Origin of the sequence: Nocardioides sp. CF8 (assembly GCF_000389985.1) — a bacterium.
GTDB classification, from domain to species: Bacteria; Actinomycetota; Actinomycetes; order Propionibacteriales; family Nocardioidaceae; genus Nocardioides; species Nocardioides allogilvus.
The window spans coordinates 3,222,171-3,278,413 of sequence record NZ_CM001852.1; the positions used below are offsets into that span (position 1 = coordinate 3,222,171).

Consider the following 56,243-nt stretch of genomic DNA (forward strand, 5'->3'; position numbering starts at 1 on the left):
CGACCTCGCCCGCCAACAGCTCGCCTTCGGGTTCGACGACGACCAGGACAAGACAGACTCCAGGCCCACGCGGCAGCCTGCGACCACGCAGATCGTGCTGCACGCCCACCTCTCAACCGACGCGATCCTGCAGCGGCACCTGGGTGAAGGCCAGTGCCTGACCGGCCAGCTGGAGCAGGCCGGCCACCGCGTGCTCACCGCCGAGCAGATCCGGGACTGGTGCGGCCGCCCCGACGTCCAGGTCACGGTGCGGCCGGTGATCGACCTCCGACAGCGGCTCGAGACCACCGGCTACGCCCCGACCGACCGGATCCGTGACCACGTCATCGCCCGCGACCGGACCTGCGTGTTCCCGTGGTGCGGACGCAACGCCAGACGCTGCGACCTCGACCACGTCATCGCTTATGACCACGGAGCACCTGATCGTGGTGGCACCACGTCCACCGACAACCTCGCCGCGCTCTGCCGGCGACACCACCGCCTCAAGACCAAGGGCCGCTGGTCCTACGCCATGACCGAACCAGGCGTGTTCGTCTGGACCAGCCCCCACGGCCACACCTACCTCCGCGACCACACCGGCTCACGCCCCATCGACCCCAACGGACACCCGCCCGACCACTGACCACACCGCCCCACACCCCGCAGGGTCTCGACAGCGTCAACCACCGAGACCATGCGGGGTCACAGGCACGTCCGGGGGCACTACTCGACCAACTGGGGTACCGCTTCGAGGACCTCGAGCGGCACCATGGCCGAGGCCACGCTCACCGTGCCGTCGACCGGGACGGGTTCACCGCCGTTCAGACTGGCCTTGGCACCCCAGGTGATCGAGACAGATGCCTTGACGTCCTTCTTCGACGTGTAGGCGTGGGTGATCAACGTGGAGACGTCGACTCCCTCGGTCCACGGCTTGCCTGCCCAGTCGGTCTTCAGTTCCTGCCCGTCTCCGAACTTCCAGGTGAAGGCCGTCGGGAAGACCTCGAAGACGACCTTGAACCCGGGCACCAGGGCGATCTCGCCAGTGGTGAACGGATCCGCCTTCGTGGAGAAGATCGTGTCGAAGTTGACCAGCGTCTGGCCACCGGGCGGCTGGACGGAGAGCTCGGCCGACGGCGGCACGACGCTCTTGAAGGCCTTGAAGATCTGGCCGGGGCTGGGCGGAGTTACTTCCGGCACCGTGGGGATATCGGCGTCGCCGGGGCAGGCCTGCCGTGTGTCGCCCAACGACCCGTCGGCGTAGACGTAGACGAACTTCATTTTGGGCGAGCCGTCCGGGCAGAGGAGACGACTGTTGCAGATTCCTCCGTTGTCACACACGTAACCGGCCCATTGCCAGTGCCCTTGTGTTTCGGTGCTGACGGGGTCCACGGACGATCCATCCTCGTCCTCGAGCTCTTCGTCGCCATCGTGTCCTTTGCAGGCCACCGCGACGGCGGCCGCAAAACTGCCGCCGGCCGACGTCTCCACCTCAACAGGGGTGCCGTCTTGGCACTGGGCAATATTCCCTGCAAACGCGGGCGGACATGCGGCCAAGATCAGGAACGTCACTAGAGCAAGCGTCGCTCCCACCACGCGCCCCATCACTTCGCATCCTCGCCACTGAGGATCTCCCACTGACCGCCCTGGAAGGCCAGGTTGTATTCGAATGGATGCCGGGCATCGGCGGGGTAGCGATTCACGACCTTCCCTCGGGCGTCACGCTCCACAATCTTCGTTTGACTGACAGACACGAACGCCACAGCCGTTTCAACCCCGCCGGTCTGCCCGATCAACTCAACAGTCAGGTCACTGACACTCTGTGAGCCCGCATAGGTGTGGCCATTGGACTGCGCGAGCTCGATCACACCAATGGGGATCTCGCACAGGTCGCAGCGTTCCCCGTAGAGCTTGCGAACCGGCGCCGAATCTCCCGTGGCCCACAGGTGGTTGAACATGTCGAAGTAATGCCGCACCAACGCCTCCGCGCCGGCCTTCGTCGGCTCCTTCGCCTCCGCCGGGATCGCGAGCGGATCGACGGTGGGCGTCGAGGACGGCGACGTCGTCGGCGAGGACGTGGTGGGCATGACCGGCTCCGGCTCCTCGTCGCTGCACCCGGCGACGAGGAGGAGCGGCACCACGACGGTGGCGGCGAGCAGGCGACGTACGAGCACGAGCGGATCCTTCCGAGACGGCGGCCCCCGATGAACCCGCCGCTCGAAGCGTAGGCGGACGATCTGCCCGTCGCCAACGCCCGACGTCGCCCTGTGGACAACGGCACACCCAGGAAACGGTGCTGGATCGTCCCCCCGCAGGTGCGGGTGATCCAGCACTGTCACGTGCCAGCGAGCGGGCGATGCGAGTAGGTTCGCGCCCATGGCCCTGCGCATCGTCGCGAGTCGGCCCGACCCCGCGATCATCACGCTCCCGTGGTCGACCCCGCTCGAGGAGTGGACCGACGACCACGTCGTCCCGCTGCCGCGCGGCCTCTCGCGCCACGTGGTGCGGATCGTGCGCCTGAAGGACCGGACGTATGCGATCAAGGAGACGCAGGAGGACATCGCGTTCCGTGAGTACCGCCTGCTGCGCGACCTCCAGCGCGAGGGCCTGCCCGCCGTCGTGCCGCAGGGGGTGGTCGCCGGCCGGGTCGACCAGCAGGGCCAGGAGCTCCCGGCGACCCTGATCACCGAGCACCTCCGCTTCTCGCTCCCCTACCGAAGCCTCTTCGCCCACGGCATGACCGCGGACAACCTGCCGAGCTTGGTCGACGCGATCGTCGTGCTGCTCGTGCGGCTGCACCTGGCCGGCTTCTTCTGGGGCGACGTGTCGCTGTCCAACGTGCTCTTCCGCCGCAGTGCCGGCGGCTTCTCGGCCTACCTCGTCGATGCCGAGACCGGCGAGCTCCACGACGAGGTCGGCGAGCGCATGCGCGAGCACGACGTCACCCTCGGCTGCGAGAACATCTTCGCCGAGCTGATGGACCTGCAGGCCAGCGGCGCCGTCGGCACCGAGGTCGACGGGTTCGCCGTCATCACCCGGTTGCGTGAGCAGTACGCCGCCCTGTGGGCCGAGCTCACGGACGTGGAGGAGTTCAGCGCGAGCGAGATGTGGCGCATCGAGAGCCGGATCGAACGCCTCAACGACCTCGGCTTCGACGTCGACGAGCTCGACATCGTCACCGACTTCGACGGCGACCAGATCCGCATCCAGCCGAAGGTCGTCGAGCTCGGGCACCACCGCCGCGAGCTGCAGGCGCTCACCGGCATGACCGTCGAGGATGCACAGGCCAGACGGTTGCTGAACGACCTGGCGGCGTACACGGCGCACTTCGACCTCGGCCGCGAGGACAGGCACCTGGTCGCCAACAAGTGGCTGACCGAGGTCTACGAGCCGATCATGGCGATGATCCCACCCGACGCCCGCGGCAAGCTCGAACCGGCCGAGGTCTTCCACGAGGTCCTCGTGCACCGTTGGTACCTCTCCGAGCAGGCAGGCGAGGAGGTCGGCATCTTCGAGACCGCGCGCGACTACATCGACACGGTCCTCACGAGCAAGCCCGACGAGATCATCGCCGCGACCGACGAGTAGCAGCGCGCGAGCGCCACCACAGGGTTCCACCGCCTACGCTCCCAGCCATGACGCGCTCCACTCCCCGGCCCCTCGTCGCGGACGACCTGCCCCAGAGCCTGGCCCTGGGCAGGGAGGCGTTCGGCGACTTTCCGGCGGACTTCACGCCGCCCGACCCTGCCGACTACCCGCCGCCCGGTCGCCACAACTGGGGGACCTTCGACGGCGACGTCCTGGCGGCCAAGGTGACCGGGCGCGAGTTCCACTCGTGGTTCCACGGCCGGCAGGTCCCGACCAACGGCATCGCCAGCGTGACGGTGTCGGCCGAGCACCGCGGTGCGGGCCTGCTCGACGACCTGATGGCCGCTGTCCTCGAGGAGGGCCTGCGCGAGCGCGGCGAGGTCATCTCCACGCTGTTCCCGACCGCACCGGGGATCTACCGCCGCTACGGCTACGAGCTGGTCTCCTCCTACGACACCGTCGAGATCGCGACCTCCCGGCTCGCCGCCGTGCCCCGGCCCGGGTCCACGACGACCCGGGGGGCCACGGCCGACGACTTCGATGCCGTACGGCGGGTCTACGCGACCTGGGCAGCGGCCCAGAACGGTCCGCTGACCCGGGCGGGGGCGTCCTTCCCCGCCGCCGCGGAGGCGGTCATCGGCGCCTTCACCGGCGTCACGCTCGCCGAGGCGGACGGCGAGGTCGTCGGCTACGCGACCTGGAACCGCGGCAGCGGCTACGACTCCTCGGCGACCCTCGAGATCGCCGACCTGGTCGCGCTCACCCGCGACGCGACACTGGCGCTGTGGCGGATGTTCGCCTCCTTCGCCACCGTCACCGGCCACGTCCGGCTGCTCACCTCCGGCCGCGACGCCGCGCGTCTGGTGCTGCCCTTCGCCGACTGGCCGGTCGTGCACAGCCACCCCTACATGCTCCGCGTCCACGACGTCCCCGGCGCCTTCTCGGGACTGCCCGCGATCTGCTCAGCGGCCGAGCCGATCCGCTTCTCCGTCGCCGGCGACCTCCTGGGATCGACCAACGGCGACTGGACCCTGACCGTCGACGACGCCGTCACGACCTGCACCCCCGGCTCCCCCGGCGGCCCGACGTTCGCGCCGCGCGGACTGGCCCTCTTCTATGCCGGTACGGCGACCTGTGCCGACCTGCGGATGGCCGGCCTCCTGACCGGAGACCCGGGGCAGGACCGCGCCCTCGACGCGCTCCTCGACGGCCGCCAGCTGCACATCCGCGACTACTTCTAGACCTCTACTCCTCGTCGGGCTCATCCAGCCCCAGCTCGGCATACGGCCCGATCACGAACACGCCGTCGGTACGCAGCCGCACCCACTGCGTGCCCACCGGGCGGCCGTCGCGGTAGGTCACGAGCGTGACGTCGGCGTCGCGGCGCGGCTTGCTGCCGATCGCGATGGCGTAGGCCGCCCCGCCGGTCGTGCCGTTGGTGATCCGGTAGCCGTTGCGGCCGTTCTCGCCGAGGACCTCGGTCGGGCCGTCCTGCACGTGCGTGTGCCCACCCACGACGAGGTCGACGCAGCCGCGCGTCAGCGCCTCGCGGCCGAGGTTGGCGTCATGGACCAGCAGCGTCGAGATCCGTTCGCCGTCCTGGTCGCACGCCGCGTCGGCGAGCCGCTCGCCGACCTCGGTGAAGCTCAGGCCGGTCTCGTCGCGCCAGTTGCCCAGCCCGCTCGACCGCGGGTCGTCGACGCCGAGCAGCAGCCCGCCCCAGGGCGCCTCCACCGGCGCTTCCTCGAGCATCGTCCAGCCGAGGTCGTCGAGGTAGTCGGTCACGAACGGGCCGTTGTCGTGGTTGCCCGCCACGGCGAAGCGGTCGAGGTCGTCGAAGGTCCGGTCGAGCGAGTCAAGGCTGAAGGCCTCCCACGGCTGGCCGGTCGAGGTGTCGTCCCCGGCGTCGAGCACGACGCTCGCGCCCGCCTGGTCGCCGATGGCGCGCGCGACGCGGTCCATGCCGATGTTGTCGTGCCGGTCGCTCACGACCAGGGCCACGGTCTCGTCGTCGTCCGGCTCGTTCAGCTCGAGCGACTCGGCCTCCTCGGCCGCCGCGTCGTAGAACTCCTTGCTCTTGTCATAGGTGTCGACGGCGCTCTGGATCAGCCGCTGCGTCTGCACCGTGGTCGGGCTGTTGCGGATCTCGATGCCCGCCGCCTCCTCCGGCACGGGGAAGCCGGCCATGAAGGTCTCGAGCGGCTCCCACTCCCCTTGCGCCTCCTGGGTGTCCTCGTCGGAGGCCCAGGGCTGCCAGAGGAACAACGGCACGGTCAGCAGGAGTACGCCGCCGAGGACTCCCTTCCGGGTCCGCACTCCGCGGAAGAGCTGGCCGCGCCGGTGCGGGCCGAGCAGCCACCAGGTCGCGAGCGGCACCAGGCCGAGCGCGAGCCCGCGCAGGGCGGCCGAGGAGGCCATGTCGCGGACCGCGTCGCTGACCTTGGCGACCTGCGAGTCGGGCTCGCTGGCGATGAAGGCGTAGCGCGCGAAGAGCTCCTCGACCGACTCCGTCTGGGTCTTGCCCAGCACCAGGTCGACCCCGACCGGACCGCCCGAGGCTCGCCGGACGTCGGGCAGCAGCGGGCCCGTCCGCAGCGAGACCTTGCCGTCGAAGGTCGGGGTCACCACCGCGTCGTGGCTCGCCACGACGACCGTGCGGCTGTCCCCGAGGAAGAACGCCAGCCCGGACGAGACCCCGACGGTGAGGCACACCGCCGTGAGGACGAGCCCGGTCAGGACCCGCCGCGTGCTAGCTCCGGGCCTGCGCAATCGCATACAGGGTCACCGACGCCGCGACTCCGGCATTGAGCGACTCGAGCTGGTTGGCCATGGGGATCGAGACGAGCGCGTCGCACGTCTCCGACACGAGCCGGCCCAGCCCCTTGCCCTCGGAGCCGACCACGACGACCAGCGGTCCGGTGGCCAGGCCGTCGGCAGCGACCAGCTCCGGGAGCGAGATCTCGCCGTCGGCAGCGAGCCCGACGACCATGCACCCGGCTTCTTGGAGGGCCTTGAGCTGACGCACGAGGTTGACCGTCTGCGCGATCGGGATGCGGGCGGCGGCGCCGGCGCTGGACTTCCACGCGGCGGCGGTCATGCCCGCGGCGCGACGCTCGGGGATCAGCACGCCGTGCGCGCCGAAGCCGGACGCCGAGCGCACGACGGCACCCAGGTTGCGGGGGTCGGTGACCGAGTCGAGTGCGACGATCAGCGCCTTCTCACCGGCGTCGGCGGCCCGCTGGAGCAGGTCGTCGGCGTGGGCGTACTCGTAGGACGGCAGCCGGGCCGCGAGGCCCTGGTGCACGGCGCCCGCGGTCATCCGGTCGAGCTCGGCGCGGGTGACCTCGAGCAGCGGGTAGCCGTGCTCAGCCGCCATCTTGAACGCGTCGCGCAGTCGCCCGTCGCGCTCGGCTCCCTCGGCGACGTACACAGCCGTCACGGGGATGCCGGCCGTGAGGACCTCGACGACGGAGTTGCGACCGGCCACCCACTCGGCGTCGGTCGACTTGGTCATGCGGCGCTTCGGGCGCACCGTCTCCACCCGCTCGGCGCGCTTCGCCGACTTGTGGGCCTTGTGGTAGGGCCGGTCCTTGGCAGGGGGCGTCGGGCCCTTGCCCTCGAGGCCGCGACGGACCTGTCCGCCGGAACCGACGGTCGCGCCCTTGCCGCCCTTGCGGACCGAACCCTTGCGCTGAGAATTACCAGCCATTTCAAATGCTCCACTTCGGCCCTGAGGGCGTGTCTTCGATCTCGATGCCGGCCGCCTTGATGCGGTCGCGGATCGCGTCCGCCCGGGCCCAGTCCTTGTCGGCCCGCGCGGTGGCGCGGTCTTCGAGCAGTGCGGTGATGAGTACGTCGACGGCGCCGCGCAGCTTCTCGTCGTCGGCGCCACCCGTGGTCATCCAGCCCGGGTCGGCCGGGTCGAGGCCGAGCACGTCGAGCATGGCGCGCACGGAGGCGGCGTTGCCGCGCAGGGCGTCGGCGTCACCGCCCTCGGTGAGCAGCTTGTTGCCCTCGCGGACGACGTCGTGGATGGCGGCGACGGCGGCGGGGGTGCCGAGGTCGTCGTCCATCGCCTCGATGAACTCCGAGCACAGCATGCCGCCGGTCGGCATCTCGCCGCCGAGGGACGCTGCTGCTCGCTCGAGGAAGTTCTCGATCCGCCGGAACCCGACTGCCGCCTCGTCGAGCGCCTCGAAGCTGAACTCGACGTGGGAGCGGTAATGGGCGGAGACCATGTAGAAGCGCAGCTCGATGCCGCGCACGCGCTTGAGCACCTCGGGCACGAGCAGCGAGTTGCCGAGCGACTTGCTCATCTTCTCGCCGGCGGTGGTGATCCAGGCGTTGTGCAGCCAGTAGGACGCGAACGGCAGTCCCGCGGCGCGCGACTGGGCCTGCTCGTTCTCGTGGTGCGGGAAGCGCAAGTCGACGCCGCCACCGTGGATGTCGAAGGCGGGGCCGAGGTACTTGCTCGCCATCGCCGAGCACTCGATGTGCCAGCCGGGACGGCCCTTGCCCCACGGGCTGGGCCACGCCGCGGACTCCGGCTCGGAGGGCTTGTAGCCCTTCCACAGCGCGAAGTCGCGGGGGTCGCGCTTGCCGCGCGGGTCGGCGTCGGTCGCCGGTTCCATGTCGTCGATGCCTTGCCGGGTCAGCTCGCCGTACGACGGCCAGGAGCGCACGTCGAAGTAGACGTCGCCCGAACCGTCCGCCGCGGGATAGGCGTGGCCACGCTCGATCAGGATCGAGATGAGCTCGATCATCTCCGGGACCGTGCCGGTCGCGCCGGGCTCGTAGGTCGGCGGCAGCACGTTGATCGAGGCCAGCGCGGTGGTCAGCTCGGCGTGCATCGCGAAGGCGAGGTTGTACCAGGGGCGGCCCTGCTCGGCGGCCTTGGCGAGGATCTTGTCGTCGATGTCGGTGACGTTGCGGATGAAGTGCACGTCGTAGCCGTTCGCCGTCAGCCAGCGCCGCAGCACGTCGAAGTTGACCGCCGATCGCACGTGCCCGACGTGCGGCTCCGACTGCACGGTGAGTCCACAGACGTAGATGCCCGCCTTCCCCTCCTCGAGGGGAACGAAGTCACGAACTTCGCGGGTCGCAGTGTCATGGAGGCGCAGGGTCACCCGCCAAGTCTAGGGGCGCACGCCCCTCTGGCCTGATTCCCCGGGGCGTGTGACTCATGGGACAGAAGTGACGTCGGCGGGTTACCGTCTCCGGGTGGTACGTCGCAGCGCTCTCGCCCCCGTCCTCGTCCTGCTCGCCGGTTCGCTCGCGGCCGTCGGTCCGGCGCACGCCGGCGACCCCCAGGCACGCCGCGCCTCCTCCAGCATCGCGAACACCTCGTGGTCCACGGGCGCCCAGTGGCGCGCCGGGGAGCTCAAGGGCCTCCGCGTCCGGGCCGGCTCCCTCGTCGTGAAGAAGCCGCGCACCGGGAAGCTCGGCGGCCGCGCCTACCAGGTCGGCACCTGGACCTCCCCGTGGGCGGCTCCCGGCTTCGGCCTGACCCAGCTGATCCCGAGCTGGGAGGCCGTGACCGAGGGCGACTCGGTGGTGAAGGTGCAGGTCCGCGGCCAGGCCGCCGACGGCACCGTCTCCAGCTGGGACTCCATGGCCGAGTGGACGCTGGACAACCCCGCCCTGCGGCGCCGCTCCCTCGGCAGCCAGGCCGACGACCTCGGGCGGGTCAGCGTCGACACCTGGCAGGCCGCGACCGCGATCACCCAGTGGCAGGTCCGGGTCAGGCTCTACCGCAACGCCACCAGCAAGCCGCTCGTGCGCCTCGATCGCGTCGGCGCGATGGCCAGCGCGCTCGTGCCCCGGGGCAGCGCCCCGACGTCGGCTCCGGGCCCGGCGGCCGGGACCGTCCTCGACGTGCCGACGTTCTCCCAGATGACGCACTCGGGCCACTACCCGCAGTGGGGTGGCGGCGGCGAGGCCTGGTGCTCGCCGACCTCGACCGCGATGGTGCTGGCCTACTACGGCCTCCAACCGGGTCCGTTCCCGGTCATCACGGCCGGCCACGCCGACCCGCAGGTCGACCACACCGCGCGCCTGGTCTTCGACCACGCCTACGACGGCACCGGCAACTGGGCCTTCAACACCGCCTACGCCAGCACCCTGACCGCCGGCGACTCCTACGTCACCCGCCTGCGCGACCTGCGCGCCGCGGAGGACTTCATCCTCGCCGGCGTCCCCCTGGTCGCGTCGGTCGCCTTCGGGCGCAACCAGCTCACCGGCGCCCCGATCTCGGCCAGCAACGGTCACCTGATGGTGATCGTCGGGTTCGAGGCCGATGGCGACGTCGTCGTCAACGACCCGGCGGGCGCGAGCAACAGCGCCGTACGCCGTGTCTACGACCGCGACGAGTTCGAGGACATCTGGATCAACGCCAGCGGAGGCGTCGTCTACGTCATCAACCGCTGACTAGGTTGAACGCATGACGACTGCGTTGGTCCTGGGTGGCGGCGGCATCACTGGCATCGCGTGGGAGCTGGGCATCCTGGCCGGGCTCGCGGAGGCAGGGATCGACCTGACCGGCGCGGACCGCGTCATCGGCACGTCGGCCGGTTCGGTGGTGGGCGTGCAGATCACGAGCGGTACGGCGATCGCCGACCTCTACGAGCAACAGCTCGCCCCGCCCGACGCCGAGCTGGGCGGGCGCCTGTCGCGCCTGGCCCTGCTGAAGATGGTGCCGCCCTACGTCCTGCCCGGTGACGGCCGCACCAAGCTGGCCCGGGTCGGCAAGCTGGCGCTGAAGTCGCACCAGCCCGGCAGCATCGATCGCGAAGGCATCATCCGCTCCCGGATCACGAGCGAGGACTGGCCCGAGCGCGACCTCCGGATCGCGACCGTCGAGGTCGAGACCGGCGAGTTCACGGTGTTCACGCGCGAGAGCGGTGTCGACGTCGTCAGCGCTGTCGCGGCGAGCTGCGCCGTACCCACCGTCTGGCCGCCGGTCGCGATCAACGGCCGTCACTACATCGACGGTGGCATGCGCTCGACCGCCAACGTCGACCTCGCGACCGGGGCCGAGCGGGTCGTCGTGCTCGCCCCGCTGCCGCAGGCGCTCAGCAAGAAGACCTCGATCCGGGCCCAGCTGGAGAAGGTCGCACCGCGCGAGTGGAGCGTCATCACCCCCGACCCCGAGGCCCTGGCGGCCTTCGGCAAGAACCTGCTCGACCCCGCCAAGCGCGCCGATGCGGCGCGGGCGGGGCTGCGCCAGTCGGCCGACCTCGTCGACGAGGTGCGCCACGTCTGGACGGCTGGTTCCTAGGTCGCCCTGACCTGGATGGTGTGCCAGCCGGTGGCGCCGTCGGGCAGCACGTCGCGCCGCACACCCGTCTGCTCCAGCCCGTCGTTGTCCGTGGCGCGCACCCGGAGCTCGTGCTCGCCCTCGTCCAGGGAGACCGTGAGCGCCCACTGCACCCAGGTGTCCTCCGACGGGGTCTGCGCCAGCTGGGCCGGCTGCCACTCGCCACCGTCGACCGAGAGCTCCACCGTGTCGATGCCGGTGTGCTGGGCCCACGCGAGGCCACCGACGTTGACGTCACCGACGGCGACGTCGTCGCCGGAGCGGGGTACGTCGATGCGCGACGCCATCTTGACCGGACCCTCCTCCGACCAGCCCCGGTCGGTCCAGAACGCCGAGACGTCGGCGAAGCGGGTGACCTCGTAGTCGACGACCCACTTGGTGGCCGAGACGTAGCCGTAGAGGCCGGGCACGATCGTGCGCACCGGGAAGCCGTGCTCGATCGGCAGCGGCTTGCCGTTCATCGCGACGGCCAGCATCGCGTCGCGGTCGTCGATGAGGGCGGACAGCGGGGTCGCGCAGTTCCAGCCGTCCTCCGAGGTCTGCAGGATGCAGTCGGCCGAGGGATCGAGACCGACCTCCTCGAGGAGATCGGCGATGCGGATGCCGCTCCACCAGGCGTTGCCGACCAGGTCGCCGCCGACCTCGTTGCTCACGCAGTTGAGGGTCATCCACGACTCGGTGAGCTGGCGCGCGACCAGGTCGTTGTAGGTCAGGACGAGCTCGCGGTCGACCAGCCCGTGGATGCGCAGCGTCCAGTCCTTCGGCTCGATCGTCGGCACCGAGATCGCCGTGTGGATGAGGTAGAAGTCGTCGTTGGGGGTCTGCCACGGCGCGATCCCCGGCAGCCCGATGGTGGTGTCGGTCGGCGCGAGCGGACGCGTGACGCCCTCGAGGCGCAGCAGCCGACGGCTCTCCGCGACGTGCCGACGCCCGCGACCCACGACCCGCCCGGCCCCGGCGATGCCGACCGCGGCGAGCCCGAAGACGCCCGCGACCATCAAGAAGACCCGCCGCTCGCGCGACTCGAGCTCGGGGTGGTCGCGCTCGGTGACGAGCGGCTTGGACAGCGCCGACAGGACGACGAGCCAGGTCACGAAGCCCACCAGGACGGGCAGCACGTCGACCACGCTGGCTCCGGGCTGGACCATCACCGCGGCACCGCCGATGAGGGCCAGGACGACCCACACGAGCACCGGCTTGAGCACGCTGTGGCGCGCGAGCGAGCCCGCCAGCGCACCCATCGCGACCAGGAAAGCCACGATGCCGATGATCAGCAGCGGCTTGTCGAGCTGACCGACGATGCTGATCAGCCACTCGGCGATCGCGCCCGGCGTGAGGCGGATGATCAGCTCGGCGACCGCCACTACCGGCGACTCCCGGATCGTGAGGGCCATCGCCGTGGCATAGCTCGTGGCGAGTCCCACGAACATCGTCACGACTCCGGCCGCTGCCCAGCGACCCCGATTGTCATCCACCTGTCCATCATGGCCGATGACCGGGCATGATCTGCGCGTGAGCCTTCCCCGCATCGGCATCGGCACGGACGTCCACCGCCTCGTCGAGGGCGTGCCGATGCACCTCGCCGGGCTGGCGTGGCCCGACGAGCCGCGGGGGCTCGAGGGTCACTCCGACGCCGACGTCGCCGCCCATGCCGCCTGCGACGCGCTGTTCTCCGCCGCCGGCATCGGTGACCTCGGCTCACACTTCGGCACCAGCGAACCCGAGTGGGCGGGCGCCTCCGGCACCGCCCTCCTCGCCGAGTCGGCCCGCCGGGTCCGCGCTGCGGGCTTCGAGATCGGCAACGTCGCCGTCCAGGTGATCGGCAACGCCCCGCGGCTCGGCCCTCGCCGTACCGAGGCCGAAGCCGCTCTCTCCGCCGCGCTCGGTGCCCCCGTGTCGGTGAGTGCGACCACCACCGACGGGCTCGGCCTCACCGGTCGCGGCGAGGGCGTCGCCGCGATCGCGACCGCCCTCGTGGCGCCGGCCGGCTGATCGTCGTACGGCGAAGCACCCAACTGCAGGCAGTTGGCCGGGCTCCCGACCTGATCCACGCTCGCGGTGCCACGCTCCGCCCTGAACTGCCTGCAGTTGGCGAACGCTGAGGTGGGTCCGACGCCGACTCAGGTCGCGACGGCGAGCCGGTAGCCGCGCTTGACCACGGTCTGGACGACCGTGGTGCCCAGCGCAGCGCGCAGACGGGCGACGGCCATCTCGACGGCGTGCTCGGAGACAGCGGTGCCGCTCGGCAGGGCGGCGAGCAGGTCGCTGCGGGACACGACGTGGCCCGGGTTGACGACGAGGGCCTGCAGCACGGCAAGCGGCGCGGGCGAGAGCCTGATCTCGACACCGTCGAGGAGAACCATGTCGCCGTGCATCAGCAGCACGTGGTCGGCGACCTCGATCGACAACCCGTCGCGGCGTGAGGGCAGCTCGGTCTCGAGCAGCTTGATCATCGCGGCCAGCCGGGAGCGCTCGGGCATGATCGTCGGCACGCCCCACATCTCGAAGGCGGCCGCCGTCACGGGGCCGACGCAGGTCGCGATGACGTCGGCCTGGAAGGCCGCGACGACGTCGTCGCGGCGGCCGGTGACACCGGCGACCGCCATCAGCGACGCGACGGCGGGAGCGGACGTGAAGGTGACCGCGTCGAGCTTGCGCTCGGCGATCAGGTCGACCATCCGGAACATCGGCTCGGGGTCCTCGGCGCTCATGACGCGATAGACCGTCACGACGTCCACGCGGGCGCCCTGGCGCTGCAGGGCGTGCGCGACCATCGACAGCGACTGGCCGTGCTCCTGCACGACGATGCGTCGCCCCTCGAGGTCGCGACCGCGCAGGTGCGCGAGCACGTCCTCGAAGCACTCCGAGTCCGGGGCCCACAGCTCGCGGATCCCCCGGCGGCGCAGTGCGCCGACGCTCTTGGGGCCGCGCGCGAGCACCTCGGCGGCACCGATCGCGGTGACGAGCTCGTCGTGCAGGCCCCACTGCTCGGCGGCCTCGAACCAGGTCTTCATGCCGATGCCGGTGGTGGCGACGAAGATGTCGATCGGCTCGGTCAGCAGCGCCTCGGTCGCCGCGCGCAGCTCGGCGTCGTCGACCCGGTTGGGGTCGCTGGAGAGGACCGGTGCCCAGTCGACCTTGGCCCCGCGCCGCTCGAGCAGGGCGATCTGGTCCTCGACCTTGCGGGCCGCGGTCACTCCGATCCGATAGCCCTCCAGCGGCAGGTCAGGCTTGTTCCGCTCGCTCACGCGACCGCACGCCGCCGTCCACCGACGTGCACGAAGCCGCCCTCGACCAGGACGTCGTAGCAGGGCACGCTGGCCTGCTCGTCGTCGAGGCACACGCCGGTCCGCAGGTCGAAGGCGTGCTTGTGCATGGGACTCGCGACGAAGGGCACCCCGGCCCGGGTCCCGACGATGCCGCGCGCCAGCACCGAGGCCTTGGCGAACGGGTCGTGGTTGCCGAGGGCATAGACCTCGCCGTCGTGGGTGCGGAAGATCGCGACGGCCTGGCCGTGCACCAGCGCCGTGACGCCGCGTTCGATCTCCAGGTCGTCCACGGAACACACCTTCTCCCAGGTGCGGTCGCCGCGCGTCATCGGACGGCCCCGACCGTGGTCTCGACGGGAGCACCGACGGAGATCGTCGACGCGAGCAGCACCGGCTCGTCCGGGTCCGCCGGGCGGATCTGGCCGCGCTCCTCGGTGAAGGAGATCGTCGGGTCGGGGGTGTCGGGCGCGTTGACGAACGAGACGAACCGACCGAGCTTCTCGGGGTCCTCCAGCGTCGCCTTCCACTCGTCGAAGTAGCCGCCGACGTGCCGCGCCATCTCGGCCTCCAGCTCGGCGCCGAGGCCGAGCGAGTCGTCCACGACGACCTCGCGCACCCGGTCGAGCCCGCCGTCGAGCGACTCCATCCAGCCGGCCGTGCGCTGCAGGCGGTCGGCGGTGCGGATGTAGTACATGAGGAAGCGGTCGAGGTAGGAGATCAGCGTCTCGGTGTCGATGTCGCCCGCGAGCAGCTGTGCGTGGGCCGGTACGGCGCCGCCGTTGCCGCCGACGTAGAGGTTCCACCCCTTCTCGGTCGCGATCACACCGAAGTCCTTGCCGCGCGCCTCGGCGCACTCCCGGGCACACCCGCTCACGCCGCCCTTGAGCTTGTGGGGGCTGCGCAGCCCGCGGTAGCGCAGCTCGAGCGCGATCGCGAGCCCGACGCTGTCCTGCACACCGAAGCGGCACCAGGTCGACCCGACGCACGACTTCACCGTCCGCAGCGACTTGCCGTAGGCGTGGCCGGACTCGAAGCCCGCGTCGACGAGCCGGCGCCAGATCGCGGGCAGCTCCTCCATCCGGGCACCGAACAGGTCGATCCGCTGGCCGCCGGTGATCTTCGTGTAGAGGTTGAAGTCGCGCGCGACCTCGCCGATCACGATCAGCTTGTCGGGGGTGATCTCCCCACCGGGGATGCGCGGGACGACGGAGTAGGTGCCGTTGCGCTGGATGTTGGCGAGGTAGGCGTCGTTGGTGTCCTGCAGCCGAGCGGTCTCCTTCTCCAGCACGTGCCCGTTGAACTGGCTGGCCAGGATGCTGGCGATCGCCGGCTTGCAGATGTCGCAGCCGCGGCCGGTGCCGTGGGCCTCGACGATGTCGTCGAAGCGCTTGTAGCCGTGGACCGCGACGACGTCGAACAGCTCCTGGCGGCTCAGCCGGAAGTGCTCGCACAGGCCCTTGTCGACCACCTTGCCGACGCTCTCGAAGTGCTCCTCGATGATGTTCTTGACGACGCTGACGCAGCTGCCGCAGGTGCTGCCGGCGCGGGTGCACTTCTTGACGTCCGCGACGCTCTCGCAGCCGTCCTCGGTGACCGCGTGCAGGATCTGGCCCTTGGTCACGTCGTTGCACGAGCACACCTGCGCCTCGTCGGGCATGCCGAGCTTCACGCCGCCGCGGCTCGCGGGCAGGATCAGCTCCTCCGGGTTGGCCGGGAGCGCGAGCCCGCTCGCGACGAGCGGTCGGAGCACGCCGTACGCCGATGCGTCGCCGACGAGGATCCCGCCCAGCAAGCGGGTGCCGTCGTCGCTGATGACGAGCTTCTTGTAGACCCCGGCGACCGCGTCGGAGTAGACCAGCTCGAGGGCGCCCTCGGTGGTGGCGAAGGCGTCACCGAAGCTGGCGACATCGACGCCGAGCAGCTTGAGCTTGGTGGACATGTCGGCGCCGGTGAAGGCGCCCGGGCCCTCGAGGAGGGCGTCGACGACGACCTCGGCCATGGCGTAGCCGGGGGCGACCAGGCCGTACATCGTGCCGCCGGGCGCCGCGCACTCGCCGATCGCGAAGATCCGGGGGTCGGAGGTGCGGCACTGCTCGTCGACCAGGACGCCGCCGCGCTCGGCGACGTCGAGGTCGCACTCGCGAGCCAGCGCGTCACGCGGGCGGATGCCGGCGGAGAAGACGACGATCTCGACCGGCAGGGGCTCCTCGACGTCCTTGAACTTGAGCCCGCTGACGACACCGTCGTCGTCGCCGTCGATCAATTCGGTCATCACGCCGGTGTGGACGTCGAGCCCCAGCTGCTCGATGTGGCGCTTCAGCGTGGCACCACCGGCGGCATCGACCTGGACGGCCATCAGTCGCGGCGCCATCTCGACGACGTGGGTCCGGACGCCGAGCTGGTGCAGCGCGTTGGCCGCCTCGAGGCCCAGGAGACCGCCGCCGATGACCGCGCCGGCCGTGGCGGTCCTCGACGCCTCGCGGATCGCCTCGAGGTCCTCGATGGTGCGGTAGACGAAGACGTTGTCGAGCTCCTTGCCGGGCACGGGCGGCACGAACGGCGCCGCGCCGGTGGCCAGGACGAGCCCGTCGTAGGAGATCGTGTGCACGGCGCCCGGGTTGGTCAGGGGCTCGTCGGTCGAGCGCGGTGCCGGGGAGACGTAGGTGACGGTGCGACCGACCCGGTCGATCGCCGTGACGGCGGCGTCGAGGACGAGGCGCACGCGCGGGTCGGCGTACTCCCCCTCGGGAAGCAGCGAGAGCTCGTCGGCGCTCTCGGCGGCGAAGAAGCTCGTCAGCGCGACCCGGTCGTAGGCGGGGCGGGGCTCCTCGCCCAGGACCACGATGTCGTGGGTCTCGGTGAGCCCGCGCTCGATCGCGGCCTGGACGAAGCGGTGGCCGACCATGCCGTGGCCGACAACAACGAGAGTGGGTCGCAGGTGCGTCATGTCCTGACGGTAGGAAACCCATGTTGTGTCGGGTGTTTCCTCATGTTTCGGGGAGGAAAACCCTCACTCACGTTGCTCACGGCAGCAGCAGCGCTGAGTCCCCGAACTCGTGCCACAGGTAGCCGTTCGCGACAGCTTGGTCGTACGCCGCCTGCGTGAGCGCTCGTCCGGCCACGGCCTCGACCAGCAGGAGGTGAGAGGCGTGCGGGTCGTGCCAGCCGGTGATCAACCCGTCGACGACCTCCGGCGGCGCGGCCGGCGTGACGACGCGGTCGGTCCAGCCGGCGTTGGCGACGACGGCGCCGTCGCACACGGCCGACTCGAGCGCCCGGGTCGCCGTGGTGCCGACCGCGATGACCCGACCGCCTCCGGCCCGCGCGGCGTTGATCGCACGGGCGCTCGGCTCCGGCACCTCGAACCACTCCGGCCCGGGCGCCTCGCCGGCCTCCTGCGAGGAGAAGCCGGTGTGCAGGGTGACCGGTGCGAACGCCACCCCGCGGGCGACCAGCCCGGTCACCAGCGCCTCGGTGAAGGGCCGCCCGGCCGAGGCCATCTCGACGCTGCCGGGCCGCGTGCCGAAGACCGTCTGGTAGGCGGACAGGGGATAGCGCCGGTCGAGGTAGCCGTAGGCGATCGGCCGGCCCGCGCGTGCCAGCGCTGCATCGAGGTCACCGCGCACACGGCCCCGCCACAACCGGTTGCCCTGCCCCGTCGGGGAGGAGCCCCGCTCGGTCGGCCAAGGTCCGACCAGCGTCACACGCGCGACGCCGAGGCGCACCACGTCACCGTGCTGCGCGTCCAGCACGGCCCGCGCCGCGTCGGGAGCCGAGCGCAGCTCGACCACCCGCTCTCCCCCGTCGAGCCGGGCCGCCACGTGCAGCACCACGTGCTCGTCGTGCAGGGTCGCGTCGAGCTCACCCGGGACCGTCGCTGAGTTGTTGACGACCAGCACGTCGCCGGCGCGCAGGTGCTCGGGCAGGTCACGGAACCTCGCATGGCTGATGCCGTCCGGCGTGCCCACGAGCAGCCGCACCTCGTCCCGCGCCAGCCCCCGCCACTCGGCGGGCCGCGGCGCGAATGCCGACGCCTCGAAGTGCACTCCCGGCGCCTCGCTGAGCGTGGTCATCAGAAGTCCTCCGCCCGGTAGCGCCCGGACGCGGGACGCCGGTCGAGGAGGCGGAGCAGCCTCGGCACAACCGACTCCGGCAGCGGCCGGTCCGAGATGTCCTCGCCCGGGAACGCGTCCTGGTGCATCTGGGTGCGCATGTCGCCGGGGTCCACGGCGAAGGCCGTCACGCCGACCTCGGCCGCGAAGGTGAGCGTCACGTGGTCGAGCGCAGCCTTGCTGGCGCCGTACAGGCCCCAGGTCTCGTAGTGGTTGACGGCCGCATCGGAGCTGATGGACACGATGACCGACTCCTGGGGGCGCAGCCACGGCAGCAGCTCGCCGGTGAGGACGAGCGGTGCGCCGATGTTGGTGCGCCAGACCTCCATCAGGTCCGGGATGCCCACCTCGGCCAGCGGGCGCATCGGCAGCGGCCCGAGGGTGCTGGCGTTGTGGACCAGCAGGTCGAGGCGGCCTCGCTCCCACACCGCGTTGACGAGCGCCGAGCGGTGGTCGGCGTCGGTGATGTCGCCGATGATCGCGGTGACACCTGCGGGGAAGTCCGCCTCCTTGACCCTCCCCTCGTGCCGTCCGTCGGTGATGACGTGCCAGCCGTCGGCTGCCAACGCCCTGGTCAGGGCGAGCCCCAGGCCCGCCGTTCCTCCGGTGACGAGAGCCACCCGTGCTTGTGTGTTCGTGGTCATGCGGCAATCATTCAAGTTGAAGTTAACTTGAGTTCAAGGGGAGATCATGGACAAGCACGATCAGCTGCCGATCGGCGAGATCGTCGAGCGCAGCGGGTTCGCTGCCTCGGCCCTGCGCTTCTACGAGTCCGAGGGCCTGATCGAGGCGACGCGCTCGGGCGGCGGGCAGCGCCGCTTCGAGCGCAGCGTGCTCCGCCGGCTGGCCTTCATCCGGGCCGCGTCCAACGTCGGGCTGACGCTCGAGGAGATCAAGGAGGAGCTCTCCCGGCTGCCTGCCAACCGCACGCCCACCAAGGCCGACTGGCAGAAGATCTCCCGGCACTGGGGTGCCCGCCTCGACGAGCAGATCGCCGCCCTGCAGCGGCTCAAGGGCGGACTCGAGTCGTGCATCGGCTGCGGCTGCCTGAGCCTCCAGCGCTGCGCCTTCTCCAACCCCGGCGACTGGGTCGCCAGCTCCGAGAACGCGCCCGGGGCAGGCCTCCTCCCCGACTCGCTGCGCAAGCCGCACCCCACCCGGCGCTGACTCAGCCGGAGGGTACGGCGACGGGCGCAGGCGCTTCCTCGGCCAGCAGGCGCCGTACGACCGACTCGCAACCGCCGCAGCCGGTGGTCGCGCGCGTCGTCTCGCGGCAGGACTCGAACGACGAGCAGGCGCGGATCGCGCCGGCGCTCACGCCCGCGCAGGCGCAGACCTCGGCCTCGTCGGGCAGCACCACCGGAGCCGAGGCGGGCTCGCCGAGGAGCAGCTGACCCGGTTCGTCCGGCCCGAGCACGGTGCCGCGGTCGTAGAGCTGGGTGATCAGCCCGACCCGCGACAGGTCGCCGACGAGCGCGGCGGCGACGATCACCCCGCCCTCGACGACGAGTCGTCGGTGCGAGCCGGCGATCGGGTTCGTCATCTCGACGACCTCGCCGACCGCCCGCTCCGGGTCGCCCAGCACGGCGACCTCGAGGTCGGTGGCCCGCAGCCGGGCGACGCTGCGCGAGCCGTCGTAGCGCATGGTGCCCCCGGCGAGGACGTCGGCGAGCACGCCCGCCTGCTCCCAGGCGGGCGGCACGAAACCGGTGACGCGACGACGGTGCTCGGCGCAGTCGCCGATCGCGTGGATGCGCTCGTCGGTGATCGAGCGCAGCGACGAGTCGACGACGACGCCGCGACGCACCATCAGTTCCGCCCGCCGGGCCAGCGCCGTCGAGGGCCGCCCGCCGGCGGTCAGCACGACCAGGTCGGCGCTCAGCTCGTAGCCGTTGTCGAGGCGCACGCCGTCCTCCGTCATCTTGATCGCGCGTGCGCCGGTGTAGACGTCGGTGCCGAGGCGACGCAGGTCGCGCGCGAGCACCCGGCCGCCCGGCTCGCCGAGCTGGGAGGCGAGCAGGTGCTCCGCACCCTCGACGATCTCGGTGTGCAGGCCGCGGATCGACAGCGCCCGCGCGACCTGGAGTCCGAGCAGTCCCCCGCCGACGACGACGGCGCGCGCACCCTCGACGGCCGCGTCGTCGAGACCACGGCAGTCGGCCAGCGACCGGAACGCGTGCACGCGCGGGTGCAGCGAGCCGTCCCAGCGGACCAGCCCGCGGATCGGCGGCAGCGTCGGGATCGATCCGGTCGCGAGCACCAGCCGGTCGAAGGGGAGACGCGTCCCGTCGACCAGCATCACCTCGCCGGCGCCACGATCGATCTCGAGCACCCGCGCGCCGAGTCGCAGGTCGACGCCCTGCGCCGCGAACCACGAGGCAGGCCGCAGCGTGATCGCGTCGATGCTGTGGGTCCCCTCGAGCACCGCCGACAGCAGGATTCGGTTGTACGGCGCATGCTGCTCGTCCGCAAGCACCGTCACCGATCCGGCGTAGGAGCGGGAGACGAGCTCCTCCACGAGACGGACGGCGGCCATGCCGCCGCCGATGACCACGAGGCGTTCAGACATCCAGCACCTCGGGTTCTCGGGACGGTCGCGGGACGACCTGCTCGAACGCCGAGGAGACCGTCGCTGCGCACACCTTGAACTCCGGCATCCGCGAGGCCGGGTCGAGGGCGTCGTTGGTCAGCCGGTTGGCACCGACCCAGTGGAACGGCACGAAGATCGTGTCCGGCCGGATGGTCGTGACCACCCGCGCGGGGGCGCTCATCGTCCCGCGCCGGGTGGCGACGTTCACCAAGGACCCGTCCACGGCGCCGATGCGTCCGGCCAGCATCGGGTGCAGCTCGACGAAGGGCCCGGTGTCGGGGAGATCGCGCACCCGACGAGTCTGCGCTCCGGACTGGTACTGCGCGAGCACCCGACCGGTCGTGAGATGCACGGGATAGTCGGCGTCCGGCACCTCGGCCGGGCCGCGGTGCTCGACGACAAGAAACCGAGCGAGCCCGTCAGGGTGGGCGAAGGAGTCCACGAACATATGTGGTGTCCCCGGATGAGAAACGGTCGGACATGGCCAGAAGACGCCGTGCTCGGTGACGATCCGGTCGTAGGTGATCCCGGCGTAGTCCGCCTTGCCGCCGGCCGAGGCGCGGCCGAGCTCGGAGAAGATCTCCTCGGGCTCGACGGAGAACGGGATCGGCGAGCCGAGCCGGGACGCCAGCCCGGCGATCACGTCGAGGTCGGACCGCACGCCCGACGGCGGGCTGACGGCTCGCTGCCGCAGGATCACCCGTCCCTCGAGGTTGGTCATCGTGCCCGTCTCCTCGGCCCACTGCGTCACGGGCAGCACGACGTCGGCGATGGCGGCGGTCTCGGACAGGACGATGTCGGCCACGACGAGCAGGTCGAGCGCCTCGAGCCGGGAGGTCACGTGCGTCGCGTTGGGCGCGGACACCACGATGTTGGAGCCGAAGACCAGCAACGCGGACGGACCGTCAGCCTGGCCCAGCGCGTCCAGCAGCTCGTACGCCGATCGCCCCTTCCCCGGCAGCGAATCGGGAGCGACTCCCCACACGCCCGCGACGTGCGAGCGCGCGGCCGGGTCGTCGATCATCCGGTAGCCGGGCAGCTGGTCGGCCTTCTGCCCGTGCTCGCGGCCGCCCTGCCCGTTGCCCTGCCCGGTCAGGCAGCCGTAGCCCGCGCCGCGCTTGCCGGGCATCCCCAGCGCCAGGGCGACGTTGATCCAAGCCAGCACCGTGTCGGAGCCGGTCGCATGCTGCTCGGCACCCCGTGCGGTGAGCACCATGACGCGAGAAGCCCCGCCCAGCAGCGCAGCCAGCGCGCGCACTTCTGACGCCTGGACCCCCGTCATGCGCTCGACCCGCTCGGGCCACCACGCGCCCGCGGAGTCACGGACCGCCTCCCAGCCGCTCGTCCGGGCGGCGATGTAGTCCTCGTCGACCAGCCCGCCCGCGACGAGCAGGTGCAGGACTCCGAGCGCCAGCGCCAGGTCGCCGCCCGGGACGGGCTGCACGAACACGTCGGCACGGTCTGCTGTCGCCGTACGGCGCGGATCGATCACCACGACCTTGCCCCCGCGCTCCCGGACGGCGTCGAGGTGGCGCGCCGCCGGCGGCATCGTCTCGGCCATGTTCGACCCGACGAGCACGACGACGTCGGCCTCCTCGATGTCGGCGAGCGGGAAGGGCAGGCCGCGGTCCAGCCCGAAGGCCCGGGTGCCGGCCGAGGCGGCCGACGACATGCACCAGCGGCCGTTGTAGTCGATCTGCGAGGTGCCGAGCGCGACCCGGGCGAACCTGCCGAGCTGGTAGGCCTTCTCGTTGGTCAGCCCACCGCCCCCGAAGACACCAACCGTGTCGGGTCCGTGCGTCGCCTTCAGTGCGAGCAGCCGGGTGGCGATCGTGTCGAGCGCCTCGTCCCAGCTGACAGGCGTGAACTCACCGGTGGCCCGGTCGCGCAGCAGCGGCGTCGTGAGCCGCTCCCGGCCGGCGTAGAGGCCGGCGGCGCTCCAGCCCTTGCGGCACAGCGCACCCCGGTTGACCGGGAACTCCTCCCACTCACTGACCTCGGGGACCGCCGGGCCGCGTCGGGAGACGCGCATCCCGCACTGCAGCGAGCAGTAGGGACAGTGGGTGGTCGTCATCAGACGTTTGCTCCCGCAAGGCTCGGCGCCCGGCCGGCGAAGCTGGTCGTGCGGACGTAGACGAACCAGGTCGTGGCCAGGCAGATGACGTAGAAGCCCGCGAACACCCCGAAGGCGACCTTGATCGCCGAGACCGGGTCCTCGATCCACGGGGCGCCGAAGGTCATCGGGATCAGGAAGCCGCCGAGCGCACCCACCGCACCGGCGATGCCGATGACCGCACTGGACTCCTTGGTCGCCTTGAGCATCGCCGCGCCGGCTGTCTCGGGGGTCGCCTTGCGTCGAGCCTCGATGGCCAGGATCAGCGGGATCATCCGGTAGGTCGAGCCGTTGCCGATGCCGGACGCGGCGAAGATGAACAAGAAGGCCACGAGGAACCACGGGAAGAGCTCGGAGTTGGCGTTGACCGCCGCGACGACCTCGTCGCTGTAGGGGGACGCCGCCGAGCCGCCGGCCGTGTTCGTGGGTACGGCGACGAGCAGCGTCAAGGTGTAGATCACGCCGAGCGTGCCGGCGATCATCGCGACGAACGTCCAGAGGGTGACCCGCGCTCCGCCGTACTTGTCCGCGAGCCAGCCGCCGAAGGGACGGGCGACGGAGCCGACGAGGGCGCCCAGGAAGGCGTAGTAGGCGAAGTTGATGCCGATGCCCGGCACGGTCGGGACCGGCTGGTTCCAGAAGTTGAGCTTGATCAGCAGCGGCATCGCGGCGGAGTAGCCGATGAACGAGCCGAAGGTGCCGATGTAGAGGAACGACATCACCCAGGTGTGCTTGTAGGAGAGGACCTTCAGCTGCTCGCGCGGGCTCGACTTGGCCCCGGAGAGGTTGTTCATGAAGAACCAGGCGGCGACCGCGGCGACCACGGCCAGGACGGCGTAGAGGTAGCCAGCGCGCTCGAGGTGGAAGCCGCCCTCGCTCGCCTTGACCAGGCCGAAGATGCCCGCGCCGCCGACGACGATCGGCAAGAAGAGCTGGATGACGGCGACACCGAGGTTGCCGCCCGCAGCATTGAGCCCGAGCGCCATGCCCTTCTTCTTGGTGGGGTAGAAGAAGTTGATGTTGGCCATCGAGCTGGCGAAGTTGCCGCCGCCCAGGCCCGCGGTCGCGGCGATCAGGCAGAACACCCAGTAGGGCGTCTCCGGGTGCTGCACGGCCCACGCGAAGAGCAGCGTGGGGACCAGCAGCGCCGTGGCGCTGACGATGGTCCAGTTGCGACCGCCGAACTTCGGCACCGCGAAGGTGTAGGGCAGCCGGATCAGGGCGCCGACGAGGTTGGGGATCGCGACGAGGAGGAAGAGCTGGCTGACCGTGAACGTGAAGCCCGCCTTCGGCAGCAGGGCCGCGCTCACCGACCAGAGCAGCCACACCGAGAACCCGAGGTGCTCGGAGAAGATCGACCAGATCAGGTTGCGCTTGGCGACCTTCTTCCCGGTCGACTCCCAGAACGCGTCGTCCTCGGGCGTCCAGTGGTCGATGGTCACGCCGCCTCGGTAGTTGTCCATGCCGGGAACGTAGGTCGGCGAGGTTTCGCGCTCGCTTCGGTTTGTTTCACGCAGGAGTCAACTTGTCCTCACGCCCTCACGGACCCGCTGCTCGAGCACGTGCGCCCGCGCCGGGCCGGGACCACGGCACCTACCCTTGCGCCATGCCTGCTGCCGTCGTCATCGTCGCCGCGGGCTCGGGCACCCGCGTCGGCGCCGAGATCAACAAGGTCCTGCTGCCGCTCGGCGACCGCGCCGTGCTCGCCTGGTCGGTGCGCGACGCCCTGGCCGCCGATGACGTACGCCGTGTGGTGGTCGTGGTCCGCCCTGCCGACCGCCCCGCGGTGGCCGACGCGCTCGCGCCCCACCTCGGCGACGCGAAGGTCGTCCTGGTCGACGGGGGCGCGACCCGGCACGCCTCCGAGTGGGCCGCGCTCCAGCACCTGGCGCCGGCGATCGAGGCCGGCGAGGTCGACCTCGTCGCCATCCATGACGGCGCCCGCCCGCTCGCCGGTGTCGCGCTGTTCGAGGCGACGCTGGCCGCCGCCCAGACGCACACCGGCGCCATCCCGGTGGTCCCCGTGCGGGACCTGCTGACGACCGGTCTCGAGCCGGTGGTCGGCGAGCTCGGCGGCGTACAGACCCCGCAGGCGTTCCGGGCGGACCTCCTGTTGGCAGCGCACCGCACTGCTGCCGCGTCGGGTTTCGAGGGCACCGACACCGCGGCCGTGCTGGCCGCCCACGGCGACGTCGACATCGCCGCCGTGCCCAGCAGCCCGGCCAACCTGAAGATCACGTTCGCCGAGGACGTGGCTCTCGCCGAACGGCTCCTCAGCCTGCGGTGAGTGCCTCGAGGATCGCGATGTCCTCCGCGGAGGTGACGCGGCGGGCGGAGGCCGGGGCCTCGACGAGAACGACGCGGTGGGACCTGGCCAGCGTCGCGACCAGGGCCACGAGATCCGTGCCGGGCTCGTCCTGCATGGCCGAGACGACCGAGGGCGGCAGCACCACCGGGGACACGACCGAGGTGAGGGCGTCGCGGTCCACCGTCTCGCCGACCATGCCGTCGGCCACGCGCTTGACGGTGTCGGTGACCGGCCGGGTGGCGACCACGACGACGTCGTCGTCCAGCGCGCGGCGTACGCACGTCGCGATGAAGTCGGCGGGCGTCATCGGGCACAGCGCGTCGTGCATGACGACCGGCTCCTCGGAGCGGCGCACGGCGTCCCAGGTGATGCCGCTGTCCAGCGGCGTGACCCCGGCCTCGCCCAGCGCCCAGGCGGCGCACGCGACGAGCGCCTCGCCGTGGATCAGCGAGTAGGGCAGCGACCCGCGGTCCTCGTCGAGCACGATCCCCAGCGCGGCGGGCAGGTCGTGGTCGTATCCGTCGTACAAAGTCTCAGTCATCGCTCGCACACCGTATGACGGATCGAAATGAGCGAAGGCCCCCGGGAGGATCCCGGGGGCCTTCGTGGCTCACTGCTGCGTCAGGACGCGAGCACCTCGTCGAGGATGGCCTCGGCCTTGTCCTCGTTGGTGTGCTCGGCGAGCGCGAGCTCGGAGACGAGGATCTGGCGAGCCTTCGCCAGCATCCGCTTCTCGCCGGCCGACAGGCCGCGGTCACGCTCACGGCGCCACAGGTCGCGGACGACCTCGGCCACCTTCATGACGTCGCCGGAGTGCAGCTTCTCCAGGTTGGCCTTGTAGCGGCGCGACCAGTTGGTCGGCTCCTCGACGTGCGCGGCACGAAGGACGTCGAACACGCGCTCGAGACCCTCCTTGTCGACGACGTCGCGGACGCCCACGAGGTCAAGGTTCATGGCCGGGACCCGAACGACCAGGTCCTGCTGGGCAACAATCCGAAGAACGAGGTATTCGCGGTCCTCACCCTTGATCGTCCGCGTCTCGATCTCCTCGATGACAGCAGCCCCGTGATTTGGGTAAACAACCGTTTCGCCGACGGTGAAAGTCATGTATTTGTACCCCTTCCTAGGTGACCAGTCTAACACGCTCCCGGAGTGCCCCTGACATCGTTTGCGCAGGTCAGAGGCCCCATGCGGTCTTGACAGACAGCGCATCGTGTGGTCCGGCCCGCCAGGAATCGCCCGGGCAAACCCCGTCAATGACCCCTGCGGCGGCGAAGATGTGCGCACAATGCGTGCCATGTCGCCCCTCAAGCGCCAGCGCAGACGCGCGCCCGCGGACGCCCCGGTTCGTACGCCGCAGGCCGCCCCGACGCCGCCACCGCCCCCAGCGCCGTCGCTGGCCGACGACAGCCCCGCCGCGACCCGGCGTCCGTTCCGCCTCGGGCAGACGCTGCCGGTGCTGCTGGTGAGGGCGGCCCACCCCAAGCAGGCCCTGCTCACCGCGCTCGGCCTGGCCGCCGCCGCGGGCCTCGCCGGCCGGCCGCTGCGGGAGATCGGCTTGGCGTTCGTGACCGTGCTGGTCGGCCAGACGATCCTCGGCTGGGACAACGACCTCGTCGACCGCGTGCGCGACGAGCGCCACGAGACCCCCGGCAAGCCGATCGGCGCCGGACTGCTCGACCCCGGCACCGTGTGGTTCAGCCTCACCTGTGCGCTGCTCCTCGTCGTACCCCTCGCCCTCAGCGCCGGCGAGCGAGCCGGCGGCGCCTACCTCATCGCCCTGCTCATCGGCCTGGTCGGCAACCGGGTGCTGCGCGGCAGCGTCCTGTCCTTCCTGCCGTGGGTGCTGCAGTTCGCCCTCTACCCCGCCTACCTCGCGTACGGCGGATGGAACGGCACCGGCGCCGACACCCCGCCCACCGTGCTGGTCACGGTGCTGGCCGGCCTGCTCGGCCTGGGCGTCCACCTGCTGCGCGCACTGCCCGGCCTGGTGCCGGACAACCAGGACGGCCTGAAGTCGCTGCCGCTGCGCATCGCGCTCAAGACAGGGGCGGCCCGGCTGCTCGTGCTGGCGGGGGTCTTCACGGCCGCGATCGTGGCGGGCCTCCTCATCGCGGGACAGGCGATCGGACTGACCTGAGTCGACGCTAGGCTGTGCGCCATGCAGCTCCGACGCTCCTTCGCGCTCACGACCGCCGCCGTCGCACTCGCCACGGCCGGCCTCTCCTCGTGCGGCTTCGACTACGCGACCGACCGTGAGTACACCCCCGGCGTGGGGACCAACGACCGCGACGGCACGGTCGACGTGCTCTCCGCCGTCGTCGTCTCCACCGAGCCGGGCTCCGGCACCTTCATCGCCTCGCTGTCCAACGGCGACCAGGAGACCGATGTCGCGCTGACCGAGCTCGCCCTGACCGACGGCACCCCCGTCGAGCTCGAGCCCGTCGTGGTCGGCAAGGGCGCGCTGGTCAACCTCGCCGAGCCCGCCGCCGAGATCAAGGTCACCGGTGAGTTCGCGGCAGGCGACTTCGTCGAGCTGTCGCTGGCCTTCGACAACGGCGAGCGTGTCGTGATGGACGTGCCCGTCGTCGAGAACGAGGGTTACTACGCCGACCTCGACGGCCCCGCGCCGGCCGAGGAGCCCACCGAGGACGCCGAGCACTCGACCGAGTCCGAGCACTGAGCCACCGCTTCTGTCCCCGGAAGGGATCTCGATGACCTACACCCTGGTCCTGCTCCGCCACGGCGAGAGCGACTGGAACGCCAAGAACCTCTTCACCGGCTGGGTCGACGTGGCCCTCACCGAGAAGGGCCGCGCCGAGGCAGTCCGCGGCGGCGAGCTGCTCACGGAGGCCGGCATCCTGCCGGACGTCGTGCACACCTCGCTGCAGCGCCGCGCGATCAACACCGCCGCGCTCGCGCTCGACGCCGCCGACCGCCACTGGATCCCGGTGAAGCGCTCCTGGCGCCTCAACGAGCGCCACTACGGCGCCCTCCAGGGCAAGGACAAGAAGCAGACCCTCGAGGAGTACGGCGAGGAGCAGTTCATGCTCTGGCGCCGCTCGTTCGACACCCCGCCGCCGCCGCTGGACGACTCCTCGGAGTTCTCCCAGGTGGGCGACCCGCGCTATGCCGACCTCGGGTCGGAGATGCCGCGCACCGAGTGCCTCAAGGACGTCATCGCGCGCTTCCTCCCCTACTGGGAGTCCTCGATCGTGCCTGACCTGCAGGCCGGCCAGACCGTCCTGGTCGCTGCCCACGGCAACAGCCTGCGCGCGCTCGTCAAGCACCTCGACGGCATCTCCGACGAGGACATCGCGGGCCTCAACATCCCGACCGGGATGCCGCTGCTCTACCGCCTCGACGAGTCCCTCAAGCCCACCGTCGCCGGTGGCGAGTACCTCGACCCCGAGGCCGCGGCCGCCGCTGCGGCTGCCGGCGCCAACCAGGGTCGCTGAGCCGAAAGCCCGACTGGCCGGCGTCGGACTCCCCTGACGCCTGCATCGCACGGCTCCGCTGCGCCGTACCTCATGAGGTTTGCGTCAGGTTCGTGAGTGTTGCAACACCCGAGAAGGTTCGGTTCCCCCGCAGATGCGGGGGAACCGAACCTTCTCGAGGTTTTCAGTCGTCGTGGCGCGAGACCTGCTGGCCGGTGACGACGAAGATGACGCGATTGGCGATCGAGACGGCGTGGTCGGCGATGCGCTCGTAGTAGCGGCCCAGCAGCGCGATGTCGACGGCCGCTTCGACGCCGTGCGCCCAGTCGTCGCCGAGCAGCTCGGCGAAGCTGCGCCGGCGCAGCTGGTCCATGATCTCGTCGTCGCGGCCGAGCTCGATCGCTGCCTCGACGTCGCGGTCGGCGATGATCGACTTCACGCGACGCACCATGTCCTCGGCGGTCTCGGCCATCTTGACCATGGTGTCGCGGATGGAGTCGGGTACGGCGATGTTGGGCACGCGCAGGCGAGCGATCTTGGCGACGTGGACCGAGAGGTCGCCCATCCGCTCGAGCTCGCTGACCATCCGCAGCGCGGAGACGACCACGCGCAGGTCACCGGCGACCGGCTGCTGCAGCGAGAGCAGCGCGAAGGCGTTGTCCTCGACCCGCTCGCGGTTGGTGTCGATGGCCTGGTCGGCGCTGATCACCTCTTCGGCGATGGCCGCATCGCCGGTGAGCAACGCTGCCGTCGCGCGGTTGACCGCGGTCTCCACTTGGCCGCACATTTCCGCGAGGTCGATGAAGATGCCGTCGAGCTGGTCATGGAAGGCTTCACGCATGTGCGAAGCCTACGGGCGCGCGCGTGGGGCCCGCCACGCCTGAGGTGAACTGAGCGTGAACAGTGGGCGCTCGGCGTCCAGTGGGCGAATTCGACCTGTCACGATGCGTACGATCACGGTGTGGATCCGACGATGCAGGCAGCGTTGGCGGCCGTCATCGGGGCGATCGTCGCCGGCGGTGGCGTGCTCGCCTGGCACATCAGCGATCGACAGCAGTCCCGCCTCCCCCACGTCGAGGAGCCGCTCGTGCCGCCCGGTGTGGCCGCGGTGCTCTCCGTGCTCCGCTCCAGCGCCGTCGTCGTCGACCCCGACGACCACGTGCTCAAGGCGTCCGCGCCGGCCTACGCCCTCGGCCTGGTCCGCGGCAGCGAGGTCCTCGTCAGCGACCTGACCGCGCTGATCCGCCAGGTCCGCCGCGACGGCCAGATCCGCGAGACCGAGCTCCACCTCGGCACCGACAACGCCACCTCGCGCACCGTCATCGCGCGGGTCGCGCCACTGGGCTCGCGCCTGGTCCTGGCCTTGGTCGAGGACCGCACCCGCGAGCGTCGCGTCGAGGCCGTACGCCGCGACTTCGTCGCCAACGTCAGCCACGAGCTCAAGACGCCGGTCGGCGCGATCCGGCTGCTCGCCGAGGCCGTGACCGAGGCGGCCGACGACCCCGAGGCCGTGGAGCGCTTCGCGTCGCGCATGCTCACCGAGAGTGACCGGCTGACCAAGCTGGTCCAGCAGATCATCGAGCTGTCCCGCCTGCAGGGCGACGACCCGCTCGAGGCGCCGGTCCCGGTGTCCCTCGACGACGTGGTCGCCACGGCCGTCGACACCAGCACGATCGACGCGGGCGCCAAGAACATCACCCTGGTCACCACCGGCGACCACGAGCTGGAGGTCTTCGGCTCCCTCGACCAGATCAGCGCCGCGGTGAGCAACCTGGTCGCCAACGCCGTCGCCTACTCCGACGCCGGCTCGCGCGTGCTGGTCAGCACCAAGTCGCTGGGCGACACCGCGCAGATCTCGGTCGTCGACCAGGGCATCGGCATCCCCGCGCGGGAGATCGACCGCATCTTCGAGCGCTTCTACCGCGTCGACCCCGCCCGCCACCGCTCCACCGGCGGCACCGGGCTCGGCCTGTCGATCGTCAAGCACGTCGCGGCCACCCACGGCGGTGACGTCAGCGTCTGGTCGGTGGAGGGGCAGGGCTCGACCTTCACCCTCACGCTGCCGCTCAACCCGCACAGCCACAGCGGTCCCTCGGAGCCGGTGGCGATGATCGCGCCCCCGCGCCGTACACCCGCCGCTCCCCCGCGCCCCACCCCACGAACCAAGACAGACGACGCCACCCACGGCGTCAGCACAGGACAGCAGGAGGTTCGCCCGTGACCCGGGTACTCGTCGTCGAGGACGAAGAGAGCTACAGCGACGCACTCGCCTACATGCTCCGCAAGGAGGGCTACGAGGTGGCGATCGCCGCCGACGGCAACTCCGCCATCGCCGAGTTCGAGCGCAACGGCGCCGACATCGTGCTGCTCGACCTGATGCTGCCCGGCCTGCCCGGCACCGAGGTCTGCCGCCAGATCCGGCAGACGTCCAGCGTGCCGGTGATCATGGTCAGCGCGAAGGACGACGAGGTCGACAAGGTGGTCGGGCTCGAGCTCGGCGCCGACGACTACGTCACCAAGCCCTACTCCCCCCGCGAGCTCGTCGCCCGCATCCGCGCCGTGCTGCGCCGCGGCCAGGAGCCCGACCTGCTGCCCGACACGCTCGAGGCGGGGCCGGTGCGCATGGACGTCGAGCGCCACGTCGTCACCGTCGACGGCACCGAGCAGCGGCTGCCGCTCAAGGAGTTCGAGCTGCTGGAGATGTTCTTGCGCAACCCGGGGCGGGTGCTCACCCGCGGCCAGCTCATCGACCGCGTCTGGGGCTCCGACTACGTCGGCGACACCAAGACCCTCGACGTGCACGTCAAGCGGCTGCGCGCCAAGCTCGAGCCCGACCCGAGCGAGCCGAAGTACCTCGTCACCGTGCGCGGTCTGGGCTACAAATTGGATCTGTAGGGCCGCGGCGGGAAGTCGGGGTTCCGTGTCCGGAATCCGCTCGCGTCGCGTCATGGCCGTCCGTAGCCTTGACTCGTGACAACGACTCCCGGCACGACGCCGACCCAACCCGTCGAGACCGTGCCCGCGGGCACAGCGCCGGTGAGGGCGTGGCTGCCGCTCGTCGCGGTGGCCACGACGCTCGTGCTCTGGGCCAGCGCCTTCGTCGGCATCCGCCACCTCGGTGAGTCGGTCCCGCCGGGCGCGCTCTCGCTGAGCCGGCTGCTCGTGATGGCGCTCGCGCTGCTCGCGCTGATGCGCGGCCGGATCCCCCGCCTGCCCACGAGGCGGGAGTGGCCGCTGATCGCCGCGGGCGGCGCGAGCTGGTTCGGTGTCTACAACCTGGCCCTCAACGAGTCGGAGCGGCGCATCGACGCCGCCACCGCGGCGCTGATCGTCCAGATCGGCCCCCTCCTGGTCGCGCTGCTCGCGACCTTCTTCCTCGGCGAGCGACTGACCAAGTGGCTCGTCATCGGCATGGGCGTCGGGTTCTCCGGCGTCGTGATCATCGGCCGCGCCTCCTCCCAGGGGGACAACGGCGACCTCACCGGCGTGCTGCTCGCGGTCGTGGCCGCTGCCACCTTCGCCATCGGCGTACTCACGCAGAAGAAGCTGCTGCCGCACATGGGCGCCCTGGACCTGACGTTCTGGTATGCCGTGGTCGGCGCCGTCGTCTGCCTGCCGTGGGCCGGCCAGACCGTCTCCGTGCTCGGCGACGCGAGCGCCGACACGCTGTGGTGGATCCTCTACCTCGGCATCTTCCCGAGCGCGATCGCCTTCACCACCTGGGCCTACGCCCTCAGCCACGCCGACGCCGGCAAGTTCGCCCTGTCGACCTTCCTCGTCCCGTTCATCACTGCCCTGATGGCGTGGTTCCTGCTCGACGAGGTGCCGCCCGCGCTGGCCTTCGTCGGCGGCGGGCTCTGCATCGCGGGTGTGCTGCTGACGCGCCGCAAGCCCGCCCGACGCGCGTCCTGACCTGCCATCATGCGTCCATGACTGTCGTCGCCAACGTCCTCGTCGGGCTGGTTGCCGCCTTGCACGCCTGGTTCCTGGTCCTCGAGATGTTCCTGTGGACCAAGCCGGCCGGTCGTGGCGCGTTCGGGCTGACGAAGGAGTTCGCCGAGGAGACCAAGGCCCTCGCCGCCAACCAAGGTCTCTACAACGGGTTCCTCGTCGCCGGCCTGGTCTGGGGCCTGATCGACGACAACCTCGCGTTCAAGGTCTTCTTCCTCGGCTGCGTCGTCGTCGCCGGTGTGTACGGCGCCGCGACGGTCAGTCGCAAGATCCTCGTCGTGCAGGCGGTGCCGGCGGTGCTGGCATTCGGTGCGGTGCTGCTCGCCCGCTAGTCAGCCGGTCAGTCGGTCGCGGGCGGCGCGGGATCGACCCCGGCCTCCAGCCACCCACGGAACGCCTCGAGGTTGGCCGTGGACTCGCCACGCGAGATCCGCCACTCCCACTCCTTGCGGATGGAGGTGGCGAAGCCGAGCTCGAGGATGGTGTTGAAGGACTCGTCGGCGTGGGCGAGCACCGAGCCGAGGAGCCGGTCGAGCTCGTCCTGGGTCACCGAGGAGAGCGGCAGCCGGGCGTCGAGGTAGATGTCGCCGGCGTGGTCGACGGCGAACGCCACGGCATACATCCGCAGGTTGCGCTCGAGCAGCCAGCGGTAGACGCGGGCGTGGTTCTCGTCGGGGTTGCGGCACACGAAGGCGTGGACGCCGAGCGCGTGCTCGCCGACGTCGAGCCGGACCGGTGTCTGCAGCTTCCTCTCCCCCGGCAGCGTGAGCGAGAAGCTCCCCGGCGCCGTTGACTCGTAGTCGATCTCGTTGGCGTCGAGATAGCCGCGGATGACGTCGGAGAGGGCGGGCGCGGTCACACCGCCATCTCATCACGCAGCAGCGCGCGGGCGTCCTTGTAGGCGGTGAGCGTGCGATCGGCGGTCGCCTCCCAGGAGAAGTCGCGCGCGTGCTCGAGCGCCCCCGCACCGAGGCGGGCGGTCAGGGCGGGGTCATCGATCAGCCGGCGCAGCGCGGCCGCCCACGCGTGCGCGTCGTGGCCCTCGACCAGCAGACCGCTGCGCTCGTCGGCGACCACCGTGGTCAGGCCACCGACGGCGGCGGCGACGACCGGCGTGCCCGTCGCCTGCGCCTCCGCGGCCACCAGCCCGAAGGACTCGTTGTAGGACGGTACGGCGACCGCGGTCGCCGCCGCGCACCAGCGGGCCAGCTCCGGCTGCGCCACCGGCGGCACGAACCGCACCACGTCATCGAGGTCGAGCTCCGCGCACAGCTGCGCCAGGGACTCGGGGTGCTCAAGCCCGCTGCCCGAGGGCCCGCCGACGACCGGCACGACGAGCCGAGACCGCAACGACGGGTCGCGGTCCAGGAGCACGCTCACCGCACGCAACAGCACGTCCGGCGCCTTGAGTGGCTGGATCCGGCCGGCGAACATCAGCACGACCGCGTCCTCGGGCAGGCCGAGCGTGCGGCGTACGACCGCCTTGTCCTGCGGTGTGAAGACCGACAGGTCGACGCCGGGGTGCACGACCTCGACGCGGTCGGGATCGGCGCCGTAGAGGTCGATCAGCTGTCTGGCCTCGAGGGCGGTGCTGGCGATCAGGAGGTCGGCCGCCTCGACCACCTGCTCCTCGCCGATCACGCGCGCCCCCGGCTCGGGGGTGTCGCCCAGGGCGAGCGCCTCGTTCTTGACCTTGGCCATCGTGTGCATCGAGTGCACGAGCGGGACCCCCCATCGGTCACGGGCCAGCGCGCCGACCTGGCCCGAGAGCCAGTAGTGGGAGTGCACGACGTCGTAGTGGCCCAGCGGCTCGTTGGCCTCGGCACGCAGCACCTCGCGGGCGAACGCGCACAGCTGGCCGGGTAGCTCCACCTTGGTCAGCCCCTCGAAGGGACCAGCGGCGACGTGGCGCACCAGCACGCCGTCGAACGCCTCGACGACCGGCGGCAGCTCCGACGACGTGGCTCGCGTGAAGATGTCCACGGCGATGCCTCGCGCGGCAAGCCGGCGGGAGAGCTCGACGACGTAGACGTTCATGCCGCCCGCGTCGCCCGTCCCCGGTTGATCCAGCGGGGAGGTGTGCAGGCTGATCATCGCTACGCGGTCCACGCGCGGTTGAACACCGGCAGCGCGTCAGCGATTCCCGAGGCGTCGGGTCAGCCGGCGCAGGGGCGGAGCGCCGCGGCGTACGCCCTCGGCTGCCGCCACCCCGACGAGGAGCGAGAGCGCGATCGCGGCCACGGGCGAGTGGACCTCCAGGGCGGGGTAGACCCGCCAGTGCAGGAGATAGATCCACAGCGACGACGCAGCGAGTACGCCGACCAGCGAGGCCACGCCGACAGGCAGCCGGACCCGGGGCAACCAGGTCAGGGCGAGCAGGCCGACGACGAGATAGGCGGGCCGGATCGGCCCACCGACGTTGAAGAAGCCCGGCGCGAACGTCAGGGTCAGCGCGCTCACGACCAGGCGCTGCGGGACCGTGCGGGCCTGCGAGATCGCCCAGCCGAGCGTGACCAGCCAGAGCATGCCGTTGATCCGGTGGACGTGGTCACCAGGGATGCCGAACAGGTCGAAGCGCGCGGGCGCCAACGCGATCGTCAGGGTCACCGGGAACGCGAACGGCCAGCGTCGCGACGCGCGATCGACCGCCGGGACGGCGAGCAGTCCGGCCAGCAGCAGGGTGGAGAACACGATCGCTTCGATGAACCAGTAGCTCCACCGTGGCTCCGACCACGCCCACTCGGTCAAGGACGTGATCAGCGCCGCCTGCTTCCAGGTGATGTCCGGGGAAAACATGGCGACGGTGCCGATCACCAGCACCGACGGCACGACCACGCGCGCGAGGCCGCGCAGGATCGCGCCGGTGCGTTCGCGGCGTGGCCGCTCGCCGAGCTGGAACCGACCGAGGTTGAACCCGACGATGGCCAGCAGCACGTGGGCGCCGCCCGTGATCGAGAACAGGCCGGCGTGCGAGGCGACGATCGTGAAGATCCCCAGGGCCCGCAGCACGACGTTGGTCTCGACCGCGCTCCCCCGCCTCCGGGGTCCCGCCGCGTCGGCCAGGGCCGCCGCGGGCATCGCCGGCCAGCCCGAGGGGAGCTCGCCGAGCAGTCGCTCGAGGCGCAGGGCCGCCTCGACGTAGGACAGCGAGTCGCCGCCGAGGTCGACGAACGAGTGCGTCGGCTGCGCGTCGGGACGGGCCAGGACGGTGGCGAGCAGGGCGGTCACGTCGGCCGGGCTGACGACACCGGCGCGCGGCCTGGTCGTGGTTGTGGTCGTGTTCGAGCGCGGTGCGGCGAGTGCCCGGTAGTCGATCTTCCCGCTGGCCAGTCTCGGCAGGTCGGGCAGCACCACGACGTCGACCAGCGCCGCCGGCACGCCGGTCAGCTCGGTCGCGGCCAGGAGCAGTGCGGGCACGTCGACGGGTCGGGCACCGTCGGTGACCCCGACGACGAGCCGGTCGCCACCGTCGGCGGCGGCCACCACGAAGGACCGCGCGCACAGCTCGCGCTCGAGGTGGTCGAGGTCGAGACGGAGGCCGCAGACCTTGGCGATGCGGTTGCTGCGGCCGACGATCTCCCACAGTCCGTCGCGACGCTGGCGGGCGAGGTCACCGGTGTGCAGCTCGCTGACCGTGCGTCCCAGCGCGAGGTCGGCGGGCACGGACGCGTAGCCGAGCATGACGTTGGGCCCGGTGAAGACGAGCTCGCCGACGCCGTCGTCGCTCGGCGCCTCGATACGCATGTGCGCACCCGGCAGCGGCAGCCCGATCGAGGTCGGGGCCGTGGCCGCGAGGTTGGCGGGCAGCACGCTCATGCGGGCGCTGGCCTCGGTGGCGCCATACATCACGAACAGGTCGAAGCCGCGGCGCTGCCCCAGCTCGGCGAAGGCGCGCACGCGCTCGGGTGACATACGTCCGCCGGCCTGGGTCAGGGTCCGCAGGGAGGGCGCCGAGCGGTCGGCGAAGCCGCTGCGCTCGAGCAGCTCGAAGGTGTGCGGGACGCCGGGGATCGTGGTGACGCCATGGGCGGCGACCTCGGACCAGAAGCACTCGTCGAGCACGCAGGCATCGGTCAGGAGCAGGCCGGCGCCCATCAGCAGGTGGCTGTGCAGGACCGAGAGGCCGTAGCAGTAGTGCAGCGGCAGGGTGGTCGCGGCCACGTCGTCGGCACGGATCGCGAGCGCCTGCGCGATGGCGTCGGCGTTGGCCAGCAGCCCGTCGCGGCTCAGCCGCACCAGCTTGGGCGAGCCGGTGGTGCCGCTCGTGGAGAGCAGCACCGCGAGGTCCTCGTGCAGCGCGTGGGCGGAGACGTCGCGGCGGAAGACCCGACCGGCGCCCCGACCCGGCGACGCCACGATCACGTCCGGGTCCCACGCCTGCGCGAGCGCGTCGGCGTGCGAGCCGGCGACCAGCACGACCTGGTCGGCCGAGAGCGCGCCGAGATATTCGACCACCGACTCGATGTCGTGTCCCGGCACCAGCAGGACCAGCCGGCGCGCGCCGGCGTAGGCGTGCGCCACGTCCCGGACGCGACCCGCGAGCTCGGCATAGGACAGCGTCCGCCCGCCCGCCCGCAGGGCGACCCGATCGCCGAAGGAGGCGAGGTGGGCCTCGAGCGGCCGGGCGGCGCGTCGCAGGTGCGGGGTGGTGGTCACCATGGCAGTTTATAAGGCAAGCCTTACCTTTGCCACATCCTGCCCATCACGCCTCGACGGTGCCCTGGTGGAACCGTTGCCGCCACTGGTCGCCGGTGCGCTGCCACAGCGAGCTGCGCAGCCGGCTCCCGTCGTCCCCGGACTCACGCCACACGAGCAGGATCAGGTCGGTCGCGACCCGCGAGACGGTGATGACGTCGAGCGTGGCGGGTCCGGCCAGCGGGCCGATCTCGTCGAGGAGGGCCTCGCGCTCCCACAGGCGCCCGGACGCGCCGATCTCCTGCCACTGCGGATGCAGCAACGCCGCGACTGCCGCCCGGTCGGAGCGCACCTCCTCGCTCAGCAGCGACCGCTCGTGGGCGACCACCTGCTCCTCGTCACTGAGCCCGCGACCGCTGAGGCCGGCATCGTCGAGGTCGCTGAACAGGTCCGACTCCTCGAGCACCTGACCCACGACGGCGGCCGGATGGGCGGTGCTGCTGCCGACGAACCCCGGGCCCGGGTCGGCCGCGCCGCCGCGCTGGTATGCCGAAGCGGCGGCGTTGGCCAGCCTGTCGGCCGCCTCGTTGAGCTCGTGCCCGGCGTGGCCCTTGACCCACTCGAACCTCACCCGGCGCCCCTGCATCGCCGCGTCGAGCGCCTTCATCAGCTCGACGTTGATCACCGGCTTGCCGTCACCCTTCTTCCAGCCCTTGCGCTTCCAGCCGGCCATCCACTTGGTGACGGCGTTGATCACATAGGTGCTGTCGCAGAAGACGTGGAGCTCGTCGTCGAGGTGGGCGGTCTGCTGAAGCAGGTCGAGCACCGCCATCAGCTCGCCCATGTTGTTGGTGCCGTGGGGCCAGCCGCCCGAGGCCCAGCACGAGTCGTCGACATACCAGGCCCAGCCCGCTGGACCGGGATTGCCCAGTGCCGAGCCGTCGGCCGCCGCGATGATCACGGGAGCATCCAATCAGGCCGACCGGCGCGAGATCTGAGAGACTGCCGATCGTGCAGACCATCGGACTCATCGGCGGCATGAGCTGGGAATCCAGCGCCGTCTACTACCGCGACCTCAACCTCGGCGTGCAGCAGCGACTCGGGGGCCTGTCGTCGCCGAAGGTCGTGCTCAGCACCGTCGACTTCGCCGAGCTCACCGACCTCGAGGAGCACGAGCGCTGGGACCAGATCGGCGAGCTGCTCGCCGAGGCCGGACGCGGCGTGGAGCGCGCGGGGGCCGACTTCCTGCTGCTGTGCACCACGACGTTCCACAAGGTCGCCGACGCCGTGGCCGAGGCCGTCGACATCCCGGTGCTCCACCTCGGTGACGTCGTCGCCGAGGCCTGCCGCCAGGGCGGTCACTCGACCGTGGGCCTGATCGGCACGAAGGTCGCGATGGAGGACTCGTTCTTCATCGACCGGCTCGCCGAGCACGGCATCACCGTGTTGGTGCCCGACGAGTCGCACCACGACACCCTCAACGACGCGATCTACGACGAGCTCGTGCACGGTCACGTCGTCGACGCCACCCGACGCCGCGTCGTCGCCATCACCGAGGAGCTCTGGGACGCCGGCGCTCGCGCTATCCTGCTCGGCTGCACCGAGCTCGAGCTGCTCATCCGCCAGGCCGACATCGAGCTGCCGGCGATCCCCTGCACCACGCTGCACGTGCAGGCGGCGCTCGACAAGGCTCTCGCCGACTGAAGCCTCACCGCTCGCCCGCACTCCGCAGCACCAACGCGGCGAGCTCGTGCAGGTCACCCGAGAGCGCCTGCTCCGGCAGCGTGACCGGATCGCCGTCGGCGACCTGGAAGGTGTAGACGAACATGTCAGGCAGCCGGCGGTATGCCGCAGCGCCGGCCGCCACGGCATCGAGGTCGATGCGCTCCACCAGCGACCGCACCCCCCCGTCGGCCTCGTCGAGGCTGACCTCGCCCTCCTCGGTCCGGCCGGTGAAACCGCCCGAGCGCCTGACCCGGACCAGGGCAGGACCGGCACCCGGCGGGCCGGACTGATCGGGGCCGGACTGACCAGGGTGGGACCGGTCGGGGGTCGAGGTGGCGACCGACACCCCCACCTGCTGCCAGGCCGAGGCCACGGCCGCCGCGTGCTCGCCGGCGGCCGCGAGCGTCGCGGCCGCGAACTGCGCGAAGTCGGCGGTGGGCCGCACCTCCCCGGCCGTCAGTGCGGCATACCAGATCCGGCCGGCACCCTCGAGGCTCATGCCGCCGATCGCGGTGGCGGCGAGGTGGAAGGCCCGGTTGGGGATGCCGGAGTTGAGGTGGACGCCGCCATTGTCGTCGTCGGTCTCGATGAAGTCATCGAGGTGGCCGACCTGCGGGTCGGCGCCCAGGGTCGGGTCGTCGTAGGCGGTGCCGGGGGCTGCCATGTCGCGCAGCGCGCGGGCGCCGATGCCCGCGACGAAGATCCCCTCGCCGATCAGCCAGTCGCCCCTGGCCGCTGACTCGCCGGCCAGGTGCTGCTTGAAGCAGGCGGCGAAGACGTCGGAGACCGACTCGTTGAGCGCGCCGGACTGGTCGCGGTAGACCAGGCCGGTCGTGTGCTCGGTGACCGCGTGCCCGAACTCGTGCGCCAGCACGTCGGCGCTGCGGGTCAAGCGCTCGAAGACCCGGCCGTCACCGTCGCCGAAGACCAGCTGGGCGCCGTCCCAGAACGCGTTGTCGTAACGCTGGCCGTAGTGGACGGTCAGGGACACCGGCGCGCCCGCGCCGTCGTAGGACGAGCGGCCGAAGGCGTCCGCGAACATCGCGAGCGTCGCCTCGATGCCGGCCGCCGCCTCGTCGACCGCGACGTCCCCGGTCACCGGCTGCCCCGCGGAGCGCACCGGCCGGCCCGGGAGCGTGGTCGCGCTGCCCGCGTCGTGGACCGTCCAGGCCGCAACGTCGAGGGCCGAAGCCGCGGACGTGCGGGGGTGGGCGGCCCGGGCACTGCGGCGTAGGCGCAGCCGCTCGTCGAGCACGAGGGCGTCGACCGCACCCACCCGCTCGAGCAACCACGGCGGGATGAAGGTGCAGGACGTCATCACGTCCCGAGAGGTGTCCATGCACTAGGTCTACCCGCTTCCTGTGACAGCGCAACTCCTCCGACTGCGCAACTCCTCCGAGAGGGCAACCTGCCCCCGTGGAGAGCGGCCGAGGTGAGCCTGCGTCCTCGATCATGCTGGTCGGCATGGAGCAAAGGGGGCACGATGGTGACCATGACCCTCATTCCGCAGAGCCGTCCGCTCACCCGCGCGGACCTGGACGAGATGCCCGATGACGGGCACCGCTACGAGCTCATCGACGGGGTGCTGATGGTGACTCCTTCGCCACGCTTTGGCCACCAGGATGCGCTCGGTCGACTCCACCTGCTGCTCGCCGCGGCCTGCCCGGCCGACCTCGTGGTCGTACTGGCGCCCTTCGATGTGACGCTCGCCGAGGACACCGTGATGCAGCCCGACCTGCTGGTGGCACGGTTCGCTGACATCACCGAGCGCGACCTGCCCACGGTCCCGCTCCTCGCGGTCGAGGTCGCCTCGCCGAGCACGCGCCTCTTCGATCTCAGCACGAAGAAGGCCCGGTTGGACGAGGCCGGCATCGAGGCCTACTGGGTCGTCGATCCCGAAGGCCCCCGGCTTCGGGTCTGGGAGCGCCGCGACGGGCAGCTGGTCGACGTGGGCGACGTCGTGGGCGAAGAGACCTTCACCACCGTTGTGCCGTTCCCGGTCGAGATCACTCCCGCCCGTCTGAGCCGGAGCACCCCCGGCACCTGAGATGGGACGATGGCTGGGATTCGGGGCCTGCCGCCGACGCCGGTAGCCTTGAGCGGCGCCCTACGCGCCTGCTCACAGCCTTGACTGCATCTGCCTGAATTCGGAGCCCTTTTCGCATGCCTGAACGCTCAGATCTTCGCAACGTCGCCATCGTGGCCCACGTCGACCACGGCAAGACCACCCTCGTGGACGCCATGCTCCGTCAGGCCGGCGCCTTCACGGCCCACCAGGCCGAGAGCGTCGCCGAGCGGGTCATGGACTCCGGTGACCTCGAGCGCGAGAAGGGCATCACCATCCTCGCGAAGAACACCGCCGTGCACTACGCCGGTCCGGCCGGTGGCGGTGAGCCGATGGTCATCAACATCATCGACACCCCAGGTCACGCCGACTTCGGTGGCGAGGTCGAGCGAGGACTGTCCATGGTCGACGGCATCGTGCTGCTCGTGGACGCCTCCGAGGGGCCGCTCCCGCAGACCCGCTTCGTGCTCCGCAAGGCGCTCAACGCCGACATGCCGGTGATCCTGGTCGTCAACAAGACCGACCGCAGCGACGCCCGCATCGAAGAGGTCGTCGAGGAGACCTACGAGCTCTTCATGGACCTCCTCGACGAGAGCCACAGCCAGGACGCCCTCGACTTCCCGGTCGTCTACGCGTCGGGCCGTGCCGGCATCGCCAGCCTCGTGGCGCCGGAGAACGGCACCATGCCCGAGGGCAGCGACCTCGAGCCGCTGTTCAAGACGATCCTCGAGACCATCCCGGCCCCGGTCTACACCGAGGGTGCCCCCTTGCAGGCCCACGTCACCAACCTCGACGCTTCACCGTTCCTGGGTCGGCTCGCCCTGGTCCGGGTCCACGAGGGCACCCTCAACAAGGGCCAGACCGTGGCCTGGATGCGCCGCGACGGCTCGGTCAAGAACGTCAAGATCACCGAACTGCTGGTCACCGAGGGCCTGGAGCGTCAGCCCGGCCAGTCCGCTGGTCCCGGTGACATCGTCGCGGTGGCCGGCATCCCCGAGATCACCATCGGCGAGACCTTGGCCGACGCGGAGAACCCCGTCGCGCTGCCGCTCATCCACGTCGACGAGCCGGCCATCTCGATGACCATCGGCACCAACACCTCGCCGCTGGTCGGCCGCACCAAGGGTGGCAAGGTCACCGCTCGCCTCGTCAAGGACCGCCTCGACGCCGAGCTCGTCGGCAACGTGTCGCTGCGCATCCTGCCGACCGAGCGTCCCGACGCGTGGGAGGTGCAGGGCCGTGGCGAGCTGGCGCTGGCCATCCTGGTCGAGCAGATGCGTCGCGAGGGCTTCGAGCTCACCGTCGGCAAGCCGCAGGTGGTCATCCGCGAGATCGACGGCAAGGTGCACGAGCCGTTCGAGCGCCTCACCATCGACGCCCCCGAGGAATACCTCGGCACCATCACCGAGTTGCTCGCCTCCCGCAAGGGGCGCATGGAGTCGATGACCAACCACGGCACCGGCTGGGTCCGGATGGAGTTCCTGGTGCCGGCGCGCGGCCTGATCGGCTTCCGCACCGAGTTCCTCACCGACACCCGCGGCACCGGCATCGCGCACGGCATCTCCGAGGGCTACGAGCCCTGGGCCGGCGAGATCCGCTCGCGGACCAACGGTTCGCTGGTGGCCGACCGCAAGGGTGCGGCCACGGCATACGCCATGACCAACCTGCAGGAGCGGGGGATCATGTTCCTCGAGCCCACGACCGAGGTCTACGAGGGCATGATCGTCGGCGAGAACTCCCGCGCCGACGACATGGACGTCAACATCACCAAGGAGAAGCAGCAGACCAACATCAGGTCCGCCACCTCCGACAACTTCGAGAAGCTGATCCCGCCGCGTCACCTCTCGCTCGAGCAGAGCCTGGAGTTCTGCCGCGACGACGAGTGCGTCGAGGTCACGCCCGACTCGGTCCGCATCCGCAAGGTCGTGCTCGACGCCAATGCCCGCGCCAAGACCGCATCCGCATCGCGCAAGGCCAACAAGTAGGTCGCACGCCGCGGCGGCTCGGGCCAACTGGGCGCCCACCAACTTGACCGGGACGGGGGCCAGGGCCGATAGTTCAGGCATCACACAGAGTCCGGATCCGTGAGCCCCCGCCATGGCACGGATGGGAGATGACCCCGACATGAGCGTCGCCCTGCAGTCGGGCGAAGGTGCCGAGATCAACAGGGTCCGGGAACGGTTCGCCGCGGGAAGTCAGGACCTGGACGGCATCCGGCCCTCGATCGCCCTGTCGTGGACTCGATGTCGAGACCGTTACGGCGTCGACCCGCGGCTCGCGCTCGCCCCGCCCGCGCTCGACCCGAGCCACCGGTGCCTGGACCGGGACGTGCTGCTGACCGGACTCGGCGGCCACGCCGCGGCCCTGCGGCAGCTGCTCGGCACCGGAGTCGTGACAGTGGTGGACGAGGGTGGCCAACTGGTCGGTTCCTGGGGCGAGGGCATCCCCGCTGCCGGCGAGGCCCACCTGCGGCCGTGGTACTCCTGGTCGGAGATGTCCAGCGGCACGAACGGCATGGGCACCGCCCTCGAGGCGCAGACCCTCTCGTCCGTGCGAGGCCCCGAGCACTGGTGTGAGGGGTTCCATGCCCTGGACTGCCTGGGCGCCCCGGTCATCGACCCCGTCACCAGCTCGCCCCTGGCTGCCGTCAACGTCTCCACGCTCACCGGGGGCATGCCCGACGACGCCCCGGACCTGCTCCGCCGGACCACCGCCCTCGTCCGGGCCACCCTGATCTCTCGCGCCGAGGAGCACGCCACCGCGCTCGCCACGGCATTCACCTCCGCCATGCGCGGGAGGCGAGGTGGGGTGCTCGCCGTCGACACCGGCGGCAACGTGGTGGTCGCCAGCTTGGAGGCCGGTCAGCTGCTCGGGATCGAGGCACGCCAGGTCCGCACAGACCCCGCCGACAGGGTGCGGCTCGATGACTCCGAGTTCGGGCTCCTCGCCGCGAAGGCGGCGCACGCGGCGCACGACCTTCCCGGCTGGATCGGCTCGGTGGAGGCGGTCTCGGCCGGCGCGGCCGAAGGCGTCCAGGCGACGCTCGTCGCGGTGCACCAGGGATGCCATCCCATCGGCTTCTTGATGACACTGGGGGATATGCAGGGGGAACCGATCACTCCTGACCCTCCCGAGGTCCTGCCCCAGAGCCAGCTGAGCCGGGTGGTGGCCCAGGTCCGGGGCCGCACCCTCGTGCTGCTCCCGGCCGAGATCCGCTACGCCGAGGCGGACGGCAACACTGTCTGGCTGGCCACCGATCGGGGCCGGGCCCGGGCCGCTCACCGCGGTCTGAAGAACCTCGAGCACGCCCTGGCGGGTCATGGTTTCCTGCGCGTGCACCGGCGCTATCTGGTCAACCTCGCCCGGGTCGTCGAGGTGGAGCGGGGTCCCGGAGGGGAGCTGAAACTGATTCTCGACGCCGGGCGCAGCTCCGCCGTGCCCGTGGCGAGAGCGCACGCGGGCGCGGTCCGTCGGCACCTGGGGTTGTGAGGCCAACCGTTCGTTGCACGTTTCGGGCCGTTCGTCACCGAACTCTTCCCCGGAGGCGGCCTTCTCCCTAGCGTCCCTTGGAGTGACAGCAGTCACGCATGGGTGAGTTGGGAGCTACGGTGGAACACGCGCAACTGGGAAAACGGCTTGTCGCCGAGGCGATCGGTACGGCGATGCTGGTCCTCTTCGGGACGGGATCGGTCATCGCGGCCCTGACCGTGGGCGGAGGCACTCTGGACTACGCGGGCCTGGGCTTCATCTCCTTGGCCTTCGCGATCGTCGTCGCCTTGATGATCTACGGCTTCGGTCCGGTCTCCGGTGCCCACATCAACCCGGCCGTGACGATCGCGCTGGCGATCACCCGACGATTCCCCTGGCGAGAGGTCGGCCCCTACGTCGCGGTCCAACTCGTGGGCGCCGCGGTCGGCAGTCTCCTGGTGGTGGTGGTCTTCGGCACCGGTGCCGCCGACCAGGGCCTGGGGATGACCTCGATCGCCGAGGGTGTGTCCACGGGGCAGGCGGTCGTGGCGGAGGCACTCGGAACGTTCCTGCTGATGTTCACCATCATGGCCGTGGCGGTGGACTCCCGGGCGCCGCTGGGCTGGGCCGGCTTCCTGATCGGCCTGGCCGTCCTCGGCGCGATCCTGCTCATCGGCCCCCAGACCGGAGGTTCGCTGAACCCAGCACGTACGTTCGGCCCGGACCTCGTGTCGTCGATCTTCGGCGGTAACACGCAGTGGGCCGACCTGATCGTCTACGTCGTCGGACCAGTGGCAGGGGCCACCGTCGCTGCCTTCCTGTACGACTACGTGGCCGAGCCTGGCAAGGTTGCGGTTGCCGTCGACGAGACGTACACCCCCACCAACGAGCGCCTCACCAAAGACGGCGCCTGACCGGCGCTCGCGCCGTACGAGCGCGGGACGCCGACAAGAACGTGCCCGTCCCGGGACCGGGTCGGGCAGTCACCAAGGAGAAGGGAAATGCCATGACGGGAAACCGCGTAGTGGTGTACAAGGGACCGGGAGAGGTAGCCGTCGAGTCGATCGACTACCCGAAGCTGGAGCTGCCGGCCGATGTGGTGAGCGGTCTGGGGATCAAGAAGAAGGCGCCGCACGCAGCGATCCTCAAGCTGGTCACCACCAACATCTGCGGCAGCGACCAGCACATGGTGCGGGGCCGTACCACCGCACCGGTGGGTCAGTCGCTCGGCCACGAGATCACCGGCGAGATCGTCGAGGTGGGCGAGGACGTCCTCTTCGTCAAGGAGGGCGACATCTGTTCGGTGCCCTTCAACATCGCCTGTGGCCGCTGCCGGATGTGCAACGAGGGCAAGACCGGCATCTGCCTCAACGTCAACCCGGCTCGCGCCGGCGCTGCCTACGGCTACGTCGACATGGGCGGTTGGGTGGGTGGCCAGGCCGAATACGTCATGGTGCCCTATGCCGACTTCAACCTGCTGAAGTTCCCCGACCGGGACCAGGCCTTGGCGAAGATCCTCGACCTGACCATGCTCTCCGACATCTTCCCGACCGGCTACCACGGTGTCTTCACCGCCGGTGTGACCAGCGGGTCGACGGTCTACGTGGCCGGTGCGGGTCCGGTGGGCCTCGCGGCGGCGTACTCCGCGCACCTGCTCGGCGCGTCCACGGTGATCGTGGGCGACATGAACGCCGACCGGTTGGCGCAGGCCGCGAGCTTCGGCTGCGAAACGGTCGACCTCAGCTCGGGCGCCTCGCTGCCGGACATGATCGAGCAGATCCTCGGCGAGCCGGAGGTTGACGCTGCCTGTGACGCTGTCGGCTTCGAGGCCCGTGGCCACGGTCACGGTGCGGGTGAGGCACCGGCGACGGTGCTCAACGACATCATGACCGTCTCGCGCGCCGGTGCGGCGCTCGGTGTTCCCGGCCTGTACGTCACCGGCGACCCCGGCGGCATCGACGAGAACGCCAAGATCGGCCAGATCGGCGTCAGGCTCGGTCTCGGCTGGGCGAAGTCGCACTCGTTCACCACCGGCCAGTGCCCGGTGAAGAAGTACAACCGCCAACTGATGAACATGATCCTCAGTGACAAGGCCCACATCGCGAAGGCGGTGGGTGCGACGACGATCAGCCTGGACGAGGCCCCGCAGGGCTACCAGGAGTTCGACCAGGGTGCGGCGAAGAAGTACGTGATCGACCCCCACGGAATGGTCGCCTGAGCGCAGGCACGAGACCGTCTCCACGGGCATGCGGCGCAACTCGGCCGCATGCCCGTTGGTGACGGGGGGCGGGCGCGGGCGGTAGGCCGCCGAGTAGGGAGTCCCGGCGCCCTACGCCTGGTAAGACACGGTCGTCATCATCCCGGCCTCGGCATGGTAGATGTTGTGACAGTGCGTGGCCCACTGGCCCGGGTTGTCGGTGTCGATCTCGACCTCGACCGAGGCCATCGGGCCCACCACGACCGTGTCCTTGCGGGCACCACCCTCGACCAGGCCGAAGGTGTGCCCGTGCAGGTGCATCGGGTGGAACATCATCGACTGGTTCACATAACGCAGCCGGACCCGCTCGCCCTGGGTCACCGGCAGGGGCTCGGCGTCCTCCATCGTCTTGCCGTTGATCGTCCACCGGTACGGCGCCATCGTGCCCGCGAGCACCAGGTCGTGCCGTCGGTCCACCGACCGCTGCGGCAGTCGGACCGACTCCTCGGCGACCAGGTCGGTGCCCAGCAGCACCCGGCCGGCCAACTCCGCGGGCGAGCTGCTCGCCCCCGGCGCAGGCCCGCTGCCGGTGCGCACCACCGCCAGCGCGGCCCCGCCCTTGCCCTCGGCCGAGGCGACCAGCGGGAAGGCCCCGTCACCGAGGGTGACCACCACGTCGTAGCGCTCGCCCATCGCGATCAGCAGCGCGTCGGTCTCGACCGGTGCCACGGCGAAGCCGTCGCTGTGGGTGACACTCATCGAGTGCCCGCCCAGATCCACCCGGAACGCGGTGTCCGAGCCGGCGTTGACGATCCTGATCCGCACCCGCTGACCGGGCCGACCGGTCAGCGTGACCGGGTCCTGCGGCGTCCGGCCGTTGACCAGGTAGTAGGGGTGCTCGACGTCCCCGGCGCCGCCGAGGATCTCCGAGCGCATGTCACCGGGCCCGCCCGTCATCGGCCCCATGTGCTCCATGCCGCCGTGCATCCCGTTCGAGGGCGCCGCCTTGAGCTCCTCCAGCACCTCGTCGGGAGTGCGGCCCGTGCCGTCGATCCAGTCGTCGAGGACCACGATCCACTCCTCGTCGTAGCTCCCCGGCTCCGCCGGGTCGTCGACGACCAGGACGCCGTAGAGCCCGCGGTCGAGCTGGACGCCGGAGTGCGGGTGGTAGAAGTACGTCCCCGGGTGGGGGAGCGTGAACTCGTAGTCGAAGACCTCGCCCGCCCCGATCGGCTCCTGGGTGAGTCCGGGGACCCCGTCCATGTCGTTGCGCAGTGCGATCCCGTGCCAGTGCACGCTGGTGTCGGTGGCCAGGCCGTTGTCGACCGCCACCTTCAACACGTCACCGGCCGTGGCACGCAGCAGCGGCCCGGGGACGGAGTCGCCGTAGGCCCAGGTGCTGACCGTCCGGCCGCCGAGGTCCAGGGTCACCGGGCGCGGGCGCAGCTTGGCGCGGACCACGGAGCCCGATGCGCTGCGTCGTCTGGCCTCGGCCTCCGCGACGGCGCTCGCGGTCGGCCCGACCTGGCTGCTGGACGACGAGGTCGTGCAGCCGGCGAGCAGCCCCGTGGTGGCGACGGCCGTGACGCCGAGTCCTCCCCGGATGAGGGCGCGGCGGGTGAGCTGTGACATGTGGGTGCTCCTCGGAGTGTGGGTGCAGGACTGTGGTGCCGGCGTCAGCGGTCTTTGTGGCGCAGGATCTCGGCGCGGGTACGCAGTTCCTCGGCGTCGATCTCGCCGCGGGCGAACCGCTCCTCCAAGACGTCCATGGGGGTCCGCTGACCGAGCGGACGGGAGCTCTGCCCGCCAGCGCCGGATCCGCGGAACATGGCGATGACGGCGAAGACCACCACCGCCCAGAACGAGACCATGAGCAAAGTCATGGTGATCCAGCCGACCCAGCCGACTCCGTTGCCGTACCAACCCATCATCGTGCTCAGCTCCCTTATCGCTCATCTGTTGTTGGCCCGAGCCTCACGCACGGCCGTGGTGACGGTGTGATGCTCTGGTCAAGGTTTGGTGAAGAAGGCCGGACCGGTGCGCGTTCCCTGGGGACCTGAGACGATGACACGCATGGTGGAGAGCACGGTCGGCGGCCCGGGACGCAGGGCCCTGGTCGTGGAGGACGAGGCCGACCTCGCCTCGCTGGTCGGCAGTTACCTCGAGCGCGGCGGGTTCCAGGTGACCCTGACCGGTGACGGCCGCGACGCCGTCCGGTTCGCCCGCGAGGTCGACCCGGACCTGGTCGTGCTCGACCTGGGGCTGCCCGGGCTGGACGGAGTGGAGGTGTGCCGTCAGCTGCGCACCTTCTCCGACGCCTACGTGGTCATGCTGACCGCCCGCGCCGAGGAGGTCGACACCCTGGTCGGGCTCTCGGTGGGAGCCGACGACTACCTGACCAAGCCGTTCAGCCCCCGCGAGCTGATGGCCCGCATCCAGGCGATGCTGCGACGGCCCCGCCCCCTCGCCGCCGCCGGCACCGCGACCACCGAGGATCCCCTGGACGTGCCGATGCGCTCCTTCGGTCCGCTGACCATCGATCCCGTGGGCCGCGACGTCTGGCTGGCCGGGCAGCCGGTCTCCCTGACCCGCACCGAGTTCGACCTGCTCGCCACCTTGTCGCGGCGGCCCCGGCTGGCATTCAGCCGCCGTCAGCTCATCGGCGAGGTGTGGGGACCCACCTGGGTCGGCGACGAGCACCTGGTCGACGTGCACATCGGCCACCTGCGGCGCAAGCTCGGCGACGACGCCACCGAGGGCCGGTTCGTGCGCACCGTCCGCGGGATCGGCTACCGGATGGGGCCGGGGGAATGACCCCGCGCGAGACCACCTCAGGTGGGCCGGGTCGCGCCCGGCCGAGCCTGGTCGCACGCCTGCTGGCCGCGCACTCGCTGGTGGTGGTGACCGGAGCACTCACCACATGGCTGGTGGCCGCCATCTTGGCGCCCAGCGTCTTCCGCGACCACCTCGCCCGGTCCGGCAGCGTCAGCACCCCCGCCCAGACCCGGCATGTCGAGGAAGCGTTCGCCTCGGCCCTGCTGATCTCGCTGGCGGTGGCGCTGCCCATCGCGGTCGCCGCCGGGCTGGTCGTCTCGGCCTACGTCAGCCGGCGGCTGCAGCGCGCGATCACCCCGGTCACCGCGGCTGCCGCCGAGATCGGCGCGGGCCGCTACCGCTCCCGGGTCCCCGACCCCGCGCTCGGCGGGGAGTTCACCACCCTGGCCGCCGCGGTCAATGCCCTCGCCGAACGCCTGGAGACCGTGGAGACCAACCGGCGGCGGATGCTGGCCGACCTCGCCCACGAGATGCGGACGCCGCTGGCCACCATCGAGGCCCACCTGGAGGCGGTCGAGGACGGGATCAGGCAGCTCGACGACCAGACGGTGGGCGTGCTGCGTGGCAGCACCCGCCGGCTCGCGCGGCTGGCCGAGGACGTCGTGGCCCTCTCCCGGGCCCAGGAGGCCCTCGACGTGGAGCCGCGCCCGGTCCAGGGCGGCGCCATCGCCCGGGCGGCCGTCCAGGCGGCCGCGGGCCACTACGCCGACAAGGGCGTGCGCCTCGACGTCGCCGCCGAGGACGAGGACCTGGTGCTGGCGGACTCCGAGCGGATCGGCCAGGTGCTGACCAACCTGCTCGACAACGCGCTGCGCCACACCGTGAGCAGCGGCAGCGTGCGGGTCACGTGTCGCCGGCGCGGCACCGGCATGGAGTTCGTGGTGGCCGACACCGGGGAGGGCATCGCCGGCGCCGACCTCGGCCATGTCTTCGACCGGTTCTACCGGGTCGACAGCGCCCGCGACCGGACCCGCGGCGGCAGCGGGATCGGACTGACCATCGCCCAGGCCCTGGTCGAGGCTCACGGCGGTGAGATCACCGCGGCCAGCGGCGGTCCCGGACGAGGGAGCACCTTCACCGTCTGGCTCCCCGGCGCCGGGTGAAGCCCGCGAAGGCCGCGTCAGTGCGGGGCGCGCCGCGCCAGGCCGGACCAGGCCTCGTTGGCGCTGACCGCGACCGCGATCAGGGCGGTGCCGAGCACCAGGATGTGCACGGCCCGCAGCCCCTCGGGGAGCTCTCGGGCGAAGGGGGAGACGACCGCGTAGGCCATCATGGCCACGGGGATCCAGCGCTGCACGCTGCCCGCCATCAGCAGCGCCACCGCGAGGACCACCAGCCCCGCCTGGAACGCCAGCACGAACGCGCCGACGTAGGCGCGCAGCCCGGGGTCGTTCGAGAGCAGCTCGATCTCGCGCTCGCCGACCAACGAGTGCAAGGTGAGCGCGCGGAACAAGATCAGCAGGGCGGCATACCCCGCCAGGCCGATCGTGCCGATGGAGAACAGGACGGCGCCGAACTGTCCCGTCGCGCGCCCACGCCTGGTGAGCAGGTGCAGGAAGGCCGGGATCCCGAGGGTGAGTCCGACCGCGGCGTACATGAAGGCGGCCGATGCCATCAGCCACCGGTCCGGCGATGCCTTGAGGGCGTCGATGAGCTCCGAGCTGGTGCCGGAGGACGGGAGGATGAGGACGCCCATGATCAGCGCGCTCGCCCCCGACGCCAGGGCAGCGGCGGCGTACGGAAGCCATCGGTCGCCCATGGGCGGATGCTAGGGGTGGATGATCAGCCGCATCGGTGTTCAAGAACAGATGGCCCGGACGGACTACGTGCGCGCGTGGCAAAGGAGTCGCGGGTAGCCTCCGGCTCATGACCGCAGCCCGCACCCTGCCCACCGGGGAAGCGCGTGACCTGCTCGCCCTCGTCCGCGAGATCGCCGACAAGGAGCTGGCTCCGCGCTCCGCCGAGGCCGAGGCCACCGAGGCCTTCCCGCGCGACGTCTTCGCGATGCTCGGCCAGGCCGGGCTGCTGGGACTCCCCTATCCCGAGGAGCACGGCGGCGGCGACCAGCCCTACGAGGTCTACCTTCAGGTGCTCGAGGAGATCGGCGCCGTGTGGTCCTCCGTCGGGGTCGGCGTCTCGGTGCACGCACTCTCCTGCTTCGGGCTGGCGATGTACGGCACACCCGAGCAGCAGGCCGAGTGGCTGCCCGACATGCTCGGCGGCTCGCTGCTCGGCGCCTACTGCCTCTCCGAGGCGCATGCCGGCTCCGACCCGGCTGCGATGCGGACGACGGCTCGACGCGACGGCGACTCCTACGTCCTCAACGGAGCCAAGGCGTGGACCACCCACGGCGGGCACGCCGACTTCTACAAGGTGATGGCCCGGACGTCGCAGGACCGGGGCGGGATCTCCTGCTTCCTCGTCCCGGCTGGGGCCGACGGCCTCACCGCCGACCCGCCGGAACGCAAGATGGGGCTGACCGGCTCGGCGACCGCGACGATGCGCTTCGACGACGTGCGCGTCGACGCGTCCCGCCGGCTCGGCGAGGAGGGCGACGGGCTCAAGATCGCGCTGGCCGGCCTCGACTCCGGCCGCCTCGGGATCGCGGCCGTCGCCACCGGGCTGGCGCAGGGGGCGCTCGATGCTGCCGTGGCCTACGCCCGCGAGCGCGAGACCTTCGGCAAACCGATCATCGAGCACCAGGGCCTCGCCTTCGTGCTGGCCGACATGGAGTCCGCGGTGCAGTCGGCCCGCGCCACCACCCTGCACGCAGCGCGCCTGAAGGATGCCGGCCTGCCCTTCTCCCGGGAGGCCTCGATCGCCAAGATGGTCGCCACCGACAACGCCATGAAGGTCACCACCGACGCCGTCCAGGTGCTCGGCGGCTACGGCTACACCCGCGACTTCCCGGTCGAGCGCTACATGCGCGAGGCCAAGGTCATGCAGATCTTCGAGGGCACCAACCAGATCCAGCGCATGGTCATCTCGCGCTCGCTCGCCAAGAACAACTCCGGCACGATCTCCTGAAGGGCAGCCCCATGCTGAGGTTCGGCTACAAGGCGTCATCCGAGCAGTTCGCCCCGCGCGAGCTGGCCGACCTGGCCGTGCTGGCCGAGGACTCCGGCTTCGACTCGGTCTTCATCAGCGACCACCTGCAGCCCTGGCGCCACGACGGCGGGCACGCCCCGGCCGCGCTCCCCTGGCTCGGCGCGGTCGCCGCGCGCACCAGCCGCGTCGCCCTCGGCACCAGCGTCCTGACCCCGACCTTCCGCTACCACCCCGGCGTGATCGCTCAGGCCTTCGCGACCCTGGGCTGCCTGGCGCCGGGCCGGATCATCCTCGGCGTCGGCTCCGGGGAGTCGCTCAACGAGGCGCCGCTCGGCCTCGAGTGGCCCGAGGGCAAGGAGCGCTTCGCCCGGCTCAAGGAGGCGTTGCAGGTCATCCAGTCGCTGTGGGCCGGCGAGCGCGTGAGCTTCGAGGGCGACTACTACCAGCTCGCCAACGCCACCATCTACGACCTCCCCGAGCAGCCCGTCCCGTTGTACGTCGCCGCGTCGGGCCCCTCCGCCACGCGGCTCGCCGGCCGGGTGGGCGACGGCTTCATCTGCACCAGCGGGAAGGGCCGTTCGCTGTACGTCGACACGCTGCTGCCCGCACTCGCCGAGGGTGCGGCCAAGTCGGACCGGACGCTGGACGACCTCGACCTGATGATCGAGGTCAAGGTCTCCTTCGACGAGGACCTGTCCCGGGCGATGGACGACACCCGCTTCTGGGGCGCGCTCGCGCTCTCCAGCGACGAGAAGACCGGCGTCGAGGACCCGATCGAGATGCAGCGCCTCGCCGACGCCCTGCCCGTCGAGCGCACGGCCTCGCGCTTCATCGTCTCCAGCGACCCCGACGAGCACGTCGAGAAGGTCTGGGCCTACGTCGAGATGGGCTTCCGCCACCTCGTCTTCCACGCGCCGGGTCCCGACCAGGCGCGGTTCATGGCGGCGTACGAGAAGGACGTGCTGCCGCGGCTGCGGGCTCGCGCGGCAGCCGAGGGCATCAGCCTGCCGGGCTGACCAGCCAGCGCCCCAGCAGCGTCCCGTCCTGCTCGAGCAAGGACACCGGCTCCAGCGCGACGTCGACGTCCACCCCGGCCATGATCCGCAGGTGGGCGCCGCCGATGAGGCGCGGCACGATCGTGTGGCACAGCTCGTCGACCACCCCTGCAGCGACCATCGACCCGAACAGGTGCGGTCCGCCCTCGCTCAGCTGGTCCACCCAGCCGCGCTGCGCCAGCTCCGCCTTGAGCGCCACCAGGTCGACCTCATCCTCGCCGAGCACCAGCGTGTTCTCCGACCCGAGCAGGGCCGTCGTCTCGGCCAGGTGGGGCGCGCTCGCGACGGTCGCCATCGTGATCCTGCCCGCGGGAGCACCGACCAGCCCCTCGGGCACCTGCCCGGAGCGGCTGACCACGACGAGCGGCAGCCGCGGGACGTCGTAGCCCTCGGCGCGCAGCGTCCCGGCCCCGACGACGAGGCAGTCCGCCTGCCTGCGCAGCAGGTTGAAGACCCGCTTGTCCGCCGCGTTGTTGATGCTCTTGCTCAGCCCGTCGCCGCCCTGGGCGGCACCGTCGACCGTGCTGACGAAGTTGACCCGCAGCCAGGGCTCGCCGCGCCGCGCATAGGCAGCCGCCAGGGCCTCGTCGTCCAGGTCCCGCATGCCGACAAGCTCCATGGCGCCCAACCTAGAGTGTGGCTCGTGATCACGCTCGCCGACCTCGCCTCCCTCCAGCACGAGTACGGCGATGCCTGGCGCTCGCCGGTGACGCCGGTCGTGCTCGACGGGCCGCAGGGCCCGGTCACGATCGGTGACGGCCCGGTGACGCTGATGGGTTGCGTCAACCTCTCCCGCGACTCGACCTACCGCGAGAGCGTCGCGACGTCGCCCGCGGACGCCGTCCGGATGGGACGGGTCCAGGCCGCGCAGGGCGCCTCGATCATCGACCTCGGCGCCGAGTCGAGCAACGCCAAGGCTGCCCGGGTCGGCCCCGACGCCCAGATCGCGACCTTGGTGCCCGCGGTCGAGGGCCTGGCCGAGCACGCGCTGGTCTCCGTGGAGACCTACGAGCCCCGCGTCGTGACTGCCTGCCTCCAGGCGGGCGCACGGATCCTGAACATGACCGGCCGCGAGCACGAGGAGGAGATGCTCACCCTCGCGGCCGAACACGACGCGGCGGTCGTGATGTGCTTCGGCGAGGTCGCCAACGTGCGCGAGGCCTCCGACGTCCCGCCTCAGGCCGATCCGATGCCCGTGCTGCTCGAGCACTTCGCCGTACGCCTCGAACGGGCCCGCGCGCTGGGCGTCGACAAGGTCATCATCGATCCGGGCATGGGCTTCCACTACGGCAACCTGCTCGACCCGGTCGGGCGCGCCCGGCACCAGACGCGGGTGCTGTCGCAGACGTTCCGGCTGCGCCCGCTCGGCGTCCCGGTCTGCAACGTGCTGCCGCACACCTACGACCTGTTCGGCGACGAGTTCCGCAAGGCCGAGGGGTTCTACGCCGTGCTGGCGTCCCTGGGTGGCGCGCAGCTGCTGCGGGTCCACGAAGTCCCCCACCTGCGGGTCGTGCTCGCAGCCCTGTCAGCCCTGGAGGTCCGATGACTGCGATGACCCGTGAGGCCTGCGTGGCGCTCGATGCGAGCGACCCGCTCGCCGCCCACCGCGACGAGTTCGTGCTGCCCGACGGCGTGATCTACCTCGACGGCAACTCCCTCGGCGCCCTGCCCGTCCGCACCGCCGAGCACCTGCAGCGCGTCGTCACCCAGGAGTGGGGGCAGGGCCTGATCCGCAGCTGGAACGACGCCGGCTGGTTCGAGGCGCCCCGCACCCTCGGTGACCGGGTCGGCCGGCTCGTCGGGGCCGGGCCGGGCCAGGTCGTGGTCTGTGACTCGACGTCGGTCAACGTGTTCAAGGCCCTGACCGCCGCGCTGTCCCTGCGTCCCGGCCGCACCGCGGTCGTCGGCGATCGCGACAACTTCCCCACCGACCTCTACATCATGCAGGGCGCCTCCGGCTCGACCCACGAGCACCGGCTGATCGCCGCGGACGGCCCCACCCTCGCCGACGTCCTCGACGAGGACGTGGCCGCGGTCGTGCTGACCCACGTCGACTACCGCACGGGCCGGATGTACGACATGGCTGCGGTCACCGCCCAGGTGCACGCCGCGGGTGCGGTGATGATCTGGGACCTGTGCCACAGCGTGGGCGCCCTGCCGGTCGACCTCGACGGCTGCGGTGCCGACTTCGCGGTCGGCTGCACCTACAAGTACGTCAACGGCGGCCCCGGCTCCCCCGCGTTCATCTACGTCGCGAGTGAGCACCAGGCCGCCGCCACCCAGCCGTTGTCAGGCTGGCACGGCCACGCCGACCCGTTCGCGTTCACGCCCGACTACGAGCCCGCGCCCGGGATCAGCCGCTTCCTCGTCGGCACCCCCCACCTGCTCAGCTGCGCCGGGCTCGAGGCCAGCCTGGAGATCTGGGACCGGGTCGACCTGGGCGCCGTACGCACCAAGAGCCTGGCCCTGACCGACCTGTTCATCTCACTCGTCGAGGACCGCGTCGGCGAGCACGTCTCGGTCGTCACCCCCCGCGAGCACGCCGTGCGCGGCAGC

Annotated in this window: 53 protein-coding genes (1 of these 53 only partly in view); 27 read left to right on the forward strand and 26 right to left on the reverse strand. The window is 71.1% G+C overall.

The genetic code is table 11. The annotated features are described in order from the left end of the window. On the forward strand, nt 1–622 hold a 622-nt coding region (locus tag CF8_RS15730), incomplete at its 5' end, for an HNH endonuclease signature motif containing protein (protein ID WP_036491228.1). Between the two features lie 80 nt (nt 623–702). Here the strand turns inward: CF8_RS15730 and CF8_RS15735 are convergent. Beyond that, on the reverse strand, nt 703–1,548 hold the full coding sequence (locus CF8_RS15735) for a hypothetical protein (protein WP_156887244.1): 846 nt from the start codon (nt 1,546–1,548) through the stop codon (nt 703–705). 32 nt (nt 1,549–1,580) lie between these two features. Continuing rightward, a complete protein-coding gene (locus CF8_RS15740) occupies nt 1,581–2,150 on the reverse strand; it encodes a DUF6318 family protein (RefSeq protein ID WP_010834097.1) in 570 nt (189 codons plus the stop codon). 202 nt (nt 2,151–2,352) lie between these two features. Here CF8_RS15740 and CF8_RS15745 point away from each other — a divergent pair, with 202 nt between their 5' ends. Both CF8_RS15745 and CF8_RS15750 read left to right on the forward strand, forming a co-directional pair. Next, nucleotides 2,353–3,564: a DUF4032 domain-containing protein gene (locus CF8_RS15745; protein ID WP_010834098.1), complete on the forward strand. Its 1,212-nt coding sequence runs from the start codon at nt 2,353–2,355 to the stop codon at nt 3,562–3,564. Between the two features lie 47 nt (nt 3,565–3,611). Next, the gene (locus tag CF8_RS15750; RefSeq protein ID WP_010834099.1) at nt 3,612–4,805 is read left to right on the forward strand and encodes a GNAT family N-acetyltransferase; all 1,194 of its coding nucleotides are present in this window, start codon (nt 3,612–3,614) and stop codon (nt 4,803–4,805) included. A gap of 4 nt (nt 4,806–4,809) precedes the next feature. On the opposite strand, the gene CF8_RS15755 is transcribed toward CF8_RS15750, so the two are convergent. The 3 genes from CF8_RS15755 to cysS are packed head-to-tail and all read right to left on the reverse strand — an operon-like array spanning nt 4,810 to nt 8,690. Then, nucleotides 4,810–6,276, reverse strand: coding sequence for a metallophosphoesterase (locus tag CF8_RS15755; RefSeq protein ID WP_010834100.1), 1,467 nt, complete (start codon nt 6,274–6,276; stop codon nt 4,810–4,812). 37 nt (nt 6,277–6,313) lie between these two features. Further along, nucleotides 6,314–7,273: a 23S rRNA (guanosine(2251)-2'-O)-methyltransferase RlmB gene (gene rlmB, locus CF8_RS15760; RefSeq protein WP_010834101.1), complete on the reverse strand. Its 960-nt coding sequence runs from the start codon at nt 7,271–7,273 to the stop codon at nt 6,314–6,316. A gap of 1 nt (nt 7,274) precedes the next feature. Further along, nucleotides 7,275–8,690 (reverse strand): cysteine--tRNA ligase, encoded by a 1,416-nt coding sequence (gene cysS / locus CF8_RS15765; protein WP_010834102.1) that lies wholly within the window; start codon nt 8,688–8,690, stop codon nt 7,275–7,277. A 94-nt stretch (nt 8,691–8,784) separates the two neighbouring features. Between cysS and CF8_RS15770 the strand changes: the two genes are divergently transcribed. Both CF8_RS15770 and CF8_RS15775 read left to right on the forward strand, forming a co-directional pair. Beyond that, nucleotides 8,785–9,990 carry a peptidase C39 family protein gene (locus tag CF8_RS15770; RefSeq protein ID WP_010834103.1) on the forward strand — a complete coding sequence of 402 codons (1,206 nt, stop codon included), beginning with the start codon at nt 8,785–8,787 and terminating at the stop codon, nt 9,988–9,990. A gap of 13 nt (nt 9,991–10,003) precedes the next feature. Next, nucleotides 10,004–10,840 carry a patatin-like phospholipase family protein gene (locus tag CF8_RS15775; protein WP_010834104.1) on the forward strand — a complete coding sequence of 279 codons (837 nt, stop codon included), beginning with the start codon at nt 10,004–10,006 and terminating at the stop codon, nt 10,838–10,840. On the opposite strand, the gene CF8_RS15780 is transcribed toward CF8_RS15775, so the two are convergent. Continuing rightward, on the reverse strand, nt 10,837–12,354 hold the full coding sequence (locus CF8_RS15780; RefSeq protein ID WP_156887245.1) for a molybdopterin-dependent oxidoreductase: 1,518 nt from the start codon (nt 12,352–12,354) through the stop codon (nt 10,837–10,839). The two genes, CF8_RS15775 and CF8_RS15780, sit on opposite strands and share 4 nt — an antisense overlap. A 37-nt stretch (nt 12,355–12,391) precedes the next feature. Between CF8_RS15780 and ispF the strand changes: the two genes are divergently transcribed. Continuing rightward, the gene (gene ispF / locus CF8_RS15785) at nt 12,392–12,871 is read left to right on the forward strand and encodes a 2-C-methyl-D-erythritol 2,4-cyclodiphosphate synthase (protein ID WP_442937084.1); all 480 of its coding nucleotides are present in this window, start codon (nt 12,392–12,394) and stop codon (nt 12,869–12,871) included. 128 nt (nt 12,872–12,999) lie between these two features. Here ispF and CF8_RS15790 read toward each other — a convergent pair whose 3' ends face one another. The 5 genes from CF8_RS15790 to CF8_RS15810 form a co-directional block, all read right to left on the reverse strand. Continuing rightward, a complete protein-coding gene (locus tag CF8_RS15790) occupies nt 13,000–14,127 on the reverse strand; it encodes a uroporphyrinogen-III synthase (RefSeq protein WP_010834107.1) in 1,128 nt (375 codons plus the stop codon). Next, entirely contained in the window at nt 14,124–14,477 is a 354-nt protein-coding gene (nirD, locus tag CF8_RS15795; protein ID WP_010834108.1) for a nitrite reductase small subunit NirD, read from the reverse strand. The genes CF8_RS15790 and nirD overlap by 4 nt, the downstream gene beginning before the upstream one ends. Further along, entirely contained in the window at nt 14,474–17,095 is a 2,622-nt protein-coding gene (gene nirB / locus CF8_RS15800) for a nitrite reductase large subunit NirB (protein ID WP_010834109.1), read from the reverse strand. The genes nirD and nirB overlap by 4 nt, the downstream gene beginning before the upstream one ends. Nucleotides 17,096–17,171: 76 nt before the next feature. Continuing rightward, nucleotides 17,172–18,221, reverse strand: a complete 1,050-nt coding sequence (locus CF8_RS15805; RefSeq protein ID WP_010834110.1) for an S-adenosylmethionine:tRNA ribosyltransferase-isomerase — start codon at nt 18,219–18,221, stop codon at nt 17,172–17,174. Continuing rightward, the gene (locus tag CF8_RS15810; protein ID WP_010834111.1) at nt 18,221–18,904 is read right to left on the reverse strand and encodes an SDR family NAD(P)-dependent oxidoreductase; all 684 of its coding nucleotides are present in this window, start codon (nt 18,902–18,904) and stop codon (nt 18,221–18,223) included. Before CF8_RS15810 ends, CF8_RS15805 begins: the two co-directional genes overlap by 1 nt. Before the next feature lie 46 nt (nt 18,905–18,950). Between CF8_RS15810 and soxR the strand changes: the two genes are divergently transcribed. Beyond that, on the forward strand, nt 18,951–19,427 hold the full coding sequence (gene soxR, locus CF8_RS15815; protein ID WP_010834112.1) for a redox-sensitive transcriptional activator SoxR: 477 nt from the start codon (nt 18,951–18,953) through the stop codon (nt 19,425–19,427). A 1-nt stretch (nt 19,428) separates the two neighbouring features. Here soxR and CF8_RS15820 read toward each other — a convergent pair whose 3' ends face one another. Genes CF8_RS15820 through CF8_RS15830 form a run of 3 tightly spaced genes read right to left on the reverse strand, consistent with a single transcriptional unit; the run spans nt 19,429 to nt 24,426 of the window. Next, the gene (locus tag CF8_RS15820) at nt 19,429–20,829 is read right to left on the reverse strand and encodes an FAD-dependent oxidoreductase (RefSeq protein WP_036491231.1); all 1,401 of its coding nucleotides are present in this window, start codon (nt 20,827–20,829) and stop codon (nt 19,429–19,431) included. Further along, the gene (locus CF8_RS15825) at nt 20,822–22,924 is read right to left on the reverse strand and encodes a molybdopterin oxidoreductase family protein (protein ID WP_010834114.1); all 2,103 of its coding nucleotides are present in this window, start codon (nt 22,922–22,924) and stop codon (nt 20,822–20,824) included. Before CF8_RS15825 ends, CF8_RS15820 begins: the two co-directional genes overlap by 8 nt. Next, nucleotides 22,924–24,426, reverse strand: a complete 1,503-nt coding sequence (locus tag CF8_RS15830; RefSeq protein ID WP_010834115.1) for an MFS transporter — start codon at nt 24,424–24,426, stop codon at nt 22,924–22,926. Before CF8_RS15830 ends, CF8_RS15825 begins: the two co-directional genes overlap by 1 nt. Before the next feature lie 143 nt (nt 24,427–24,569). On the opposite strand from CF8_RS15830, the gene CF8_RS15835 reads away from it, so the two are divergent. Further along, nucleotides 24,570–25,250: an IspD/TarI family cytidylyltransferase gene (locus CF8_RS15835; protein ID WP_010834116.1), complete on the forward strand. Its 681-nt coding sequence runs from the start codon at nt 24,570–24,572 to the stop codon at nt 25,248–25,250. On the opposite strand, the gene CF8_RS15840 is transcribed toward CF8_RS15835, so the two are convergent. Further along, nucleotides 25,237–25,812: a 2-C-methyl-D-erythritol 4-phosphate cytidylyltransferase gene (locus CF8_RS15840; protein ID WP_036491233.1), complete on the reverse strand. Its 576-nt coding sequence runs from the start codon at nt 25,810–25,812 to the stop codon at nt 25,237–25,239. The genes CF8_RS15835 and CF8_RS15840 overlap by 14 nt on opposite strands. Before the next feature lie 80 nt (nt 25,813–25,892). After that, the gene (locus CF8_RS15845; protein ID WP_010834118.1) at nt 25,893–26,378 is read right to left on the reverse strand and encodes a CarD family transcriptional regulator; all 486 of its coding nucleotides are present in this window, start codon (nt 26,376–26,378) and stop codon (nt 25,893–25,895) included. A gap of 190 nt (nt 26,379–26,568) precedes the next feature. On the opposite strand from CF8_RS15845, the gene CF8_RS15850 reads away from it, so the two are divergent. The 3 genes from CF8_RS15850 to CF8_RS15860 are packed head-to-tail and all read left to right on the forward strand — an operon-like array spanning nt 26,569 to nt 28,729. Continuing rightward, entirely contained in the window at nt 26,569–27,411 is an 843-nt protein-coding gene (locus CF8_RS15850; RefSeq protein WP_010834119.1) for a UbiA family prenyltransferase, read from the forward strand. A gap of 21 nt (nt 27,412–27,432) precedes the next feature. Continuing rightward, nucleotides 27,433–27,954, forward strand: a complete 522-nt coding sequence (locus tag CF8_RS15855; protein WP_010834120.1) for a hypothetical protein — start codon at nt 27,433–27,435, stop codon at nt 27,952–27,954. Nucleotides 27,955–27,985: 31 nt separating this feature from the next. Next, nucleotides 27,986–28,729, forward strand: a complete 744-nt coding sequence (locus CF8_RS15860) for a phosphoglyceromutase (RefSeq protein WP_010834121.1) — start codon at nt 27,986–27,988, stop codon at nt 28,727–28,729. Nucleotides 28,730–28,892: 163 nt separating this feature from the next. Here the strand turns inward: CF8_RS15860 and phoU are convergent, their stop codons facing one another. Then, nucleotides 28,893–29,549: a phosphate signaling complex protein PhoU gene (gene phoU, locus CF8_RS15865; RefSeq protein ID WP_010834122.1), complete on the reverse strand. Its 657-nt coding sequence runs from the start codon at nt 29,547–29,549 to the stop codon at nt 28,893–28,895. 120 nt (nt 29,550–29,669) lie between these two features. On the opposite strand from phoU, the gene CF8_RS15870 reads away from it, so the two are divergent. The 4 genes from CF8_RS15870 (at nt 29,670) to CF8_RS15885 (ending at nt 32,991) form a co-directional block, all read left to right on the forward strand. Further along, nucleotides 29,670–30,929 (forward strand): sensor histidine kinase, encoded by a 1,260-nt coding sequence (locus CF8_RS15870; protein ID WP_010834123.1) that lies wholly within the window; start codon nt 29,670–29,672, stop codon nt 30,927–30,929. After that, on the forward strand, nt 30,926–31,603 hold the full coding sequence (locus tag CF8_RS15875; protein ID WP_010834124.1) for a response regulator transcription factor: 678 nt from the start codon (nt 30,926–30,928) through the stop codon (nt 31,601–31,603). The genes CF8_RS15870 and CF8_RS15875 overlap by 4 nt, the downstream gene beginning before the upstream one ends. A 75-nt stretch (nt 31,604–31,678) precedes the next feature. Further along, nucleotides 31,679–32,620, forward strand: a complete 942-nt coding sequence (locus CF8_RS15880) for a DMT family transporter (protein ID WP_198016863.1) — start codon at nt 31,679–31,681, stop codon at nt 32,618–32,620. 17 nt (nt 32,621–32,637) lie between these two features. Further along, a complete protein-coding gene (locus CF8_RS15885; protein WP_010834126.1) occupies nt 32,638–32,991 on the forward strand; it encodes a DUF1304 domain-containing protein in 354 nt (117 codons plus the stop codon). 8 nt (nt 32,992–32,999) lie between these two features. On the opposite strand, the gene CF8_RS15890 is transcribed toward CF8_RS15885, so the two are convergent. From CF8_RS15890 to CF8_RS15905, 4 genes are read right to left on the reverse strand one after another with little or no spacing between them, the layout of a single operon-like run. Next, a complete protein-coding gene (locus CF8_RS15890) occupies nt 33,000–33,518 on the reverse strand; it encodes a YbjN domain-containing protein (protein WP_010834127.1) in 519 nt (172 codons plus the stop codon). Further along, on the reverse strand, nt 33,515–34,768 hold the full coding sequence (gene mshA, locus CF8_RS15895) for a D-inositol-3-phosphate glycosyltransferase (RefSeq protein ID WP_442937085.1): 1,254 nt from the start codon (nt 34,766–34,768) through the stop codon (nt 33,515–33,517). Before mshA ends, CF8_RS15890 begins: the two co-directional genes overlap by 4 nt. Before the next feature lie 24 nt (nt 34,769–34,792). Beyond that, nucleotides 34,793–37,315 carry an AMP-binding protein gene (locus tag CF8_RS15900; RefSeq protein ID WP_198016864.1) on the reverse strand — a complete coding sequence of 841 codons (2,523 nt, stop codon included), beginning with the start codon at nt 37,313–37,315 and terminating at the stop codon, nt 34,793–34,795. A gap of 46 nt (nt 37,316–37,361) precedes the next feature. Then, nucleotides 37,362–38,255 (reverse strand): ribonuclease HI family protein, encoded by an 894-nt coding sequence (locus CF8_RS15905; protein WP_010834130.1) that lies wholly within the window; start codon nt 38,253–38,255, stop codon nt 37,362–37,364. Nucleotides 38,256–38,305: 50 nt separating this feature from the next. Here CF8_RS15905 and CF8_RS15910 point away from each other — a divergent pair, with 50 nt between their 5' ends. Next, on the forward strand, nt 38,306–38,998 hold the full coding sequence (locus CF8_RS15910; RefSeq protein ID WP_010834131.1) for an aspartate/glutamate racemase family protein: 693 nt from the start codon (nt 38,306–38,308) through the stop codon (nt 38,996–38,998). A gap of 4 nt (nt 38,999–39,002) precedes the next feature. Here the strand turns inward: CF8_RS15910 and CF8_RS15915 are convergent, their stop codons facing one another. Next, nucleotides 39,003–40,358: a protealysin inhibitor emfourin gene (locus tag CF8_RS15915; RefSeq protein WP_010834132.1), complete on the reverse strand. Its 1,356-nt coding sequence runs from the start codon at nt 40,356–40,358 to the stop codon at nt 39,003–39,005. Between the two features lie 153 nt (nt 40,359–40,511). Between CF8_RS15915 and CF8_RS15920 the strand changes: the two genes are divergently transcribed. The 5 genes from CF8_RS15920 to fdhA all read left to right on the forward strand — a co-directional run bounded on the left by CF8_RS15920 (nt 40,512) and on the right by fdhA (nt 46,770). Beyond that, nucleotides 40,512–41,066, forward strand: a complete 555-nt coding sequence (locus CF8_RS15920) for a Uma2 family endonuclease (protein ID WP_232211524.1) — start codon at nt 40,512–40,514, stop codon at nt 41,064–41,066. 116 nt (nt 41,067–41,182) lie between these two features. Next, entirely contained in the window at nt 41,183–43,069 is a 1,887-nt protein-coding gene (typA, locus tag CF8_RS15925; RefSeq protein ID WP_010834134.1) for a translational GTPase TypA, read from the forward strand. Between the two features lie 139 nt (nt 43,070–43,208). After that, on the forward strand, nt 43,209–44,573 hold the full coding sequence (locus CF8_RS15930) for a DNA-binding protein (RefSeq protein WP_051204239.1): 1,365 nt from the start codon (nt 43,209–43,211) through the stop codon (nt 44,571–44,573). Between the two features lie 119 nt (nt 44,574–44,692). After that, entirely contained in the window at nt 44,693–45,466 is a 774-nt protein-coding gene (locus CF8_RS15935) for an MIP/aquaporin family protein (RefSeq protein ID WP_010834136.1), read from the forward strand. Nucleotides 45,467–45,558: 92 nt separating this feature from the next. Next, entirely contained in the window at nt 45,559–46,770 is a 1,212-nt protein-coding gene (fdhA, locus tag CF8_RS15940; protein ID WP_036491238.1) for a formaldehyde dehydrogenase, glutathione-independent, read from the forward strand. A gap of 111 nt (nt 46,771–46,881) precedes the next feature. On the opposite strand, the gene CF8_RS15945 is transcribed toward fdhA, so the two are convergent. Continuing rightward, entirely contained in the window at nt 46,882–48,381 is a 1,500-nt protein-coding gene (locus CF8_RS15945) for a multicopper oxidase family protein (protein ID WP_010834138.1), read from the reverse strand. 44 nt (nt 48,382–48,425) lie between these two features. Then, nucleotides 48,426–48,677, reverse strand: coding sequence for an SHOCT domain-containing protein (locus CF8_RS15950; RefSeq protein ID WP_051204548.1), 252 nt, complete (start codon nt 48,675–48,677; stop codon nt 48,426–48,428). 145 nt (nt 48,678–48,822) lie between these two features. Here CF8_RS15950 and CF8_RS15955 point away from each other — a divergent pair, with 145 nt between their 5' ends. Both CF8_RS15955 and CF8_RS15960 read left to right on the forward strand, forming a co-directional pair. Then, nucleotides 48,823–49,563, forward strand: a complete 741-nt coding sequence (locus CF8_RS15955) for a response regulator transcription factor (RefSeq protein WP_198016866.1) — start codon at nt 48,823–48,825, stop codon at nt 49,561–49,563. Then, the gene (locus CF8_RS15960) at nt 49,560–50,687 is read left to right on the forward strand and encodes a sensor histidine kinase (RefSeq protein ID WP_010834141.1); all 1,128 of its coding nucleotides are present in this window, start codon (nt 49,560–49,562) and stop codon (nt 50,685–50,687) included. Before CF8_RS15955 ends, CF8_RS15960 begins: the two co-directional genes overlap by 4 nt. Nucleotides 50,688–50,704: 17 nt before the next feature. Here the strand turns inward: CF8_RS15960 and CF8_RS15965 are convergent, their stop codons facing one another. Continuing rightward, the gene (locus CF8_RS15965) at nt 50,705–51,343 is read right to left on the reverse strand and encodes a hypothetical protein (protein ID WP_010834142.1); all 639 of its coding nucleotides are present in this window, start codon (nt 51,341–51,343) and stop codon (nt 50,705–50,707) included. A 107-nt stretch (nt 51,344–51,450) separates the two neighbouring features. Between CF8_RS15965 and CF8_RS15970 the strand changes: the two genes are divergently transcribed. Together CF8_RS15970 and fgd are read left to right on the forward strand one after the other, a co-directional pair. Next, nucleotides 51,451–52,611 carry an acyl-CoA dehydrogenase family protein gene (locus CF8_RS15970; RefSeq protein WP_010834143.1) on the forward strand — a complete coding sequence of 387 codons (1,161 nt, stop codon included), beginning with the start codon at nt 51,451–51,453 and terminating at the stop codon, nt 52,609–52,611. 11 nt (nt 52,612–52,622) lie between these two features. Continuing rightward, entirely contained in the window at nt 52,623–53,648 is a 1,026-nt protein-coding gene (gene fgd, locus CF8_RS15975) for a glucose-6-phosphate dehydrogenase (coenzyme-F420) (protein WP_010834144.1), read from the forward strand. Here fgd and CF8_RS15980 read toward each other — a convergent pair. After that, nucleotides 53,632–54,306 (reverse strand): dihydrofolate reductase family protein, encoded by a 675-nt coding sequence (locus CF8_RS15980; protein WP_036491241.1) that lies wholly within the window; start codon nt 54,304–54,306, stop codon nt 53,632–53,634. The genes fgd and CF8_RS15980 overlap by 17 nt on opposite strands. 24 nt (nt 54,307–54,330) lie before the next feature. Here CF8_RS15980 and CF8_RS15985 point away from each other — a divergent pair, with 24 nt between their 5' ends. Continuing rightward, entirely contained in the window at nt 54,331–55,233 is a 903-nt protein-coding gene (locus tag CF8_RS15985) for a dihydropteroate synthase (protein WP_036493386.1), read from the forward strand. Continuing rightward, nucleotides 55,230–56,243, forward strand: the 5' portion of a protein-coding gene (kynU, locus tag CF8_RS15990; protein WP_036491243.1) for a kynureninase. The gene runs 222 nt beyond the window's last position; 1,014 of the gene's 1,236 nt are visible here — the first part of the coding sequence; the start codon lies at nt 55,230–55,232; its stop codon lies off the right edge, out of view. The genes CF8_RS15985 and kynU overlap by 4 nt, the downstream gene beginning before the upstream one ends.

What these genes read in the sequence shown, in the direction of transcription:
- CF8_RS15745 (WP_010834098.1), top strand. Translation starts at nt 2,353, where the DNA reads ATGGCCCTGCGCATCGTCGCGAGTCGGCCCGACCCCGCGATCATCACG.
- CF8_RS15750 (WP_010834099.1), top strand. Translation starts at nt 3,612, where the DNA reads ATGACGCGCTCCACTCCCCGGCCCCTCGTCGCGGACGACCTGCCCCAG.
- rlmB (WP_010834101.1), bottom strand. Translation starts at nt 7,273, where the DNA reads ATGGCTGGTAATTCTCAGCGCAAGGGTTCGGTCCGCAAGGGCGGCAAG.
- CF8_RS15775 (WP_010834104.1), top strand. Translation starts at nt 10,004, where the DNA reads ATGACGACTGCGTTGGTCCTGGGTGGCGGCGGCATCACTGGCATCGCG.
- nirD (WP_010834108.1), bottom strand. Translation starts at nt 14,477, where the DNA reads ATGACGCGCGGCGACCGCACCTGGGAGAAGGTGTGTTCCGTGGACGAC.
- nirB (WP_010834109.1), bottom strand. Translation starts at nt 17,095, where the DNA reads ATGACGCACCTGCGACCCACTCTCGTTGTTGTCGGCCACGGCATGGTC.
- CF8_RS15805 (WP_010834110.1), bottom strand. Translation starts at nt 18,221, where the DNA reads ATGACCACGCTCAGCGAGGCGCCGGGAGTGCACTTCGAGGCGTCGGCA.
- CF8_RS15810 (WP_010834111.1), bottom strand. Translation starts at nt 18,904, where the DNA reads ATGACCACGAACACACAAGCACGGGTGGCTCTCGTCACCGGAGGAACG.
- soxR (WP_010834112.1), top strand. Translation starts at nt 18,951, where the DNA reads ATGGACAAGCACGATCAGCTGCCGATCGGCGAGATCGTCGAGCGCAGC.
- CF8_RS15820 (WP_036491231.1), bottom strand. Translation starts at nt 20,829, where the DNA reads ATGTCTGAACGCCTCGTGGTCATCGGCGGCGGCATGGCCGCCGTCCGT.
- CF8_RS15825 (WP_010834114.1), bottom strand. Translation starts at nt 22,924, where the DNA reads ATGACGACCACCCACTGTCCCTACTGCTCGCTGCAGTGCGGGATGCGC.
- CF8_RS15830 (WP_010834115.1), bottom strand. Translation starts at nt 24,426, where the DNA reads ATGGACAACTACCGAGGCGGCGTGACCATCGACCACTGGACGCCCGAG.
- CF8_RS15835 (WP_010834116.1), top strand. Translation starts at nt 24,570, where the DNA reads ATGCCTGCTGCCGTCGTCATCGTCGCCGCGGGCTCGGGCACCCGCGTC.
- CF8_RS15840 (WP_036491233.1), bottom strand. Translation starts at nt 25,812, where the DNA reads ATGACTGAGACTTTGTACGACGGATACGACCACGACCTGCCCGCCGCG.
- CF8_RS15845 (WP_010834118.1), bottom strand. Translation starts at nt 26,378, where the DNA reads ATGACTTTCACCGTCGGCGAAACGGTTGTTTACCCAAATCACGGGGCT.
- CF8_RS15850 (WP_010834119.1), top strand. Translation starts at nt 26,569, where the DNA reads ATGTCGCCCCTCAAGCGCCAGCGCAGACGCGCGCCCGCGGACGCCCCG.
- CF8_RS15855 (WP_010834120.1), top strand. Translation starts at nt 27,433, where the DNA reads ATGCAGCTCCGACGCTCCTTCGCGCTCACGACCGCCGCCGTCGCACTC.
- CF8_RS15860 (WP_010834121.1), top strand. Translation starts at nt 27,986, where the DNA reads ATGACCTACACCCTGGTCCTGCTCCGCCACGGCGAGAGCGACTGGAAC.
- phoU (WP_010834122.1), bottom strand. Translation starts at nt 29,549, where the DNA reads ATGCGTGAAGCCTTCCATGACCAGCTCGACGGCATCTTCATCGACCTC.
- CF8_RS15885 (WP_010834126.1), top strand. Translation starts at nt 32,638, where the DNA reads ATGACTGTCGTCGCCAACGTCCTCGTCGGGCTGGTTGCCGCCTTGCAC.
- CF8_RS15915 (WP_010834132.1), bottom strand. Translation starts at nt 40,358, where the DNA reads ATGGACACCTCTCGGGACGTGATGACGTCCTGCACCTTCATCCCGCCG.
- CF8_RS15920 (WP_232211524.1), top strand. Translation starts at nt 40,512, where the DNA reads ATGACCCTCATTCCGCAGAGCCGTCCGCTCACCCGCGCGGACCTGGAC.
- typA (WP_010834134.1), top strand. Translation starts at nt 41,183, where the DNA reads ATGCCTGAACGCTCAGATCTTCGCAACGTCGCCATCGTGGCCCACGTC.
- CF8_RS15930 (WP_051204239.1), top strand. Translation starts at nt 43,209, where the DNA reads ATGAGCGTCGCCCTGCAGTCGGGCGAAGGTGCCGAGATCAACAGGGTC.
- fdhA (WP_036491238.1), top strand. Translation starts at nt 45,559, where the DNA reads ATGACGGGAAACCGCGTAGTGGTGTACAAGGGACCGGGAGAGGTAGCC.
- CF8_RS15945 (WP_010834138.1), bottom strand. Translation starts at nt 48,381, where the DNA reads ATGTCACAGCTCACCCGCCGCGCCCTCATCCGGGGAGGACTCGGCGTC.
- CF8_RS15950 (WP_051204548.1), bottom strand. Translation starts at nt 48,677, where the DNA reads ATGGGTTGGTACGGCAACGGAGTCGGCTGGGTCGGCTGGATCACCATG.
- CF8_RS15955 (WP_198016866.1), top strand. Translation starts at nt 48,823, where the DNA reads ATGGTGGAGAGCACGGTCGGCGGCCCGGGACGCAGGGCCCTGGTCGTG.
- CF8_RS15960 (WP_010834141.1), top strand. Translation starts at nt 49,560, where the DNA reads ATGACCCCGCGCGAGACCACCTCAGGTGGGCCGGGTCGCGCCCGGCCG.
- CF8_RS15965 (WP_010834142.1), bottom strand. Translation starts at nt 51,343, where the DNA reads ATGGGCGACCGATGGCTTCCGTACGCCGCCGCTGCCCTGGCGTCGGGG.
- CF8_RS15970 (WP_010834143.1), top strand. Translation starts at nt 51,451, where the DNA reads ATGACCGCAGCCCGCACCCTGCCCACCGGGGAAGCGCGTGACCTGCTC.
- fgd (WP_010834144.1), top strand. Translation starts at nt 52,623, where the DNA reads ATGCTGAGGTTCGGCTACAAGGCGTCATCCGAGCAGTTCGCCCCGCGC.
- CF8_RS15980 (WP_036491241.1), bottom strand. Translation starts at nt 54,306, where the DNA reads ATGGAGCTTGTCGGCATGCGGGACCTGGACGACGAGGCCCTGGCGGCT.